57 protein-coding genes and 1 pseudogene are annotated in these 54,920 nt (G+C 71.0%); 23 read left to right on the plus strand and 35 right to left on the minus strand.

Translation table 11 applies throughout. From position 1 onward, the window contains the following. The 13 genes from ACIQV3_RS31180 to ACIQV3_RS31240 form a co-directional block, all read right to left on the minus strand. Positions 1–860 (minus strand): CTP synthase (locus tag ACIQV3_RS31180; protein ID WP_403717861.1); only part of this gene is annotated, 860 nt, incomplete at its 3' end. 101 nt (positions 861–961) lie between these two features. After that, positions 962–2,353: a cation:proton antiporter gene (locus ACIQV3_RS31185; protein ID WP_403717863.1), complete on the minus strand. Its 1,392-nt coding sequence runs from the start codon at positions 2,351–2,353 to the stop codon at positions 962–964. Beyond that, positions 2,340–2,867 carry a dCTP deaminase domain-containing protein gene (locus ACIQV3_RS31190; RefSeq protein ID WP_403717866.1) on the minus strand — a complete coding sequence of 176 codons (528 nt, stop codon included), beginning with the start codon at positions 2,865–2,867 and terminating at the stop codon, positions 2,340–2,342. The genes ACIQV3_RS31185 and ACIQV3_RS31190 overlap by 14 nt, the downstream gene beginning before the upstream one ends. Then, positions 2,864–3,424, minus strand: coding sequence for a hypothetical protein (locus ACIQV3_RS31195; RefSeq protein ID WP_403717871.1), 561 nt, complete (start codon positions 3,422–3,424; stop codon positions 2,864–2,866). Before ACIQV3_RS31195 ends, ACIQV3_RS31190 begins: the two co-directional genes overlap by 4 nt. Beyond that, a complete protein-coding gene (locus tag ACIQV3_RS31200; RefSeq protein ID WP_403717875.1) occupies positions 3,424–4,494 on the minus strand; it encodes a hypothetical protein in 1,071 nt (356 codons plus the stop codon). The genes ACIQV3_RS31195 and ACIQV3_RS31200 overlap by 1 nt, the downstream gene beginning before the upstream one ends. Positions 4,495–4,518: 24 nt before the next feature. Continuing rightward, complete coding sequence (locus ACIQV3_RS31205; protein ID WP_403717878.1) at positions 4,519–4,953, minus strand: type II toxin-antitoxin system RatA family toxin; 435 nt, start codon at positions 4,951–4,953, stop codon at positions 4,519–4,521. A gap of 20 nt (positions 4,954–4,973) precedes the next feature. After that, on the minus strand, positions 4,974–5,633 hold the full coding sequence (locus ACIQV3_RS31210; RefSeq protein WP_403717881.1) for a DUF6031 family protein: 660 nt from the start codon (positions 5,631–5,633) through the stop codon (positions 4,974–4,976). Continuing rightward, a complete protein-coding gene (locus tag ACIQV3_RS31215; protein WP_403717884.1) occupies positions 5,630–6,739 on the minus strand; it encodes a DUF6001 family protein in 1,110 nt (369 codons plus the stop codon). Before ACIQV3_RS31215 ends, ACIQV3_RS31210 begins: the two co-directional genes overlap by 4 nt. 4 nt (positions 6,740–6,743) lie before the next feature. After that, the gene (locus ACIQV3_RS31220; RefSeq protein WP_403717887.1) at positions 6,744–8,519 is read right to left on the minus strand and encodes an alkaline phosphatase family protein; all 1,776 of its coding nucleotides are present in this window, start codon (positions 8,517–8,519) and stop codon (positions 6,744–6,746) included. After that, positions 8,516–9,298 carry an HAD-IIA family hydrolase gene (locus tag ACIQV3_RS31225; RefSeq protein ID WP_403717890.1) on the minus strand — a complete coding sequence of 261 codons (783 nt, stop codon included), beginning with the start codon at positions 9,296–9,298 and terminating at the stop codon, positions 8,516–8,518. Before ACIQV3_RS31225 ends, ACIQV3_RS31220 begins: the two co-directional genes overlap by 4 nt. Beyond that, positions 9,298–10,542, minus strand: coding sequence for a hypothetical protein (locus ACIQV3_RS31230; protein WP_403717892.1), 1,245 nt, complete (start codon positions 10,540–10,542; stop codon positions 9,298–9,300). The genes ACIQV3_RS31225 and ACIQV3_RS31230 overlap by 1 nt, the downstream gene beginning before the upstream one ends. Before the next feature lie 2 nt (positions 10,543–10,544). Then, the gene (locus ACIQV3_RS31235) at positions 10,545–13,046 is read right to left on the minus strand and encodes a dCTP deaminase domain-containing protein (protein ID WP_403717895.1); all 2,502 of its coding nucleotides are present in this window, start codon (positions 13,044–13,046) and stop codon (positions 10,545–10,547) included. Positions 13,047–13,261: 215 nt separating this feature from the next. Beyond that, complete coding sequence (locus ACIQV3_RS31240) at positions 13,262–13,447, minus strand: hypothetical protein (RefSeq protein ID WP_403717899.1); 186 nt, start codon at positions 13,445–13,447, stop codon at positions 13,262–13,264. A gap of 281 nt (positions 13,448–13,728) precedes the next feature. Here ACIQV3_RS31240 and ACIQV3_RS31245 point away from each other — a divergent pair, with 281 nt between their 5' ends. Next, a complete protein-coding gene (locus tag ACIQV3_RS31245) occupies positions 13,729–14,652 on the plus strand; it encodes a helix-turn-helix domain-containing protein (RefSeq protein WP_403717902.1) in 924 nt (307 codons plus the stop codon). Positions 14,653–14,839: 187 nt separating this feature from the next. On the opposite strand, the gene ACIQV3_RS31250 is transcribed toward ACIQV3_RS31245, so the two are convergent. Beyond that, positions 14,840–15,361, minus strand: coding sequence for a Zn-ribbon domain-containing OB-fold protein (locus ACIQV3_RS31250; RefSeq protein ID WP_403718202.1), 522 nt, complete (start codon positions 15,359–15,361; stop codon positions 14,840–14,842). A 192-nt stretch (positions 15,362–15,553) separates the two neighbouring features. Between ACIQV3_RS31250 and ACIQV3_RS31255 the strand changes: the two genes are divergently transcribed. The 3 genes from ACIQV3_RS31255 to ACIQV3_RS31265 all read left to right on the plus strand — a co-directional run bounded on the left by ACIQV3_RS31255 (position 15,554) and on the right by ACIQV3_RS31265 (position 20,886). After that, positions 15,554–16,747: a flavin-containing monooxygenase gene (locus ACIQV3_RS31255; RefSeq protein WP_403717905.1), complete on the plus strand. Its 1,194-nt coding sequence runs from the start codon at positions 15,554–15,556 to the stop codon at positions 16,745–16,747. Positions 16,748–17,161: 414 nt separating this feature from the next. Beyond that, positions 17,162–19,396 (plus strand): acetate--CoA ligase family protein, encoded by a 2,235-nt coding sequence (locus ACIQV3_RS31260; RefSeq protein WP_403717908.1) that lies wholly within the window; start codon positions 17,162–17,164, stop codon positions 19,394–19,396. A 686-nt stretch (positions 19,397–20,082) separates the two neighbouring features. Beyond that, entirely contained in the window at positions 20,083–20,886 is an 804-nt protein-coding gene (locus ACIQV3_RS31265; protein WP_403717911.1) for an enoyl-CoA hydratase/isomerase family protein, read from the plus strand. Positions 20,887–20,935: 49 nt separating this feature from the next. Here the strand turns inward: ACIQV3_RS31265 and ACIQV3_RS31270 are convergent, their stop codons facing one another. Beyond that, positions 20,936–21,721 carry a VOC family protein gene (locus ACIQV3_RS31270; protein WP_403717913.1) on the minus strand — a complete coding sequence of 262 codons (786 nt, stop codon included), beginning with the start codon at positions 21,719–21,721 and terminating at the stop codon, positions 20,936–20,938. A gap of 304 nt (positions 21,722–22,025) precedes the next feature. Between ACIQV3_RS31270 and ACIQV3_RS31275 the strand changes: the two genes are divergently transcribed. The 3 genes from ACIQV3_RS31275 to ACIQV3_RS31285 all read left to right on the plus strand — a co-directional run bounded on the left by ACIQV3_RS31275 (position 22,026) and on the right by ACIQV3_RS31285 (position 24,466). Next, a complete protein-coding gene (locus tag ACIQV3_RS31275; protein ID WP_403717916.1) occupies positions 22,026–22,658 on the plus strand; it encodes an HD domain-containing protein in 633 nt (210 codons plus the stop codon). Further along, entirely contained in the window at positions 22,646–23,695 is a 1,050-nt protein-coding gene (locus ACIQV3_RS31280; RefSeq protein WP_403717920.1) for a GlxA family transcriptional regulator, read from the plus strand. The genes ACIQV3_RS31275 and ACIQV3_RS31280 overlap by 13 nt, the downstream gene beginning before the upstream one ends. Positions 23,696–23,848: 153 nt before the next feature. Next, positions 23,849–24,466 carry a flavin reductase family protein gene (locus ACIQV3_RS31285; RefSeq protein WP_403718204.1) on the plus strand — a complete coding sequence of 206 codons (618 nt, stop codon included), beginning with the start codon at positions 23,849–23,851 and terminating at the stop codon, positions 24,464–24,466. Positions 24,467–24,676: 210 nt separating this feature from the next. Here the strand turns inward: ACIQV3_RS31285 and ACIQV3_RS31290 are convergent, their stop codons facing one another. The 3 genes from ACIQV3_RS31290 to ACIQV3_RS31300 all read right to left on the minus strand — a co-directional run bounded on the left by ACIQV3_RS31290 (position 24,677) and on the right by ACIQV3_RS31300 (position 28,002). Further along, complete coding sequence (locus ACIQV3_RS31290; protein WP_403717923.1) at positions 24,677–25,744, minus strand: Zn-dependent alcohol dehydrogenase; 1,068 nt, start codon at positions 25,742–25,744, stop codon at positions 24,677–24,679. Then, positions 25,741–26,970 carry an acyl-CoA dehydrogenase family protein gene (locus ACIQV3_RS31295; protein WP_403717928.1) on the minus strand — a complete coding sequence of 410 codons (1,230 nt, stop codon included), beginning with the start codon at positions 26,968–26,970 and terminating at the stop codon, positions 25,741–25,743. Before ACIQV3_RS31295 ends, ACIQV3_RS31290 begins: the two co-directional genes overlap by 4 nt. Before the next feature lie 111 nt (positions 26,971–27,081). After that, complete coding sequence (locus tag ACIQV3_RS31300) at positions 27,082–28,002, minus strand: SDR family NAD(P)-dependent oxidoreductase (protein WP_403717931.1); 921 nt, start codon at positions 28,000–28,002, stop codon at positions 27,082–27,084. Positions 28,003–28,122: 120 nt separating this feature from the next. Between ACIQV3_RS31300 and ACIQV3_RS31305 the strand changes: the two genes are divergently transcribed. Next, positions 28,123–29,049 carry a cyclase family protein gene (locus ACIQV3_RS31305; protein ID WP_403718206.1) on the plus strand — a complete coding sequence of 309 codons (927 nt, stop codon included), beginning with the start codon at positions 28,123–28,125 and terminating at the stop codon, positions 29,047–29,049. A gap of 118 nt (positions 29,050–29,167) precedes the next feature. Here ACIQV3_RS31305 and ACIQV3_RS31310 read toward each other — a convergent pair whose 3' ends face one another. From ACIQV3_RS31310 to ACIQV3_RS31335, 6 genes are all read right to left on the minus strand, one after another. Then, the gene (locus tag ACIQV3_RS31310; protein WP_403717936.1) at positions 29,168–29,599 is read right to left on the minus strand and encodes an NUDIX hydrolase; all 432 of its coding nucleotides are present in this window, start codon (positions 29,597–29,599) and stop codon (positions 29,168–29,170) included. A gap of 20 nt (positions 29,600–29,619) precedes the next feature. Next, the gene (locus ACIQV3_RS31315) at positions 29,620–30,411 is read right to left on the minus strand and encodes an STM4013/SEN3800 family hydrolase (RefSeq protein ID WP_403717939.1); all 792 of its coding nucleotides are present in this window, start codon (positions 30,409–30,411) and stop codon (positions 29,620–29,622) included. Then, a complete protein-coding gene (locus ACIQV3_RS31320) occupies positions 30,408–30,887 on the minus strand; it encodes a hypothetical protein (protein ID WP_403717941.1) in 480 nt (159 codons plus the stop codon). Before ACIQV3_RS31320 ends, ACIQV3_RS31315 begins: the two co-directional genes overlap by 4 nt. After that, positions 30,880–31,527: a dTMP kinase gene (locus ACIQV3_RS31325; RefSeq protein ID WP_403717944.1), complete on the minus strand. Its 648-nt coding sequence runs from the start codon at positions 31,525–31,527 to the stop codon at positions 30,880–30,882. Before ACIQV3_RS31325 ends, ACIQV3_RS31320 begins: the two co-directional genes overlap by 8 nt. Next, entirely contained in the window at positions 31,524–32,543 is a 1,020-nt protein-coding gene (locus ACIQV3_RS31330) for a radical SAM protein (RefSeq protein ID WP_403717947.1), read from the minus strand. The genes ACIQV3_RS31325 and ACIQV3_RS31330 overlap by 4 nt, the downstream gene beginning before the upstream one ends. Positions 32,544–32,750: 207 nt before the next feature. Beyond that, a complete protein-coding gene (locus ACIQV3_RS31335) occupies positions 32,751–32,972 on the minus strand; it encodes a hypothetical protein (protein WP_403717949.1) in 222 nt (73 codons plus the stop codon). 32 nt (positions 32,973–33,004) lie between these two features. Here ACIQV3_RS31335 and ACIQV3_RS31340 point away from each other — a divergent pair, with 32 nt between their 5' ends. The 3 genes and pseudogenes from ACIQV3_RS31340 to ACIQV3_RS31350 form a co-directional block, all read left to right on the plus strand. Further along, positions 33,005–34,192, plus strand: a complete 1,188-nt coding sequence (locus tag ACIQV3_RS31340) for a helix-turn-helix domain-containing protein (RefSeq protein WP_403717952.1) — start codon at positions 33,005–33,007, stop codon at positions 34,190–34,192. 18 nt (positions 34,193–34,210) lie between these two features. After that, entirely contained in the window at positions 34,211–34,792 is a 582-nt protein-coding gene (locus ACIQV3_RS31345) for an HD family hydrolase (RefSeq protein ID WP_403717956.1), read from the plus strand. Positions 34,793–34,831: 39 nt separating this feature from the next. Continuing rightward, positions 34,832–35,008, plus strand: a pseudogene (locus tag ACIQV3_RS31350) (cyclase family protein); the annotation flags it as partial. 123 nt (positions 35,009–35,131) lie between these two features. Here ACIQV3_RS31350 and ACIQV3_RS31355 read toward each other — a convergent pair. Beyond that, on the minus strand, positions 35,132–35,524 hold the full coding sequence (locus ACIQV3_RS31355; RefSeq protein WP_403717958.1) for an ATP-binding protein: 393 nt from the start codon (positions 35,522–35,524) through the stop codon (positions 35,132–35,134). Between the two features lie 237 nt (positions 35,525–35,761). On the opposite strand from ACIQV3_RS31355, the gene ACIQV3_RS31360 reads away from it, so the two are divergent. From ACIQV3_RS31360 to ACIQV3_RS31370, 3 genes are all read left to right on the plus strand, one after another. Next, positions 35,762–36,610, plus strand: a complete 849-nt coding sequence (locus ACIQV3_RS31360) for a helix-turn-helix domain-containing protein (protein WP_403717961.1) — start codon at positions 35,762–35,764, stop codon at positions 36,608–36,610. Between the two features lie 10 nt (positions 36,611–36,620). Beyond that, positions 36,621–36,821 carry a DUF397 domain-containing protein gene (locus tag ACIQV3_RS31365; protein WP_403717966.1) on the plus strand — a complete coding sequence of 67 codons (201 nt, stop codon included), beginning with the start codon at positions 36,621–36,623 and terminating at the stop codon, positions 36,819–36,821. Between the two features lie 278 nt (positions 36,822–37,099). After that, the gene (locus ACIQV3_RS31370) at positions 37,100–37,309 is read left to right on the plus strand and encodes a hypothetical protein (protein WP_403717969.1); all 210 of its coding nucleotides are present in this window, start codon (positions 37,100–37,102) and stop codon (positions 37,307–37,309) included. Here the strand turns inward: ACIQV3_RS31370 and ACIQV3_RS31375 are convergent. Next, complete coding sequence (locus tag ACIQV3_RS31375; RefSeq protein ID WP_403717972.1) at positions 37,306–38,946, minus strand: IS200/IS605 family accessory protein TnpB-related protein; 1,641 nt, start codon at positions 38,944–38,946, stop codon at positions 37,306–37,308. The genes ACIQV3_RS31370 and ACIQV3_RS31375 overlap by 4 nt on opposite strands. A 188-nt stretch (positions 38,947–39,134) precedes the next feature. On the opposite strand from ACIQV3_RS31375, the gene ACIQV3_RS31380 reads away from it, so the two are divergent. Continuing rightward, on the plus strand, positions 39,135–39,383 hold the full coding sequence (locus ACIQV3_RS31380; protein ID WP_403717975.1) for a hypothetical protein: 249 nt from the start codon (positions 39,135–39,137) through the stop codon (positions 39,381–39,383). A gap of 43 nt (positions 39,384–39,426) precedes the next feature. On the opposite strand, the gene ACIQV3_RS31385 is transcribed toward ACIQV3_RS31380, so the two are convergent. The 7 genes from ACIQV3_RS31385 to ACIQV3_RS31415 form a co-directional block, all read right to left on the minus strand. After that, positions 39,427–40,128 (minus strand): hypothetical protein, encoded by a 702-nt coding sequence (locus ACIQV3_RS31385; protein ID WP_403717978.1) that lies wholly within the window; start codon positions 40,126–40,128, stop codon positions 39,427–39,429. 130 nt (positions 40,129–40,258) lie between these two features. Further along, on the minus strand, positions 40,259–40,792 hold the full coding sequence (locus tag ACIQV3_RS31390) for a hypothetical protein (RefSeq protein WP_403717980.1): 534 nt from the start codon (positions 40,790–40,792) through the stop codon (positions 40,259–40,261). After that, on the minus strand, positions 40,789–41,310 hold the full coding sequence (locus ACIQV3_RS31395; RefSeq protein ID WP_403717982.1) for a SigE family RNA polymerase sigma factor: 522 nt from the start codon (positions 41,308–41,310) through the stop codon (positions 40,789–40,791). The genes ACIQV3_RS31390 and ACIQV3_RS31395 overlap by 4 nt, the downstream gene beginning before the upstream one ends. A 306-nt stretch (positions 41,311–41,616) precedes the next feature. Next, on the minus strand, positions 41,617–42,111 hold the full coding sequence (locus tag ACIQV3_RS31400) for an ATP-binding protein (protein WP_403717985.1): 495 nt from the start codon (positions 42,109–42,111) through the stop codon (positions 41,617–41,619). Positions 42,112–42,542: 431 nt separating this feature from the next. Continuing rightward, a complete protein-coding gene (locus tag ACIQV3_RS31405; protein ID WP_403717987.1) occupies positions 42,543–43,484 on the minus strand; it encodes an acyl-CoA dehydrogenase family protein in 942 nt (313 codons plus the stop codon). Positions 43,485–43,491: 7 nt separating this feature from the next. Then, complete coding sequence (locus ACIQV3_RS31410; protein WP_403717989.1) at positions 43,492–44,655, minus strand: acyl-CoA dehydrogenase; 1,164 nt, start codon at positions 44,653–44,655, stop codon at positions 43,492–43,494. 5 nt (positions 44,656–44,660) lie between these two features. After that, positions 44,661–45,869, minus strand: coding sequence for an amidohydrolase family protein (locus tag ACIQV3_RS31415; protein WP_403717991.1), 1,209 nt, complete (start codon positions 45,867–45,869; stop codon positions 44,661–44,663). A gap of 200 nt (positions 45,870–46,069) precedes the next feature. On the opposite strand from ACIQV3_RS31415, the gene ACIQV3_RS31420 reads away from it, so the two are divergent. From ACIQV3_RS31420 to ACIQV3_RS31450, 7 genes are all read left to right on the plus strand, one after another. Then, positions 46,070–47,623 carry a class I adenylate-forming enzyme family protein gene (locus tag ACIQV3_RS31420; protein WP_403717994.1) on the plus strand — a complete coding sequence of 518 codons (1,554 nt, stop codon included), beginning with the start codon at positions 46,070–46,072 and terminating at the stop codon, positions 47,621–47,623. A gap of 209 nt (positions 47,624–47,832) precedes the next feature. After that, entirely contained in the window at positions 47,833–48,585 is a 753-nt protein-coding gene (locus ACIQV3_RS31425; RefSeq protein ID WP_403717997.1) for a DUF6879 family protein, read from the plus strand. Continuing rightward, positions 48,582–49,427 carry a helix-turn-helix domain-containing protein gene (locus tag ACIQV3_RS31430; RefSeq protein WP_403717999.1) on the plus strand — a complete coding sequence of 282 codons (846 nt, stop codon included), beginning with the start codon at positions 48,582–48,584 and terminating at the stop codon, positions 49,425–49,427. The genes ACIQV3_RS31425 and ACIQV3_RS31430 overlap by 4 nt, the downstream gene beginning before the upstream one ends. A 117-nt stretch (positions 49,428–49,544) precedes the next feature. After that, entirely contained in the window at positions 49,545–49,994 is a 450-nt protein-coding gene (locus ACIQV3_RS31435) for an ATP-binding protein (RefSeq protein ID WP_403718003.1), read from the plus strand. Between the two features lie 16 nt (positions 49,995–50,010). Beyond that, positions 50,011–51,132 carry an adenosylhomocysteinase gene (locus ACIQV3_RS31440; protein ID WP_403718007.1) on the plus strand — a complete coding sequence of 374 codons (1,122 nt, stop codon included), beginning with the start codon at positions 50,011–50,013 and terminating at the stop codon, positions 51,130–51,132. Positions 51,133–51,136: 4 nt separating this feature from the next. Continuing rightward, positions 51,137–51,679, plus strand: a complete 543-nt coding sequence (locus ACIQV3_RS31445) for an NUDIX hydrolase (RefSeq protein ID WP_403718010.1) — start codon at positions 51,137–51,139, stop codon at positions 51,677–51,679. 528 nt (positions 51,680–52,207) lie between these two features. Next, a complete protein-coding gene (locus tag ACIQV3_RS31450) occupies positions 52,208–53,125 on the plus strand; it encodes a helix-turn-helix domain-containing protein (protein ID WP_403718013.1) in 918 nt (305 codons plus the stop codon). Between the two features lie 7 nt (positions 53,126–53,132). Here ACIQV3_RS31450 and ACIQV3_RS31455 read toward each other — a convergent pair whose 3' ends face one another. Then, positions 53,133–53,720, minus strand: a complete 588-nt coding sequence (locus ACIQV3_RS31455) for a TetR/AcrR family transcriptional regulator (RefSeq protein WP_403718016.1) — start codon at positions 53,718–53,720, stop codon at positions 53,133–53,135. A 49-nt stretch (positions 53,721–53,769) separates the two neighbouring features. Between ACIQV3_RS31455 and ACIQV3_RS31460 the strand changes: the two genes are divergently transcribed. Then, entirely contained in the window at positions 53,770–54,186 is a 417-nt protein-coding gene (locus tag ACIQV3_RS31460) for a DUF6463 family protein (RefSeq protein ID WP_403718020.1), read from the plus strand. Between the two features lie 92 nt (positions 54,187–54,278). On the opposite strand, the gene ACIQV3_RS31465 is transcribed toward ACIQV3_RS31460, so the two are convergent. Beyond that, complete coding sequence (locus ACIQV3_RS31465; RefSeq protein WP_403718023.1) at positions 54,279–54,797, minus strand: EF-hand domain-containing protein; 519 nt, start codon at positions 54,795–54,797, stop codon at positions 54,279–54,281. Between the last annotated feature and the right edge of the window lie 123 nt (positions 54,798–54,920).

The following is a 54,920-nucleotide window of genomic DNA, read 5'->3' on the forward strand; positions in this document are numbered from 1 at the left end:
GGGTTGTGGACCCGGTCGAGCAGGTCCTCCCAGACGGTCCAGTTGACGTCACGGAACGGCAGGTCGAGCTTGCGCACGACGTACGCGTCCAGGCCTTCGGTGTGCAGCACCTTGGGGATGTCGTAGATCGACTTCGCGTCGATCGCCGCGACCACGGCCTCCTCGTCGACGTCACACATCAGCGAGATCTTGCGCTTGATCGAGGTCGGGACCTCACGGTCGGCGCGCAGCACGATCGCGTCGGGCTGGATGCCGATGTTGCGCAGCGCCGCCACCGAGTGCTGGGTCGGCTTGGTCTTCAGCTCCCCGGAGGGGCCGATGTAGGGCAGCAGCGAGATGTGCACGACGAAGACGTTGTCGCGGCCCACCTCGTGACGGACCTGGCGGACGGTCTCCAGGAACGGCAGCGACTCGATGTCACCGACCGTCCCACCGACCTCCGTGATCACGACATCCACGTCGTCGGTCGCCATCCGGCGGATGCGGTGCTTGATCTCGTTGGTGATGTGCGGAATGACCTGCACGGTGTCACCGAGGTACTCGCCGCGCCGCTCCTTCGCGATGACCTGCGAATACACCTGGCCGGTCGTCACGTTCGCCGAGCCGTCGAGGTCGACGTCGAGGAAACGCTCGTAGTGACCGATGTCCAGGTCGGTCTCGGCGCCGTCGTTGGTGACGAACACCTCACCGTGCTGGAACGGGTTCATCGTGCCCGGGTCGACGTTCAGATACGGGTCGAGCTTCTGCATCGTGACCCGAAGACCGCGCGCCTTCAGCAGCGCACCCAGGCTGGAGGCCGTCAGGCCCTTGCCGAGGGAGGAAGCGACACCCCCGGTGACGAAGATGTGCTTGGTCGTCATGGCTGTGCTGTTTCGAAAAACAGCGGACGGCTTCGCCAAGAGGGGCTCCGGTGGTCGCGAGGGTGGAAGGAGGAAGGGCGGGACGGGTCACGGGACGGCGCTCAGCCCGTGGCGGCGGGCACCGGTGGTGCGGGCTGGGTGTGCGGGTCGGCCCCGGCATCGCCGTCGCCGTCGCCATCGCCATCGCCGTCGGTGTCGCGGGAGAAGGCCCCGCGGGCCACGGCCCGCTCCAGCCACCAGCCGGCGATCTGCGAGGTGACGATGGCGGTGAGCACCAGGGTCGTGAAGAGCGAGGCGTTGACGATCCCGGCATCGAAGGACACCGTGGCGAGCACGATGCCCGGCCCGCCGCGCGCGTTCAGCGCGACGGCGAGGTCGAGGGACTCGGGCTTCGGCCGCTTGGCCAGCCGGGCCCCGGCGTAGACGCTGGCCGCCTTCGCCGCGCAGGCCACCAGGATGAACCCCACGGTGAACCCGGGGTCCAGGGAATGGACGAGGTCGAGTTTGAAGCCGACGAGTCCGAAGTACAGCGGGATGAAGAACCCCGCCGCGAACCCCCGGAGGTTGCCGAGGGACGTGCTGCGCGGGTCCTTCCCGGTCATGCCGGACAGCAGGCCCACGACGAACGCGCCGAACATGGGCGCGACACCGAGGAAGACGCAGCTCGCGGAGACCGCGAGGATGACGGCCATCCGCAGGGCGACCGGGGCCCCCGGCCGGTCCGCCGCACCCGCATCCGCACCGGCACCGGCACCCGCGCCCGGACGGCGCCGCAGCGCCACGGCCGCCAGCACCATCAGGGCGAAGAAGGCCACCGAGGCCACGGAGTGGTAGGCCGCCGCGCCGTTGGCCGAGGTGATGCCGAAGGTGTGGGCGAGGCCGAAGCCGCCCTCATCCCCGCCCGCGACCATGCCCAGCGCCACGGACAGGATCACGTTGAGGACGATGTCCTCCAGGACGGCGACCGACAGCACGATCCGCGCGAAGCGGGTCCGGATGATCCCCAGGTCGAGCATGATCCGTGAGATCACCGGGATGCTGGTGACGGCGATGGCGCAGGCGATGACCAGGGTCAGGGCCGGCACGCTCCCGGCCGGGCCCAGCACGTCACCGGTGTCGATCACCTTGACCGTGAGCAGGCCGAGCACGAAGGGCACGGCCATACCCGCCAGCGCGATCACGGCGACGGACCGGCCGTCCTTGCGGGAGAAGACGGTGCGCATCTCCATGCCCGCCGTGAACATCAGCAGCAGCATGCCGAGTTGGGAGACCAGTGCCAGCCCGGAGGCCGACGGGCCCTGGGCGGGGAACAGCCAGTGCTGTGCCTCCGGGAGGAGCTGGCCCAGCACGGTGGGCCCCAGCAGCAGGCCACCGAGGATCTCGCCGATCACCGGGGGCTGCCGGAACCTGGCGAAGAGCCGACCGGTGAGGTGTGCGGCGGCCAGGAGCAGAGCGAGCGCCGCCAGGATGCGGAAGAGATCAATCTGAGACACGGGCGTCCAGACTGAAGCGGGACGCCACGGCCGAGGAGGAGCCCGTGTACTTGCCGTCGTAACCGACGGGATCGCCCTGCATGGACCAGAAGGCGAGCTTGCCGATCAGCATGCCGGGGTACACCCGCACCGGGTGGGCGACCTTCATCTCCAGCGTCCAGGGGAAGACCGCTCCGCTGTGTCCGAGCGGGGCGGAGAACTGGATCCAGATGCCGAGGGTCGAGGCGGACCGGGAGGCGTAGAGGGTGGCGGCGTAGTGGGGGCTGCCCATCGCCTCCATGGTGCCGCCGAGGTAGAAGCGGCCCGGTTCGAGGACCATGCCCTCGGGGCCCATCTTCAGGTGCTCGGCCTTGGGCGGCTCGAAGCAGTCGATGATGTCCTGCTCGTACCAGAGGATGTCGTCGGCGAGCCGGAAGCCGTAGCTGTTGGGCTCGATGCGCTCCGCGTCGAAGTCGTCGATGTGGATGCGTCCGGCCCGTACTTCGGACAGGATCTCGGGTCCGCTCAGAATCACAGCCAGCTCCCCAGCAGCTCGTTGACGGCGGACCGGTACGCGTCCAGGCCCGCTCCGTTGTCGATCACGGCATCGGGTTCGATCAGGTCGATCTCCCGGGTCGAGCGGTCCGCGCGCGAGGGGTCGCCGCGGCCGGCGAGGCGGACCTGGCGCAGCTCCTCGTCGCAGGTGATGCGCAGCACCTTGAATCCGTGTCCGCGCAGCGCCGGGGCGTCGATGTGCGGGTCGCGCAGGTCGTCGTTGACGACGAGGTCCGCGTCGACCGAGGAGAGCCGGGCGACGAAGTCGGCGGCGAGGGAGTCGGGCCGGATCCGGCGCATCGCGTCGGCGAGGGCCTCCATCAGGATCTGGTCCTGGGCTCCGGCGTGCAGGGAGCCGCCCGCGGTGCGGTACACGTGCTCCTGGAGGTCGTAGAGCGGCTTGGCGAGCTTGACCCGGGCGTGCGTCAGGCCCTTGTCCCGGGCGAACTCCTCGATGAGGGTCGCGCAGGTGGACTTGCCCGCGCCGGCCAGGCCGACGACGGATATCCGCAGGGGGCGGCGGCTTTCGGTCGTCATCAGCTGTTCTCCTTCGCGGGGCCGCGGCCGAGGACGGCGTCCGGGTCGATGTCGAGGGTTCCGCGCAGCCGCACCATGTCCACGGAGTCCAGTACGGTGCGCAGTTCGGCGAGCGAGCGGTAGAACTCCGTGTAGTCGGGCACCAGGTAGGACTGCCAGGTGAAGAAGGTCGTGTCGACCTGGCGGTCCACGATCTTGTTCAGGTGGGCCCAGCGTTCGTTGCCGTCGGTCAGGTGCCGGACGGTCAGCGGCTCTCCGGGCTTGACCTCGGGCAGCAGCAGCGCGGCCAGCCGCTTGGGCTCGGCCGTGAACTCGGCGCCGAGCCAGGACTCGAAGACGTCGGGGTCCATGAGGATCTTGTGGCCCGGCTCGTAGGTGTCGACCTGGTCGTCCACGCCCTCGCGGACGAGCTGCTCCAGGCGTGCGTCGGCCCGGATGGTGCCGACGCCCACGTACGGGTAGTCGCGCCACGGGTGGACGAGGATCTCTCCGTCCTCGATGGTGCAGAACAGCTTGTCGCCGGTGAAGTACTGCCAGCCGGGCCGGCGCAGCGCCGAGAGCAGCGTGGTGGTCTTGCCCGCGCCCTTGGGGCCGGCGATGATCACGGCTTCGCCGTCCCGGTGCAGGCCCGAGGCGTGCAGGACGACGGTGCCCAGGTTCTCTTCGTGCCGGATCACGAGATCGCGTACGAAGTCGAGGATCTGGACCGTGGACCTCTCGGTGAGGCGGACCGCGAAGGTGTTGTCCTTGGCGGTGTCCGCGGGGGCGTCGAGCAGCGTCGCGCGGTTGATGTACTGGCGGCGGCCGCCGCCGTCCACGATGTGCGCGTCGAAGTTGAACTCGGCGGCGTTGCTGCGGCGGACGACGGACAGGGGCAGCGCCCAGACCTCGGGGGCGACGTCGGTGTCCGGGTCGTAGGCCCGCACGTCGATCCGGAAGGTCGTCGGGGCGGCGGGCTCCGCGGAGATCAGGTGCCGGAAGAAGCGGCGTACGGGCTCGAAGAGGGCCTCGGCGTCCCCGGCCACGTCGAAGCGCACCGTGGTGTGCAGGAAGTTCAGGTACAGGCTCATGTCAGGTCTTTCTCGGTTGTGCGGCTATGCGGCGCAGGCCGACAGGGAGCGCAGCAGCGCGTCCGCGTGGGCCTGGAAGGACTGGGCCCATATGGGTTCGAGGAGGGGGGCGAGTCCGTCGATGCCCAGCTCGAAGCCGATGGAGAGGCGGACCCGGGTGCCGGTGGGCGCGGCGGTGACCGTCCATTCGCCCGACAGCTCTTCGAGGTCGCCCTCGGTCTGCTCGAATCGCAGCCGCAGGCCCGGTCCGGCCGCCTCGCGCTGGACCCAGGTCACCTCGCTGCCGTTGAGCAGCACCTTCCACTCGTTGAGGCGGAAGGTCTTCTCCTGGGCCGACTGGGGGGTCACGGCGACCACGTGCCCGGCCCGCGACGCGATCCCCCCGCTGTCCTTGACGAGGTCCCACACGTCGTCGGGCGTCCGTCCGTCGATCAGCGTTTCCGCCTGTATCTCAGGCATGTTCACCTCACCTCTCTGTTTCAGGCGGCCTTCATGAAGGGGGCCAGGAATCCGATGTCGAGCCCGGCCGCGCGGGCCAGGCGGGCCCAGGTCCGCAGGGTGAGGAGCATGTCCCGCTGCCCCTCCGCAACCAGTCGGTCCGGAAGTTCCCCGGGGAAGGCCTCGAGCAGCCGCTCCCACAGGACGTGGATCTCCCCGACGGCGCAGCTGTCGCCGCCGAACTCCTCGTACAGGCCGAAGGCCGAGGCCAGTTCGGGGCCCGTCGCGTCGACGACCTCGCGCATCCCGTACTCCAGGGCGACCGCCAGGCAGTGCGCGTCGTCCACCGGGGCGCGGCCGGCCAGCCGCTGGTCGATGTCCAGCAGCTGCTCCAGGAAGCGGAGCTTCGCGGCCTGCTGCATCTGCGGCTGCTCCGTGCCTCCTTCGAGGTCCTCGATGTACGCCCGCCCCTCGGCCAGCATCAGCCAGGCGGCCTGCACCCAGGCCTCGACGGCCTGCGGGCCCGCCATGACGTGCCCGGCGCGCACCGAGGGGAACGCGGTGAGTTCCGTCGCGGTCCGCGAGGTGCGCGGCGTGCGGCCTTCGGTCATGTCCGGCTCCTTGTCCGTGGCTGTGTTCTCCGCGTCCGTGTTCTGCGCGTCGGTGTTCTGCGCGTCGGTGTTCTGCGCGTGCGTGGTCATCGGCCGGCCTCCTCGCCCGTGTAGCCGATCCGCAGCCGGGCAGCCCCGGACCGCAGCGCCCGAAGGAGCGTGCCCGCGGTCTTCGCGTCGAGCCCGGCCAGCTCGTCCAGGGCCACGGGCTTGCCGGTGAGCGGCAGCTCGGTCCCGGCGGCCACGCCGGGGAGCACCACGGCGTTCCCGGAGCCCAGCAGGAGGGAGGCCCCGGCGAGGTAGGGCTGTGCGGAGCCGGTGGTGTCGACGCCGACGGTGACCGACTCGGCGGTTCCGGTGGCGCGTACGGCGTCCAGGACGACGGCCGCGAACGCGCCGGCCAGCGGTTCGCCGGCCGCGGCCGGTTCGAGGGCGGCGTTGACGCCCTTGCGCAGCCGCTCCACGTCGGAGGCGACCGCCTGGAGCCGCTCGTCGTGCCAGTCGCCGCCGGCCACCTGGCGGGTCCAGCGCAGCACGTACCACTTGCGGGTGGTGTAGACGTCGCCGTGGTGCGAGAGGAGCGCGTCCATCAGGTGCAGCAGCACGTTGTACGCGTACCCGACCCGGCCCCGGGTCTCTCCGGCGGCCTCCGCGAGCAGGGCGTGCACGGCCTGCTCGACGGCGGTCTGGAGCGAAGCCCGGCTCCAGACGCGGCTGAGCGCCGGAAGCCACTCCAGGAACGGCGCGGTCCCGTCCAGGGAGATGCCGTTGACGATGCGCTCGGTCTGCTTGCGGCGCGGCTCGCGGCTCTTGTCCCAGGCGCGGAACCCGGCCACGGTCTGCGCCGCCGGGAGGGCCGCGAGCCGGTTCAGCTCGTCCAGGTTCGAGGCGAGTTCGGCCCGGCTGAAGGAGACGACCTCCAGGTGGTGCCCGTTCTCGAAGATCTTGGTGGAGATCCGGGGGCCGTCGATCGCGGCCTCCTGGATGCGGATGAAGTCGAGGTCGCTGGTGGGGTTGGCCAGCCCGTGCACGGGAGAGCTGGTCAGCATCAGCAGGCCTTCGCCGACCTGGTCGCGCATCACCGCGGTCAGCCACGAGGGGTCCAGGGCGCGGCCCGCGAGGAAGGCGGACACGTGCGCGTGGCGGCGTGCTGTCAGGTCGTCGGGGGACAGGACGTGCGGAAAGCCGGACGGCATGCCGTCACCTTTCATCGGTCGGTTCGGATGTGCCGCTGGAGTACGGGCCCGGTTCGGCCCGGCCCAGGCCGAGCTGGCCGAGGACGAGCGCGGCGGGGTGGGTGTTGTCGATGACCCCCGCGTCGACACCGGCCGCGATGCCCGGGCCCACGGCCGCGTGCACGGCGTGGAGCCTGCTGTCACCGGTGTAGACGACGTGGGCCCCCGTCTTGGGGACCCGGCGCACCACCGGTCCCTCGCCCAGCAGTTGGGCGGTCGGCTGGTAGTCGTCGGCGAGTGCCACGTAGACCACGGCCGGATCGGTCGCCGGGTCGGCGGCCCGTACACCGTCCCGGTGCAGGAACCCGGCCACCACGGGCCGGCCCGTGTCCGGGTCGGTGAGGGAGCCGAGGGCGGCGCAGGCCCGCTCCATGGCGGCCCGGGCCCGTTCCGGGTCGTCGGCGGGGCCCGGGCCGACCCACAGGGAGCCGTTGTTCGCCGGGTGGTAGAACACCTCCGAGCGATCCGTGTCGAGGACGCCGTCCGGACCGGTGCAGGCCAGGCCGGAGCGCACCAACTGGTCGTTGAGGTGCACCAGATGGGTACTGCCGACCATGCCGTGGTCCGCGCCGAGCACCACGGAGTCCTCCTCGCCGGCCCGGTCCAGTACCCGGCCCAGCACGGCGTCGGACCACTGGTAGCAGCGGCGGACGTACGACCACACGGACTCGGCGATGTCCGGCCGGTGGGCGGCGCTCCGCTCGTCGCACCAGCCCAGCAGCTCGTGTCCCACGTCGTCCGTCATCGGCAGGTAGACGACCACCAGATCCGCGTCGTGCGTCTCCAGCACGGCGTCGGCGGCGGCGCCGAACGACCGGGCCACGCACTCCACCGAGGACAGGAACACCTCCTCCGCGCTGCCGTCGCCGCCCTCCGCCAGCCGGGGGCCGAAGACCCCCTCGCGGTAGAGCGGGCCCACCCCCTCGCCGGCGAACGGCGGGCACAGGGCGAGCCGGTGCAGGGTCTTGGGGTTGCGGCCCCCGGTACGGGTGCGCCAGACGCCGGTGTGCACCAGCAGGAGCCGCCCGTCGACCGGGACGCAGGCCACCCAGGTGCCGTGGTCCTGGTCCAGCCACAGCGGCTGCCAGCCGGCGCCGGGTCCGGTGAGCAGGCCCTGGGTGTCCCCGGGACGGGCTCCGGCCCCGGCTCCCGTTCCCGCGGGCCGCACCCGTACCCGTACCGCCTCGGCCGACGACCCGGCCGGGGACTCGACCGCTGCCTCGACCGCTGCCTCGACCGCTGGCTCGACCACGGCCTCGACGCGGAACGCGCCGATCTGCCACTCCTGGATCCCGCTGCCCGGATCCAGCACCCGCACGGCGTGCCGGGTCGAGCGGCGGCTGTAGGCCTCCACCGCCCCCTGGATGTGCGGGCCGACCTCGCCGTCGTGACCGAAGACCCAGGGTGCGTGCACGAGCGCACTGGTCAGATCGTGTTCCGACAGGGCCTCCCAGACCAGCGCCACCGCGGGGAACCCCGGGGAGAAGCCGCTGACATGGCTGGCGATGCCCTCGCCCGCTCCGGGCACGGTGTACCCCGTGACCTTGTGCTCGCTGGGCCAGGTCCCCGTGAACAGGGTCGCCAGCGACGGCGGGGTCTGGCAGTTGGGGTGCGCGGGCCGGGCGGCCGCGAAGACCCCCCGCTCGCGCATCCGGCTGAGGGCGGGCAGGGCGCCCTCCCGCTCCAGCCGGTCCACGATCCAGTGCGCCCCGGCGTCCCAGACCACCCAGTACACCGTCATGCGGCGACCAGCTCCCGTATCAGCGCGGGCAGCCCGGCCACGGAGGCGATCTCGTGGGTGGCCCGGCCGGTGAGGCCCTCGGCCCGCTGGTCCGCGTACTTGCCCGTACGCACCTGCACGGTCCGCAGGCCCGCGGCGAGACCGCCGGCGATGTCGGTCGTGGCGTCGTCGCCGACGACCACGCAGGAGGCGACCGGCACGTCCAGGGAGCGGGCCGCGAGCTCGAAGAAGTCCGTGGCCGGCTTCCCCAGCACCCGTGCGGTGACGCCCGAGGCGTACGCGACGGCCGCCACCACCGCGCCCGTGTCCAGATGGTCGCCGTCGTCCCGCTTGAAGTAGCGGCCGCTCTGGAGCGCGAGCAGCTCGGCCCCGCCGCGCACCGCGCGGAAGGCGCCGTCGAGAGCCGAGTAGTCCAGCGTGTCCCGGCAGTCGCCGATCAGCACGTGGGTGTACGGGGGCTCGGCGGCCAGCGTCGGCAGCAGCGCGCGCAGTTCGCCCGAGACGAGCGGGTAGGTGCGCGCCCCGGCGGCGGTGAGGAGCTGCGCCGCCGCCACCACCGGGGTGAACAACTCGTCCGCAGCCACGATCAGCCCGTACTCCGCGAGTTCGGTCCTGATCCGGTCCGCCGGCTTGGAGTCGGTGTTGGTGAGGAACCGCAGTCCGACGCCGAGTCCGCGCAGGGCGGCCACCGCCTCCACCGCGCCCTCGATCACGGCGCCCCGCGCGTACAGGGTGCCCTCCAGGTCGAGCAGGACCGCGCGCACCGCGGCGCCCGTCATCAGCCCACCTTCCGCGCCAGCTCGGGACGGGCGGCGACGGCGTCCTTGAGGAAGGTCCTCTTGGAGTAGAAGCCCCGCTCGTCGCTGAGGCCGCGAGCGCGCAGGAACGCCTCCAGCCAGGCGACGATCTCACTCATCTCCTCCAGCACCGCGGCCTCGTCGGGCTCGACGGCGACGCGGCTGCGCAGGTACTCCAGCTCGCACTGGTTGAGGGTCACGTCGCGGTCCTCGACCAGGCTGCAGTGGTCGAAGAAGATCCCGTAGACGTGTCCGGTGCGCACCGACTCGAAGTTGATGTCGTAGCGGACCCGGCGGAAGGAGGGCAGGCGGACGGCCTGCACGCCGAGCTCCTCCCTGATGTGGTCCTCGAACCGGCCGTCGTCCTCCAGCTCGAGCCCGTAGGTGTGCGTCTCGCGGCGCTCGAAGGCGTCCTCGGCGTACCACTTGCGCTTGAGCAGGTGCTTGCCGTCGGTGGTGGGGATGAAGGAGGCGTAGCCGCGCTCCTCCTCGGGCCCGGTGATCTCGAAGAGGTGGTTCAGGTAGTCCCAGGCCTGGTACTCGTCCCGGTACTCCATGACGTAACCGGGCAGCCCGCCGGCCAGCAGCTCCTGGTACAGCTCGACCGTCAGCGTCCAGGTGTCCACGGGCGGGGCGAGCGTGTACTTGTACTCCAGCTCCTTGCCGCCGAAGCACTTGCGGTAGTAGCGCTGGTGGTTGTTGAGGAAGAGGAACCGCTCCGCGTGCAGGCGGACCGCGTCCGCGAGCCAGCCCAGCTCCTCGACCTCGGAGGTGGCCACCGGCTCCGGGGTGATCCGGATGAAGCAGGCGTCCTCGGCGAGGAACCGGATCTGGCTGTGCACGTGGGCCCGGTCGCCGTCGGCCGTGACGTAGAACAGCGGGACCAGCGGGCCGGTTTCGCGGCCCGTGACGGCGGTCGTCGCGGCGCGCAGCTCGGCGCCCGGCAGCATGCCGGGGAAGAGCTCGTCGCCCCGGGCCTTGGTGGTGTGCCGGCGGGTGCCGTCGACGGTGCGGGCGGACAGTTCGAGCGGTCCGAGGCGGTCCCAGTGCAGGACGACCGTGTTGCTGGGGAAGGACTGCTCCAGCGGGGCGTCGAGCTCTACGAGGACGATCGCGTCGGAGTCGGACAGCGGCGCCGTGCCGTTGAGCAGGTGGAGCCCGCCCAGGGCCAGCCAGGCGCGGCGGCCGACGGCCGGGGTGTTCGTCGGTGTGGGGGTGGCGCTCACGTTCACTCTCCCTTGCGGCCGGTCGTGGCGACCGTGCCGTCGCTGATGACTGCCTCGGCTCCGCTGATCCCGGCGGCGGTCACCGCGGGGATCCGGGCCTCGCGCAGCAGGATCGCCAGGTGGCCCAGCGCGGATCCCTGGTCGAAGACGAATCCGGCGACGTGCTCGATGAGCACCGACAGGACGGCGTACGGCCGGGAGGCGCTGATGACGGGCTTCTCGTCGTACGAGGTGACCAGGTCGAGGATCCGGGCCAGGCCCTCGTGCTCGCTGACGTCCTGCGACTTGTCGATGCTCACGGCCGGGCCGATGGAGAGCCGGCGCAGCAGCGCGTCCTCGTCCAGGCGCAGCAGCGGCCCGCGGGCCGTGCCGGGTGAGATGCAGACCTCGCCGTGGGCGACGGTGACGGTGTCGTCGCCGCCGAGCACCGAGTAGTCGACGAAGTAGAGGGTGCCCTTGTCGAAGACCCACTCCAGGGTGACCGGCCCGTGCTTGGCGTGCATGGCGGCGGTGAAGCGGGCGATCTCGTCGAGGTGCGGGCGCAGGACGGCTCCGGCCTCGGGGAAGCTCGCGTTGTCCGGGTCGTCGTAGCCGGCCGCCACGTCCTTGACGACGATCGTCTCGCCGCCGGCGGTGCCGCGGTTGAGGGCCATCAGGCCCTCGTCGGTGTACTCGACGACCAGGCCCGTCTCCCCCGCCCGGCGGGAGATCACGCCGAGCTCACCGCGGATGAAATCGCGTACGACCACGGTGTGCAGGGCCGTGCCGTCCTCGGTGACGCCCGTCGCGACGGCGAGCTGGCCGAGCACCTCTTCCTTGGGCACCACGATCTGGCGCAGGGTCTCGCCGAAGTCCAGGACGCACTCGTCGGTGCCGCCGGACAGGGTGCGGCGCAGGGACTCGGCCGTGGCCTCGCCGTGCAGGCCTCGGCCGTTGAAGCGGATGACCCAGCCGGCGCCGGTGGAGACCTGCTGCGCGTGGGCCATCCGGTGGGCGGGGCCGCGCTTGGCGGTGTAGCCGCCGTAGACGGCGGCGACCGCGCCGAGGTTGAAGTCGGCGGGCAGTTCGTCGACGTACAGCCGGTGCGCCTCGGTCACCGGGTCCGCGGAGATCGCGGACACCTCGCGGGCCGCGGTCAGCGGACGCACCTGGACGAGGTGCACGCCGGCGGCGTCGGCCGCCCATTCGACGTCGATGTCGTGTCCGCGGCTCTCGCGCAGGCGGCGGACGAGGTCCACGACCTCGACGAGCACGGGGTGGTCCGCGGCGGCCTGCGCGGCCGGACCGGAGGCCACCTCGGCCGAGTCGGTGCGGCGCGGTACGGCGACGCCGGCGACCAGTTCGTCGGCGAGCCCCTCGACGTACTCGATGGAGACCCGGTCGTCTTCGGCGCCGTCGAGCCCGGTGAAGGCGACACCGGCGAGCGTGGGCCGGATCAGGCGCTGGACGATCACCGCGAGGCGGGGCGCGGCGGTGAAGTTCCCGGCCCGGACCCGGGCGGCGACCGCCGGAGCCTCGTAGTACGAACTCCAGCACTGCTCGATGGCGTCGATCACCGCGTCGGCGCCGCGGACACCCAGGATCGACTGGTGCACACCGGCGAGGCTGGAGCCCTCGGTGTCCTCGTCGAGGCCCGAGGAGCGTACGGCGAGCTCCACGTCGGAGCCACCGAACAGTTCGTGGAGGCGGGCGGAGAGCAGGGTGCGGGCCTGCTCCGGGAGGTGGATCTCGGCGCCGATCTTCTGGATGCGCGAGACGGAGTCCGTGAAGAAGGCGCCGACGGTGGCCTTGAGGTCGGCGAAGGCGTCGACGAGCGAGGCGTTCTGCTCGTCGGTGAGCGCGTCCGTGAACTCCCCCGCCGGCACGCAGAAGGCGGTCGGGACCGTGAAGTCGTGGCTGGAACGGCTGAGCTGGTCGAACTTGGGGCCCACCTCGTTCGGCTCGAAGGTCGCGCCGAGGCCGGGGAAGCGCTGGCGGGCGAACTGCTTGTCGAAGTCGACGTGGATGTCGCTGGACCGGGGGCCGACGGAGCCCTGGTACTTGCCGTCGTAGAGGACGATCTCGCCCTGCGGCCGCCACCACATCATCTGACCGATGTTGATGCCCGGGTACACGCGGACCCGGTTCATGGAGTACAGCTGCAGCGTCCACTGGCCGGTGTAGCCGATGTCGCCCAGGCTCGCGGAGAGGTTGATGAAGAGGCCGAGACGGGCCACGGACGAGCGCGCCGCGAAGGTGGGCGCGTAGTGCTCGCTGCCGAGCTTCTCGATGGTGTGGGCCAGGTACAGCCGGCCGGGCTCCAGGACGTAGCCGTCGTCCGGGATCTCGATCTCTTCGAAGTCGTTGGTGCGGCGGGCGTCGAGCGGCATGTCCTGGTAGACCCGCAGGGTCTTGCCGAGACGGAAGTTGTAGCTGTTGGGATTGACCTGCTCGGGGGTGAACGGCTCGATCGTTATACGACCGTTCGTGCGTTCACGCTCGATCTCGGTCCCAGTGAGAATCATGGGGTTGCCTGTTCCTGGTACCCGGAGAGGGCGCACGCCGGCACGGCAGTTGAACGGTCGGCCGCTCGGAGCAGTGCGCCAGTACATCCGGTGAAGGGTGCGGGAGCCTCGGAATCCGTGCCCTCCGCGGCGCAGTGTCCACATGCGGCCGCGGGGTGGGTGAGAGGCGGGAGGAGGCGGGAGAAGGAGGTGGAGCGGGGTGGAGCGGGGGCCGCTCAGCCCCAGCCGGTGTCGTACGTGCCCACGCCGCCCGTGGCGACGGACGCGGTACCGGTGGCGGCGGACGTGGTGCCGGTGGCGGCGGACGTGGTGCCGGTGGCGGCGGACGTGGTGCCGGTCACAGCCCCCACGGCGCCGACCGTCAGGGCCAGTGCCCATGCGGCGAAAACTACATTGCGCAAAAATTTCATGATCGAACTTCACCTGTTCATTTGGCTACTGTTCACCTCTCCACCATGGAGGCCCCGTTGCATCGATGGAGGCGAGATGGATCACCATGCCAGCCCACGTATGGATATTGCGCGCAGAAAGAGGATCATCAAGTTGCATGGCAGGATGATGACACCCCATAAACCGGGAAAATAGGAACAGAGTGGCGCAAGTGGAGTCGATTGGCGTGGACCAGGAAGCCCTCCAGCGCGTGTATGAATATGCGCTGGATCACAGCAATGGCCAACATGGCATGAATGGGCAGAACTTCTCGGCCGACGGCATCGGAGCCGCCACCGGACTGCCCGACCCACTCGCGGGCGCCGCCCTGGAGCGGCTGCTCGCCATGGGCTTGCTGCGCGGCGCGCCCGGAGACACCTTCCGCGCGGTCGCCCCCGACGAAGCCGTCGCCGGAGTCGTCTTACCCCTCGAACGCGAGATCCGCGCCCGCCGGGCCCTCGCCGAGGAGGCCCGCGCGTCCATCATGTCCCTGCTCCCCGTCTTCGAGGCGGGCCGCGCGCTGCGCGAGAGCCAGAACCGGTTCGAGATGCTGGAGGACCTCACGCAGGCCCGGTCCGCCATCGCGGACCTGACCGCGCACGCCCGCGACGAGATCCTCACCGCCCAGCCGGGCGGGGCGCGCCAGGGGGAGATCCTCACCGAGGCCGCCCCCCGGGACCAGGCCGCCCTCGACCGGGGCGTGAAGATGCGCGTCCTCTACCAGCACACCGCCCGCTTCAGCACGAGCACCGGGGAGCACGTCGAGCACCTCATGCGGCTCGGCGCGCACGTCCGCACCCTCGACGACCACTTCAGCCGCCTCCTGGTCTTCGACGAGGAGACGGCCGTCATCTCGGTACCGGGCAACCCCCACGCCGCGGCCGTCGTGCGCGAGCGGGCCGTGGTGGCGTTCATCAAGGAGACGTACGAGCGGCTGTGGCTGGCCGCCGAACCCTTCTCGGTGGCGTTCGGCACCCGCAGCGAGATCGCGGACGACGTCCGCCAAGCCATCGTCCGCCTGCTCATGGAAGGCATGACCGACGCCTCCATCGCCACACGCCTGGGCATGTCCGTCCGCACCTGCCGCCGCCACGTCGCCGACATCATGGTCGAACTGGGCGCCCAGAGCCGCTTCCAGGCCGGCTACCTCCTGGCCGTGCGCGCCCACCGACCCTGACCGGTCGAGCGCCGACGCGGCCGGGCCGCGCGGGGGGCCGGGCACCGACCATCGGGCCGGCGGCCCGCGGGCACTGCCGCCAGGCACGGACCATCGGACGCCACGGCCAGACACCGGCCGCCCGGCCCTGCCGTCAGGCCGCCGGGCCGCCGGGCCGTCAGACCACCGGCCGTCAGGCCGCCGGCCGTCAGACCACCGGGTCCGCCGGGTCCGCCGGGTCCGCCGGGGTGAAGACCGCCACCCAGATGCCCTCCGCCGCCTCCCGGAAGGTGACCTCCAGGGCCATGCCCACGCGCAGCTCCGGACCTTCCCCGCTCGCGGCGCCTCCGGCGTCCCCGCCCCCGCCCCCGACCACGACCTCGGTCATCATGCGCGGGCCCTCCGCCAGATCCACCACCGCCGCCACGTACGGCACCCGCTCCCCGAAGGGCGGCAGGTCGTTCCGGTGGATCACCGACCAGGTGTACAGCGTGGCCCGCCCGCTCGCCGCCTCCCACGTCACGCGGTCCTCCCCCGCCCAGCAGGCCGGGCAGAACTCCCGCGGGTAGTGGTGCGCCTTGCCGCACTCCCCGCAGCGGCGCAGCAGCAGCCGCCCCTCCGCCGCCGCGTCCCAGTAGGGCCGCGTGAACTCGTCGATCTCCGGCAGGTCGAACCGCGCAGCCGTACCGGCTCCAGCACTCACGACACCACTCCTCCGGGGCACACCCATCATCCGACCTGACGTACCGTCAGTTCACCGGATCCCGCCGCATCCCACAAGTCCCCACCACCGAGGGCCGCTCCGGGCCTCCCGCCCCCGGGGCCCGCCCACACCGACCCGCCACTCCCCGTGATCGATCCGCAACCGATTCCCTCCTCGTCCGAGACCCACCGCTCCCGTACGGCGATACGCTCACACCTCATGCCCGGAGTCCCCGCAGCACCCGACCTGTCCACCCAGCCCCGCCCGGTCTACGTGATCGGCGCCGGCCCCGGCGGCCTCGCCGTCGCCGCCGCGCTGCGCGCCCGCGGGGTCCGCGCGGTGGTCGTGGAGAAGTCCGAGTCGGTCGGCGCCTCCTGGCGGAGGCATTACGACCGCCTCCACCTGCACACCACGCGCCGCCTCTCCGCCCTGCCGGGCCTGGCCATACCGCGCCGCTTCGGACGCTGGGTGGCCCGCGAGAACGTGGTGCGGTACCTGGAGAAGTACGCCGAGTTCCACGAGCTGGAGATCGCCACCGGCATCGAGGTGACCCGCGTCGAGCCCACCGCGGACTCCCGCCCCGACGGCACGGGCGCCCCCGGCTGGACCCTGCACGCCACCGGCGGCCGCGTCATGGCGGGGCGGGCGGTCGTGATCGCGACGGGCTTCAACCACACCCCCTTCGTGCCCGACTGGCCCGGCCGGGACTCCTACCCGGGCTCCTTCGCGCACGCGGCCGGGTACCGCGATCCGGCCCCCTACGCCGGCCGGGACGTCCTCGTGGTCGGCGTCGGCAACACGGGCGCCGAGATAGCCGTCGACCTCGCCGAAGGCGGCGCCTCCCGGGTCCGGCTCGCGGTGCGCACGGCCCCGCACATCCTGCGCCGCTCCACCGCGGGCTGGCCCTCCCAGCGCACCGGGATCCTGGTCCGGCGCCTCCCCGTCCGGCTGATCGACCGGCTCGGCGCGATCGTCGGCAGGGCCTCGGTCCCGGACCTGTCCGCGTACGGACTCCCGCGCCCCACCACCGGCCTGTACAGCAGGGTCAAGCAGGGGGCGATCCCGATCCAGGACGTCGGCCTGATCGACGCGGTCCGCACGGGCCGGGTGGAGCCGGTGGCCGCCGTCGACTCCTTCGACGGAGCCGAGGTGGTCCTCGCGGACGGCTCCCGGATCACCCCGGACGCCGTCATCGCAGCCACCGGCTACCGCCGCGCCCTGGAAGGCCTGCTCGACGGCCTCGACGTCCTGGACGACCGCGGCCGCCCCCGCACCCACGGCGCCAAGACCCCGCCCAACGCCCCGGGCCTGTACTTCACCGGCTTCACCAACCCCATCAGCGGCAACCTCCGCGAACTGGCCCTGGACGCCGAGAAGATCGCCAAACGCATCGCCCGCACGGCCGGCGCGTGATCCCCCGCACTGGGCCCGTTGTCAGTGGCCCGGTGCAGCATCGACACACCGAACCAGCACCGGCCCCTGAGGGATCACCGTGTCGATCACGAACCAGCAAGCGGTTCCCGGACGCGGACATCGAGGAGCTCATCGCCCCCCGCGAGTGGTGAGCACCCGGGAAGCGACCCGCAGGGCCTCCGCGCCCCTCTGACCTCGGCCGAATACTGGTCTGGACCGGCCCCCGGCAATCTGAGACCGTTCCTGAACGACCCGGTCACCGCACCCCGGAAGCCGGGTCGCGGGCGTTCCACACATCACCTCCACCAGCTTTCCTGTGCATCCCTGTTCCTGACGGCACGTCAGTTCAGTAATCTGACTACGCGTCAGTTATTGAGATTCGTCGAGGTTCATCGAGCAGGAGCGGGCGGAACGATGCTTGGATCTACTCACGGCACCCTCACCACCGACTTCCGCGCACGTGTCGAGGCCTGCGGGGAGACCCCCAGGACGGCCGTCCACTCCACAGCGGCGCCGTCCGCCGAGGACACGGTCGCGCTGGACGTCAGCGGTCGGCCCCTGCACGCCGACGCCCCCGACCTGGACCGGTTCTTCCGGCCCGAGTCCGTGGCGGTCATCGGCGCCTCGGACGCCGACGGCAGACCGAACACCGGCATCACCCGCCAGCTCATCGCCTGGGCGGAACGCGTCGGTGCCCGGCTGCACCCCGTGCACCCCACCCGGGCCACGGTCTTCGGGCTGCCGTGCCACGCCTCCGTGGCAGACCTGCCCGAGCAGGTGGACCTCGCCGTCCTCCTGGTCGCCGACCCGCTCCCCATCGTGGAGCAACTGGCCGAAGCCAAGGTCAAGTTCGCCGTGGCCTTCGCCTCCGGCTTCGCCGAGACCGGCGACGAGGGCGCCGCCGCACAGGCCCGCCTGGGCGCCGCCGTACGGCGCTCCGGCCTGCGCCTGCTCGGCCCCAACACGAACCTCAACGCCTTCGAGAAGTTCCGCGACGACCTCGACGGCCCGGCCATCGCGCTCATCACCCAGTCCGGCCACCAGGGCCGGCCGGTCTACACCCTCCAGGAGCTGGGCATCCGCCTCTCCCACTGGGCACCCACCGGCAACGAGGCCGACCTCGAAACCTCCGACTTCATCTCCTACTTCGCCGAGCAGCCCGAGGTCGGAGCCATCGCCTGCTACGTCGAAGGCCTCAAGGACGGCCGGCAGTTCCTCCTGGCCGCCGACCGGGCCGCCCGCAACGGCGTCCCCGTCGTCGCCGTCAAGGTCGGCCGCACCGAGACCGGCGCCCGCATGGCCGCCTCGCACACCGGGAAGCTGACCGGCGCGGACACCGTCGTGGACGCCGCCATGCGCCAGTTCGGCGTCATCCGGGTCGACGGCCTCGACGAACTCCAGGACACCGCGGCCCTCCTGGCCCGCGCCCGAAAGCCCCTCGCCGACGGAGTGGTCGTCTACTCCATCTCCGGCGGCACCGGCGCCCACTTCTCCGACCTGGCCACCGAGGCGGGCATCAGCATCCCCACCCTCTCGCAGGCCAAGCAGGACGAACTGCACCAGTGGATTCCCTCCTACCTCGGCGTCTCCAACCCCGTGGACAACGGCGGCCACCCGGTCGGCGACTGGCGCGGCCGCAAGATCATCGACGCGATCCTCGCGGACCCCTCGGTAGGAGTCCTGATCTGCCCGATCACGGGCCCCTTCCCTCCCATGAGCGACAAACTGGCACAAGACCTGGTGGACGCGGCCGAACAGACAGACAAACTGATCTGCGTGATCTGGGGCTCCCCGGTCGGCACGGAAGCGGCCTACCGCACCACCCTCCTCGGCTCCTCCCGGGTCGCGACCTTCCGCACCTTCGGCAACTGCATCACCGCCGTCCGCGCCTACCTGGGCCACCACCGCTTCACCGCCGCCTACCGCTCCCCCTTCGAAGACGCCCCGCGCACCACCTCCCCCTCCTTCCGCAAGGCCCAGGCCCTCATGCGCCCGGGCCAGCAGCTCAGCGAGCACGCGGCGAAGCAGCTCCTGCGCGCCTACGGGATCCGGGTCCCCCGCGAGCAACTGGTGACCAGCGCCGCAGCGGCCGTACGGGCGGCCGGACTGGTCGGATACCCGGTCGTCATGAAGGCCTCGGGGCCCCAGCTCGCGCACAAAACGGAACTGGGACTGGTCAAGATCGGCCTGACCTCGGCGAGCCAGATCCGGGACGCCTACCGCGAGTTGACGGACATCGCCCGCTACGAGAACGTCCCGCTGGACGGGATCCTCGTCTGCCAGATGGTGGAACGCGGCATCGAAATGGTCGTCGGCGTCACCCAGGACGACCTCTTCGGCCCCACCGTCACGGTGGGACTGGGCGGAGTCCTGGTGGAGGTGCTGCACGACGTGGCTGTCCGAGTACCCCCCTTCGGGGAGGACCAGGCCCGAGCCATGCTCGCAGAACTCCGCGGGCACGCACTGCTGGAGGGCGTACGGGGGGCGCCCCCCGCCGACGTCGACGCGCTGGTGGAGGTCATCCTCCGGGTCCAGCGGATGGCGATGGAACTGGGCGATGACCTGTCGGAGCTGGACATCAACCCGCTGATGGTGCTGCCGCGGGGGCAGGGGGCGGTGGCGCTGGACGCGCTGGCCATCTGCCACTGAGCCCGCCCTCCCCGACGCGCCGCGGCGCCGGACTCCGTCCGTCGGTGGCCGGTCGGGGTGCTCGCCACCGCCGCCCCGGCGCGGGGCCCGGTGGGCGGGTGGGCCCTGCGGGGCGGAGTTCCCCTACCCGCCCTTCCACCGTTCCCCGGGCGCTGCCCGGACCCCGGTCCTCAAACGCCGGACGGGCTGAAAAGCAGGGGTCCCGGGCTACGCCCGGACCCCCTGGGGCTCCGCCCCAGACCCAGCGCCTCAAACGCCGGCGAGGCTGAATTGGCGCGGACGAACCGAAAGGGGGGTACCGGGCTGCGCCCGGACCCCCTGGGGCTCCGCCCCAGACCCCGGTCCTCAAACGCCGGACGGCTGAAAGCGCCCGGGCGGATGTTCCCCCGACTCGGGGTCGGTGGTGGCTGCGTGCCGGGGTCGGGGGCGGGGTGGGGTGTTGGCCGGGACGTAAAGCGTGATTTGTGGCGCGAGAACAACCCGCGCCCTATCGAAGTAGAGGACAGGGCGCCTAAATCATGCAGTCCAGGCCGACACCCCACCCCGCCCCCGGCACCGACCCCCACCCGCAGCCCCCCGAGCCCCGGCACACCCCAGCCCCGCCGGCGTTTGAGGCGCAGGGGCCCGGGGACTGGTCCCCGGCAACGGCGCCGCACCCGCACCCGCACCCACCAATAGGAGCCACCATGACCGACACCCCGGAGGACGAAGTCCTCCACCGCTTCGAGAGCGGCGTCAGCTGGATCACCCTCAACCGCCCGGAGGCCATGAACGCCGTCACCTGGGACCAGCGCGAACGCGTCATCGGCCTGCTCGCCGAAGCCTCCGCCGACCCCGACGTGCGGGCCGTCGTCATCACCGCCACCGGCAAGGGCTTCTGCACGGGCGCCGACCTCCGCGGAGCCCCCAGCGCCCCCGCCGAGCGGATCGTAGGCGACGTGGCCCGCATGATCCGGCTCGGCGCGCAGCGCCTGATCACGGCCGTGCTCGACTGCGAGAAGCCGGTCATCGCCGCCGTGAACGGCACCGCGGCCGGCCTCGGCGCCCACCTCGCGCTCGCCTGCGACCTCGTCATCGCCGCCGAACCGGCCCGTTTCATCGAGGTGTTCGTCCGCCGCGGCCTGGTCCCGGACGCCGGCGGCGCGTACCTCCTCCCCCGCCTCATCGGCCCGCAGAAGGCGAAGGAGCTGATGTTCTTCGGGGACGCCCTCCCGGCGGCCGAGGCCGAGCGGCTCGGCCTGGTGAACAAGGTGGTTCCCGCCGAGGCCCTGGCGGAGACCGCCCGGGAATGGGCGGAGCGCCTCGCCCAGGGCCCCACCCGCGCCCTGGCCCTGACGAAGCAGCTGGTCAACGCCTCCCTGGACAGTGACCGGGCGACCGCACTCGCCGCCGAGGCCACCGCCCAGGAGCTCAACATGTCCACGGCGGACGCCAACGAGGGGGTCGCCGCCTTCGTGGAGCGCCGCACCCCGAAATACCTCGGCCGGTAGGCAAGCCCAGAACGACCAGGCCCACCAGGCCCACCAGGCCGACCAGCCGCTACATCCGCGGATCCGGCGCGAGCAGAGCGAACACCGCTCCCGTCGGGTCCGCCGTCCAAGCCATCCGCCCGACCTCCGGGACATCGGCGGCGGGCATCAGCACCGAGCCCCCGCCGCCCCGGACCGCGGCCACGGTGGCGTCCACGTCGGCGACGTTGAAGTACGGCACCCAGCGGGAAACCTCATTGCCCGTGCCCTCACCCAGCGGAGCGACCCCGCCGAAGGAGCCGTCCTCCTGGTCCCCGTCGGCGATGCTCAGCACCCGGTAGGTCATCCCGGGTGCTTCCATCTCGGCCGAGCGCCACCCGAAGAGACCGGCGTAGAACTCTACGGCCGCGACCGGGTCGGGAACGTGCAGCTCCGCCCAGACCAGGGCGTTCACCTCGGAGGTCAGTCCCAGCCCGGCGGTCTTCCCCGGCTGCCAGCACGCGAACTCCGCGCCCTGCGGGTCGGTGAACTGCGCCAGCCGGCCCTCCCCCATGACGTCCCCGGGCTCCATGCGGACCACTCCGCCGCCCGCCGTCACGGCCGCCGCCGTCTCCTGGATGTCGGGGGTGTTGAAGTGCAGCATCCACGCCGGGGTGGCGCCCTCCTCGGTGAGCGGCCCGAGGGCGGCGACGGTCTTGCCGCCGACCTGGAAGAAGCCGTAGCCGCCCGCCTCGGGGCCGAGGGAGAGGAACTCCCAGCCGAAGACGCCGGTGTAGAACGAGACGGCCCCGTCGGTGTCGGGGCTCCCGAGGTCGAGCCAGTTGGGCGATCCCTTGCGGAAATCGGTGCCGAGCATGAGGTTCCTCCAGTGCGTGCGTGCGTGCCGCTGCTGCCGGGTCGGGGCCTGCCTCCGGCCCCCCGGCCACGATGCCGAGCCCGTACGGGCCCCGCGCCCCGGGAAGCTCCGCACGACGGTGGAATCACCCGTACGGCCGCGCCGTATGGCGCCGCATCGCGGCGCATCGCGCCCGCCTCCTCACCCGCACCCGCACCCGTGTCCGTATCTGTGGGATGTATGTCGCAACGGCCATGGCGGGAGGACGCACGCCCCCCGAAGACTGGTGGTGACCCGCAGGAAGCCCACGAAGGGACGACGAGACATGACGGCACACCCGCTCCGGGCACCGGACTCACGCATCGCGAAGGAGGCGACCGAGCTGGTCCGCGACAGCCTGAGCGAGCTGCTCTACGACCACTCCCGCCGCGTGTACTTCTTCGGCAGCCTCCAGGGCCGCCGCCTCGGCATCGAGGCGGACCCCGAACTGCTCTACGTGGCCGCGATGTTCCACGACCTCGGTCTCACCGAGCCCTTCCACGCCGGCGGCCGCCGCTTCGAGGTCGACGGAGCCGACGAGGCCCGCCGCTTCCTGCGGGCCCACGGGGTGCCCGAGGACGCGGTGCGCCGGGTGTGGACCGCGATCGCCCTGCACACCACCCCGGGCATCCCCGAGCACATGGAGCCCGAGGTGGCCCTGGTGACGGCCGGCGTGGAGTACGACGTGCTCGGCATCGGCTACCACGAGCTCGCCGAGGAGGACCGCGCGGCGGTCGTCGCCCTGCATCCGCGCCCGCGCTTCAAGGAGCGCATCCTGCGCGCCTTCGCCGACGGCGTGGCCCCCAAGCCCGGCACCGCCTTCGGCAACATCAAGGCGGACGTGCTCGCGCACCACGTTCCCGGTTTCCAGCGCGAGGACTTCGTACGCCTGGTCCTGGACTCCCCGTGGGCCGAGTAGCGGTGCACCCCGTCGTCATCGTCGCCTTCGACGGCGTGCAGCTGCTCGACGTCACGGGCCCCGCCGAGGTGTTCGCCGCCGCCAACCTCCACGGCGCCCGCGCCGACGCCCGCTACGAGGTCCGGATCGTCTCCCCGGACGGGGCCGACGTCCGCACCTCCTCGGGCGTACGCATCGGCGTGGACGGCGGCCCGGACAGCCTGCCGGCCCGGCCCGGGACGCTCGTCGTCCCCGGCCGGAGCGACTGGCGGCGGGCCGTCGCCGATCCGGCCCTGACGGGCCTGGTGGCCGGGCTCGTGCGCCGCTCGCGCCGGGTCACCTCGGTGTGCGCCGGGGCCTTCGTCCTGGCGGAGACCGGGGTGCTCGACGGGCGGCGGGCGGTCACGCACTGGCGGCTCGCGGCGCAGCTCGCGGCCGCGTACCCGCGGGTGCGCGTGGAGGCGGATCCGGTGTTCGTCCAGGACGGGCACGTCGTCACCTCCGCCGGGGTGACCTCCGGGATCGACCTCGCGCTGTCCCTGGTCGAGGCGGACCACGGGCCCGCCGTCGCCCGGGAGGTCGCGCGGGAGCTGGTCGTCTTCATGGCCAGGCCCGGCGGCCAGTCCCAGTACAGCGCCCGCCTGACCCCGCGCGAGGCCGGGCATCCGGTACTGCGCACGGTCATGGACGCCATCGGGGCCGACCCGCGTCTCGCGCTCGACGAGGTCGCCCGGGACTCCGGGGTCAGCGGCAGGCACCTGGCCCGGCTCTTCCGCTCCGAGACCGGGATGACACCGGGGCGGTACCTGGAATCCGTACGCCTCGAAGCGGCCCAGGCCCTCCTGGAGGCCGGCGAGGACCCGGTGGACGCGGTGGCCGAGCAGTCGGGGTTCGGCTCGGCCGAGACGATGCGGCGCGTCTTCCAGCACTCACTGGGCCTCGCCCCGACCGCCTACCGCGCCCGTTTCCGCAGCACGCACACGTCCCCGCCGTCCCCGGCCTCCCCGCCGGCCCCGCCGGCCCCGCCGTCCGGGTCGCCGATCAGCACCAACGGCTGAGGCTCCGCAGCCGCGCGCCGAGTTACAGGCGGATGCCGTCACCGCTCCTCTCGCCCCTCCTCTCGCCCCTCCTCTCGCCGACGCGGTCGGCGCCACCCCTTCCTATCTGACGTACCGTCAGCTTCAATCGGAGGCGTGATGGGACACGCAGGGATGGCGGCCACCGTCGTCCGATACCTCAGGTCAGTCGGCTCCCTCCCCTCCGCCGCCGCGGAGCCCGGGACCGAGCCCGTCGAAGCACTGCCCCGCCCCGATCTGCGGGCCGTCGGCGAACACGAGCGCGCGCCCGTCAGCCCCGCCGAATTCCGTTCCGTACTGGGGAACTTCGCCAGTGGGGTCACGATCATCACCTCGCCGCCCGGCGAGGGCGAGGACGGTCCGGCCGGCTTCGCCTGCCAGTCCTTCGCCTCGCTCTCCCTCGACCCCCCACTGGTCACTTTCATGGTGGCCCGTACGTCGACCACCTGGCCGCGCATCGCCCGCACCGGGGTGTTCTGCGTGAACATCCTCGGCGCCGAACAGGGCGACCTGTGCCGGGCCTTCGCCGTCAGCGGCGCCGACAAGTTCACCGGGGTCGCCCACACCCCGGCCCCCGCCACGGGCTCACCGCAGCTCGACGCGGTGCCCGCCTGGATCGACTGCCGGATCCACGCCGTGCACACCGGCGGGGACCACCTCATCGTGGTGGGCAAGGTCGAGGCCATGGGCGCGGCCGGCGAGGGCGAGCCCCTGCTCTTCCACAAGGGCCGCTTCGGCCGCTTCACCGACTGACGACCCACGGGCCGAGCCCGCCCGCCCCGCCGCCAGCCCGCGGATCTCGAACGGGCGGGGGCCATGGGAAGCGCTGCCGCCGCCGGCCTGGGTCGTCAACCTGAGGTGAAACGCGCCGTGACCGGCCCCGCTCCGGGGAGCGGGGCCGGCCACCGATCGGGCGGGCTGGCGGGCCGGCCGGCGGGCGGGCGGGCCACCGGGCCGGCGGGGTCAGAACGTGAGGACCCCGCGCGCCACCCGCCCGTGGTGGGCGTCGTCCACGGCCTTGGCGAAGTCCTCCACCGGGTAGACCTCCGTGACCAGCTCGTCCAGCAGCAGTTTGCCCTGTCGGTAGAGCTCCGCGTAGAGCGCGATGTCCCGCTGCGGGCGCGAGGAACCGTACCGGCAGCCCATGATCGTCTTGTCCAGGTACATGGACGAGACCTGGAAGGCAGCCTCCTCCTTGAAGCCGGGCACGCCCAGCAGGACCGCCTGTCCGTGCCGGTCCAGCAGGTCGATCGCCTGCCGGATCAGCTTCACGCTGCCCACGCACTCGAAGGCGTGGTCCGCGCCCGTGGGCAGGATCTCCTTCACGGCCGCCGAGGAGTCCGCCACCGCCGAGGCGTCGATGAAGTGCGTGGCGCCGAACTGCCGGGCCACCGCCTCCTTCGCCGGGTTCGCGTCGATCGCCACGATCGTCGTGGCGCCCGCGATCCGCGCGCCCTGGAGCACGTTGAGCCCGATGCCGCCGGTGCCGATGACGACCACCGTCTCGCCGCGGTCCACCTTCGCCCGGTTCAGCACGGCGCCCACGCCCGTCAGGACCCCGCAGCCGATCAGCGCGGCCGAGGTCAGCGGGATGTCCTTGGGGATCTTCACCGCCTGGACGGCCTTGACGATCGTCCGCTCCGCGAAGGCCGAGTTGGACGCGAACTGGAAGAGCGGCGTGCCGCCCCGCGAGAACGGCTGCCCCGGCATCCCGATCGCCTTGCGGCACATCGTCGGCCGGCCGCGGTCGCAGTCCGCGCACGCCCCGCAGTTGGCGAGCGTGGACAGCGAGACGTGGTCGCCGGGCACCACGTGCGTGACCCCGGACCCGACCGCCTGCACCACGCCCGCACCCTCGTGCCCGAGCACCACCGGCGGCGGGAACGGGATCGTCCCGTCGATCACCGACAGATCGCTGTGGCACAGCCCGGCCGCCGCTATCGCGACCAGCACCTCCCCCGGCCCCGGGTCCCGGATCTCCAGATCGTCGACCACCTGGGCCTGCTTGCCGTCGAATACGACGCCTCTCACCTGGACTCCTTAGGCAGGCCGAGCACGCGCTCGGCGATGATGTTGCGCTGGATCTCGTCCGAGCCGCCGTAGATGGTGTCGGCGCGGGTGAACAGGAAGAGCCGCTGCTCCTCATCGAGTCCGAGTTCGTACGGGGTCTCCCGCGACCAGTGCCCCGGCCCGGCCGTGGCCACCGCGCCCCGGACCTCCACCGCCAGCTCCCCGAGCCGCCGGTGCCAGCCGCCCCACAGCAGTTTGGCCACGCTGGGCGCACCGGGATCGGCTCCCGCGGCGCCGTTCGCGCCCGCGTTCGCCGAGCCCAGCGTCCGCAGCGCGTTCCACCGCATCGTGCGCAGCTCGGCCCACTGCCGTACGAGGCGTTCGCGCAGGACCGGGTCGCCCGCGCCCGCGTCCACGTACGCCCGGACCACCCGCTCCAGTTCGGCCGCGAAGCCGATCTGCTGGACGAGCGTGGAGACCCCGCGCTCCAGCGCGAGCAGTCCCATGGCCACGGACCAGCCGTTGCCCTCCCCGCCCACGACCTCGGCGGCGACGGCCCCGTCGAAGAAGACCTCGTTGAACTCGGAGGTCCCCGACATCTGCCGGATCGGCCGGACCTCGACCTTGCCCGGCTGGTCCATGCGGACCAGGAGGAAGGACAGCCCGCGGTGCCGCACCGACCCGGCCTCGGTGCGCGCCAGGACGAAGCACCAGTCGGCGTCCTGGGCGAGCGAGGTCCAGATCTTCTGCCCGGTGACCCTGAGCAGTCCGTCGGCCGCGTCCCGTACCGCCGTCGTACGGATTCCCGCGAGGTCGGAGCCGGCGCCCGGCTCGGAGTACCCCTGGCACCACAGCTCCTCGCCGCGGGCGATGCCGGGCAGGTGGCGGGCCCGCTGCTCCGGGGAGCCGTAGGCGATCAGTGTCGGCGCGAGGAGGTTCTCGCCGATGTGGCCGACGCGGGCCGGGGCGCGCGCGGCCGCGTACTCCTCGGCCCACACCACCTGCCCGGTGAGGGACAGCCGCCGGTTGCCGTACCCGTCCTCGTGCCCCGTCTCCCAGCCCTGGCCGATCCATCCCCCGCGCCCCAGCTCGCGCTCCCAGGCACGCCGGATCTCGACCCCCTCGTGCTCACTGCCCGGCCCGCCGAGGCCGATGGCCTCCTCGTACGGGCCCACGAGGTGCTCCGCCAGCCACGCCCGGGCGCGGCCGCGCAGTTCCTCGGCCTCCTCGTCGAAGCGGAAGTCCATGGTCGTACCCCCCTCGGTTCCTGTCCGGCCGCTGGGCCGTCTCCGTCGCGCCTTGGTACGCGTACGCGTACGCACCGGGCCACCGGGCCACGCCTAACGCCCGCGCAGGTCCTACGCGTTGGGGCGGTCCTTGGCGGCCGCCGCCTTGGCCATGGCCTCGAGCTGGGCGAGCATCGGCATCGGGTCGGTGCCGACGGTCCCGGGCAGGAAGTCGGCGATCTTCTCGGGGGTCCAGGAGCCCTCGGCGTAGCCGGCGCGCAGTTCGCGGGGCTGGGCCCAGACGGCGATCTTCGGGCCGGCGATCGTGTAGACCTGCCCGGTGATCCTCTCGCCGCCGACGGCCACGGCCTTGTCGGAGAGCAGGTAGGTCACGAGCGCCGCCACGTCCTCGGGCTCGCCGATCTCCTTGAGCTCCATCGGCACGTTGGCCGACATCCGGGTGCGCGCGACGGGCGCCACGGCGTTGGAGGTGACCCCGTACTTGGCCAGCCCCAAGGCCGCCGACCGGACGAGCGAGATGATCCCGCCCTTGGCCGCGCTGTAGTTGGCCTGGGCCACCGATCCCTGGTGGTTGCCGCTGGTGAAGCCGATCAGCGTGCCGGTGCCCTGGCGGCGCATGACGGCGGAGGCCGCGCGGAAGACGGTGAAGGTGCCCTTGAGGTGGGTGGCGACCACCGGGTCCCACTCCTCCTCGGACATGTTGAACAGCATCCGCTCGCGCAGGATGCCGGCGACGCACACGACCCCGTCGATGCGCCCGTACTGGGCGAGCGCGGTGTCCACGATGCGCTGCCCGCCCGCCATGGTCGAGATGTCGTCGGCGACGGCGACAGCCTCCCCACCAGCGGCGACGATCTCCTTCACCACCGCTTCGGCGATCTCGCTGGTGGGCTCGTTGCCCTCCATCCCCACGCCGTAGTCGTTGACGACGACCCTGGCACCCTCGGCGGCCGCGGCGAGTGCCACGGCCCGTCCGATGCCCCGGCCGGCGCCTGTGACGGCGACGACTTTGCCTGCCAAGAAGTTCCCCACGTCCGGCCCCTTCCCGCGTTTTCTGACGGTCCGTTAGATTCTATGGGCACCTCGATGCGCCAGCACAAGCCCCAGTTCGCCACCACCGTCCATTTCCGCCTCAAGGAGCTGATGAGATCCATGGCCATGCCCGCCGAGTTCCACGACATCGCCAAGCGCGTCAACAACTGGGGGCGGTGGGGCGCCGAGGACGAGATCGGCACCCTCAACCTGATCACCGACGAGGTCGTCCGCGCAGCCGCGGCCGAGATCCGCACCGGGCGCCGCATCCCGCTCGCCCTCCCCCTCAAGGAGGACGGGGTGCAGTCCGGCATGATCCCCGGCCGGATCAACCCGCTGCACACGATGGTGCAGATCAACCAGGAGCTCTTCGGCCCGGGCACGGTGGCCTGCAGCGACGACGCGGTGACCTTCGGCCTCCAGGCCGGCACCCACTGGGACGCGCTCACGCACGTCTCGCACTCGGGGAAGATCTACAACGGCCGCCCGGCCGGCACCATCACGGCGCACGGCCGCGCCGAGTTCAGCGGCATCGACAAGGCCGGGCACATCGTCTCGCGCGGGGTCCTGCTGGACGTGGCCCGCGCCAAGGGCCTGGACCGCCTCCCCGGCGGCCACGCGGTCACCCCGGAGGACCTCGAACAGGCGGAGGAGTTCGCCGGGGTCACCGTCCGCGCGGGCGACATCGTCCTGGTCCGCACCGGCCAGGTGCAGGTCTACCTGGCGGGCGACAAACACGGCTACGGCTACCCCTCGCCCGGCCTGTCCATCCGTACGCCGGAGTGGTTCCACGCCCGGGACGTGGCGGCCGTCGCGAACGACACCCTGACCTTCGAGATCTTCCCGCCGGAGATAGACGACCTGTGGCTGCCGGTGCACGCGCTGGACCTGGTCGAGATGGGCATGCACCAGGGCCAGAACTGGAACCTCGAAAAGTTGTCCACAGCCTGTGCGGAAGAATCCCGCTCCTCCTTCCTCCTCTCGGCCATGCCGGAACCCTTCGTCGGCGCGGTCGGCACCCCGGTGGCCCCGATCGCCATCCTCTGAGCCGGGGGCCGGCCGCCGGACCGGCACGCACGCCCGACGGACAGAGGGGCGCCCCGCTCCCGCCGGCTCAGGTGCGGATCATCGGCATAGAGGTTGCTATACGGCCATGACGTCGGTCCTATGCTGTCCGTTCGGCGAGGAGGAGCGCGAGCGGGCCGCCCTGGAGGAGGAAGCGGCCTTCGGTGGCCGCGTTGATGGCCTCGGCCATCGGCCACCAGGTGAGCTTGAAGTCGGCTTCGGAGGGCTCCAGCTCCTGTGGGCCAAGGGTCAGCCCTTCGGCGAGGTACAGGTGGACGCGGGCGGTGGCGCCGAGGGTGATGGCATACGCGCCGAGCGGGCGCCAGAGGGTGGCGGAGACCCCAGCCTCCTCACGCAGCTCACGGCGGGCGCACGTCTCGGGGTCTTCGCCGGGCTCCATCCGTCCCCCGGGCAGGAACAGGAAGTCGCCGCCGTGGTGGGGGAAGCGAGAGGTGAGCAGTGCGACCAGGCCGGTCTCGTCGCGTGCGACCACAACAGCGGCGGAGCGCATTTCTTCGGGGTGTGCGTCCATGGTTTGAGCGTAATGAGCCGCTAGATGTACATGGTGGCGAACGGCACATTCATCACCGTCGGGTGGGCGATGCCGCGTCCGTGATAGCCGTCCTCACCGAAGTCGTCGCCGTGGTCTGCGCAGATGATGACGAGCCAGCGTTTCGTGCGGGTGAGGCGGGCGATCAGGCGGCCGAGATGTTCGTCCGCGTAGGCGAGGGCTGCGCTCTGCGAGGCCCAGGTGTCGACACTGTCACCTAGGTAGTGGCCGTGGGGGACGTGGGTGGCGGAGACGTTGACGAACAGGAACAGCGGCCGGTCCTCGTACCTCTGGGCGAGGCCGAGGGCTTCATCGACCTGGTGGCGGGTGGAGCCGGGTTCGGGGGAGCAGAATTCCGGGCGCCAGTGGTCCTCGTCGAACAGGTCCGGGAGGACGGAGCCCAGCGGGGTCTCGCGGGAGAAATAGGTGACACCGCCGACGCACACGGTGCGGTATCCGTGCTGGACGAGCCCGGTGAGAAGGTTCGGCGCGTCGAACACGAACGTGCGGGGGTCAACTTGCTTGAACGCAGGCGGACGGCACTCCCACAGGCGCGGGGGCTGCTCGGGCTGCGGGAGCTTGGGCAGGAACCCCGAGAAGAACGCCATGTGCGCGGGGAGGGTGAAGGTGCCGGGGGTACGGCGTTCCTCCCACTGGCCGCCGGGTAGCAGCTTGGCGAGGTGCGGGGTCCTTCCGGCGTGAGTGGTGGCGCGGGCGACGTCGTACCGGAGGGAGTCGAGGGTGACGAAGAGGATGCTGGTGCCCGAGTCGATGACGTCGGCGGCGTTGATCACCGGGCCGCCCCCTCGTAGCGCTGGATGCGGCCCTTGGATCCGGCGTTGACGGGGATGGGGACGCGGTCCTCGGCGATCATGCGGCGGATGAGGTGGAGGCCGGTGCGCTCGGTCAGGGGCACTCCGTCGTGGTCGAAGAGGGTGAGGGTGGCGGTTCCGTTCCTGGTGGCGGCGTACATGCCGGGTACGCGGCCCCGCTCCTTCATCGCGGCCAGGAGGTCTTCCTGGCCGGCCACGCCCCGGTCCAGGACCAGACAGGCGCAGTGCTGAGCGTTGATGGCGCCCAGGCACATGCGGTCGAAGAATTCGGCGGTGGCCGGCTTCCCGTCGTAGGCGACCACGAGCCCGTCCAGGTGGGCGGTGACGACGTAGCAGGCGGCCATCCACCAGGCGACGCCGGTGTGGATCTCATGGGGGAAGCTGCCGGTGGCGCCGCCGTCGCGGATGACCGCGTCTGTGTCGATGGGATTAAGCACGCGGGTTCTCCAGGTGGGCGATGATGGCGTGGGCGAGGTCATCGGGAGTGAGGCCGTCGGTGTCCAGGACGATCGCGGTGGGATCGTTCGCGGCGACCGTCTCGAAGTTCGTCATGAGCTGCTTGAGGCGGCCCGGGACGCCGAACAGGTCGGTGTCGTCCTGCTTCGTGTCGTCCTTGACGGCCATCCGTTCGCGCAAGGTGGCCTGGGAGCACCGCAGGTAGAAGGTGTGGGCGGGCACCACCAGGTAGGGGAAGAACGGGGCCATGAGGCGGTCCACGTCCGTCGTGTCGACGCCGTGGATAGCGGCCTGGCAGGCGGTCACCGAGGGTGCGTAGCGGTCGGCGATGACGGGGCCGAGAGCCAGAGCGCGGCGGACGTGGTCGGAGACGTGCAGGAGTCCGGAGAGGTAGAACGCCAGATTGGGCAGCGGGCTCATGCGGTGGGCTTCGTCCGACCAGCCGGAGTGAGGCGGGGCGAGAGTGTGCAGGCTGGTCCCGTTGATGCGGTGGGCGAGGAGTGCGGCCAGGGAGGACTTCCCGATTCCTGATACGCCTTCGAGGACGAGGAACGGGTGGTCGTGGTGCTCGTCGTACGGGATGGGCTGAAAGGCGGAAGTCAGGACCTCGGTGCGGTTCACAAGATCCCCTCGGTGAAGGCCGTGACGTGTCCGGCGACGGCCTCGGCGAGGCGGGCCGGGTCGTCCAAGAGGTGCTTGATGTCCAGGCGGAGGTCGTCGCGCAGGAGGCATGGCTGTAGGCCGCCGGCGTGGTCGGCACGCAGGGCCCAGAATCCTTCGACGCACTTCGGGCGGACGGGGCACGTGCCGCACTGGCCGACGTGGTGGCGGCCGAGGTTGCGGTGGATGACGTCGATCTCCACCCCGTCCACGCGGAAGATGCGGCGCCCCTGTCCAACTCCGGCGATCTCGGTCCGCTCGTCGCTGGTCAAGGTCCGCAGGTGGCGGACGATGTCGTCGGCGGGGACGGCGGATGCGGCACGGTCCTCGTTGAAGTCGGTGCCCACCAGTTCGATGAACTGGACGGGCATACGCCGGTCGAGGGCGAAGGAGAGGATGTCGCGGATTTCGTGCGCGTTCTCCTTCTGGAGGAGACAGTTCAGCTCGACGTTTGCGAAGATCTCGCGGGCCGCCTCGACGCCGTCCAGGACGCAGTCGATGCCGATGCGGGTGCCGGCGATGGCCTTGAACGATTCGTCGGAGAAGTAGTGCAGCGACACCTTCACGGTGTCGAGTGGTGTCTTCGACAGCCACTCCTGGTGGGTGCGGACCCGGGTGCCGTTGGTGATCAGCGTGTACGAGCCGTCGGGGCCGCTCGGCCGCAATCCGGTCAGGACATCACGGGCGAGAGGTGAGGTCAGCGGTTCACCGCCAGTGAAGAACACGCGCTTCAGCCCGGCACCGATCGCCGCGTTGATGACGGTCAGGAACTCGTCGGCCCCGTAGTGGCGAGTACGCGGCTGCCGGGTCCGGTCGCGGCGGGTGAGAGGCGGGGGGACGTCGGCCTCGTTGTGGCAGAACCAGCAGGCCACGTTGCACCGGGGCGTGAGGGAAACGCGGAACTGTCCTCGCAGGGCGGCGAAGTTGTGCAGTGCGGTCCAGTCGATACGGGCGACAGGCGGGATGGTTGAGAGCATGTCGTGTGTGCCTCTCGTTCGGTTCGAGTGCGGCAAGAGCGCAGCAGATGGAGGCCCTGCCGCTGAATTGGTGCCTCATGCCCGTCCGGGGGGAGCCTGTGGTGGATCAGCGGGGTGCACCGGCCAGGGCGAGCGTGACGAGCAGGGCGCCGACAAGTCCGACGTAGACCAGGACGGCCAACCGCTGGCGCCATCCGCGTGACTGGCTCACTGGTCGGGTTGCCGGTCGCCGTCAGCCAGTCCCTCCAGGAACCTCTCCCACCCGTCTTCGGCGACCTCCCGCAGGCGCGGGCTCAAGCTGCCGTATGCGGGCTGGTCCTGGAGCTGACGGGCCAGCAGGTAGCGGCGGGGCAGGTCGGTTATGGCGTACTCCTCGGACTGGAGAGCGCAGTTGGCCGCAGGGGGACCGGGAGGGATGGCTGCGGCCATCTGTCAGGGGAAGCGGCGTCAACCTCCCTCCCGTGTACGAGGCCTGGCTGATTCCGCGTGATGAACCTACGGTCGCGCTGAGTGCGGTAGGACTGACTGTGGGTACGGGTTACGTCAGGGGCCGCACCGGGGAGCGCTCGATGGCTGCAAGACCAACCACCGGCACAATCGCGGGCTTTGTGCTGCGTACGGCGCGCGAGTCGGTCCCGCTCACACAGGCGTCGATGGCTGAGGCCCTCGGGGTGGACCTGGCCACGGTGCAGGGCTGGGAGTCGGGCCGGCGTCCGGTCGCGCATATGAAGGCGGTGGATCTGCTCGGTCTGCGGCGGCGGTTGGCCGGTCTCGGCGCAGACGCAGCGATCATCGCCCTGTTCGAGGCCGCGATGGACGCGGACCGGATCATCGGCGCCACCCTCACCGGTACCGAAGGGCCGCACCCGCTGGCCGAGTGGGTGCACACCCGGAACACGGCCCACATGCTCGCCTGGGCGCTCACGGGGACCCGGCCATCATCCCTTGCCGGGTTTCCCTCTCCGCGCCGGAGGGGCCCAGCAGCAGCGTCTCCTCTCCTGCCTGCACAGGACCGCGCGATGTTCTTCGAGCAGTTGCGAACCACGGCGGAAGCAGCGCCCCGGAACGACGCTCAGGGTGTGCTCCTGCACCGGCAGGCGCTGTATCTGACCTCGTACGACAAGAGCCCAGAAGCCGTGGCGTGGACGGCGCAGGCCCTGCACGCCCGGCGCGGTCTGCTCGCCCGGCGGGGGTGGACACCGCAATGGGCGGAGGCGCGCTCGACGGCTACTGCCCTCGCACGGCTCGGCGACCCCGTGCCACTCCTGGATTTCATCGAACGAGCGATTGTCGACGACGACGCAGGCGAGGCCGCGAACCTGAATTACTGGGCGTATTGGTTGGGTGGGACCCCGCTGCCGCAGTCCGACGACCGGTTCATGCGGGACCGGCAGCTGACCGGATGGGACCCCGTCACACTGCTGCGCGGGCTGACCAACGGCCTGCACCACGCCCCCGGGTACGTCGACCTGTACGCCCACACCATGTGGGCCCTGCTGACGGCCCACCCATGGCTGCCGCAGGCGTCTGGCCTACTCGTCCAGGACCTGGCGAAGCGTACCGAGCGCCTGCTGGACGGCGGCGGCATCTCCGAAAGATCCCGCCGCGAACTCACCGGAGTGCATTACGTTCTTCGTGATCGAACCTGACAGACCGGAGGTCACCACATGGCAGACGAGACGGCGAACGCGCAGGGAACGGCTGGGTTCCTCTTCGAGATGGGCGTGCTCAAGAACGCGAAGCGAACCGGCTGGTGGTTCACCGGGAACAACAACCCTGAGAGCATCGCCGAGCATTCGTTCCGCGTCGGAATCGTCGGCGCCGTCCTGGCCATGATGGAGGGAGTGGACCCCGCCAAGGTCGCCTTGATGTGTCTGTTCCACGACACACAGGAGACCCGGATCGGGGACATCCCGCATATCGGCCGCCGCTACATCGACGCGGCCACGAACGAGACCGTCACGGCCGACCAGGTCTCCGCCGCACACCCGGCGGTCAAGGCCGGGGTGCAGCGGGTGGTAGGCGAGTACGAGAGCGGCGGCACCCCCGAGGCGATCGTGGCGAAGGACGCGGACAAGCTGGAGTGCCTGGTGCAGGCGGTGGAGTACCGGGCCCAGGGCTACACCCTCGTACAGGACTGGATCGACACCTCCTTGAACAGCCTCAAGACGGCGTCGGCACAGGCGCTCGCGGAGGCCGCGCTGACCATGTCGCCGCTGGAATGGCGAAAGACCTTCCTGGGGCAGTAGTCAGGCACTGGGGCTGCGCCCCGCAGGCCTGCGCCTACGCCTCTGCACGCGCTGGACCTGGTCGAGATGGGCATGCACCAGGGCCAGAACTGGAACCTCGAAAAGTTGTCCACAGCCTGTGCGGAAGAATCCCGCTCCTCCTTCCTCCTCTCGGCCATGCCGGAACCCTTCGTCGGCGCGGTCGGCACCCCGGTGGCCCCGATCGCCATCCTCTGAGCCGGGCCACACCGTCCCGACCGGCCGACCGAGGGCCACGCCCGCAGCCGTCGCGCCCGCCCCGCACCCGACGCCCCGGGGTGGGGCGCACGGCTCCGCGCCCTCCGCGTCCGGATGGCGCCCTCACCCTCCGCCGAGCCGGAACCACACCACGGTCCCGCCGTGGCCCGCGATCACCGCCCAGTCCTCGCAGTACGCCCCCACGAGGGCGAGCCCCCGCCCCCGCACATCGAGCGGCCCGCCGCCGACCGGCCGCCAGGGCGGGCCGCTGTCGCGCACCTCTACGGTGATCCGCCCGCCCGTGACATCGACACCGACGCCGATCACCTCGGTCGGGGTGTGCCGGTACGCGTTGGTCACCAGCTCGGACGTACACAGCCGGGCCGCCTCCACGAGGTGCCCGAACCCGGCGCCCCGCAGGATCGACGCCACCCATTCCCTGGCCACCCGGGGCGTATCGGGCCGACTCGGCGCGACCATCCGGTAGCTGAGCCCTAACGCTTTCGCGTGCGTCACGTTCATCTCCCCTGGCAGACGATGCGGTCGCCGAGCACGCGCCCCGTGGCCCTGGCCACCTTCCGGCCAAATGGCCAGCAGGTGGCTGCACTTCGGGTACCAGCCCGGTTATCCGATGCCGGGAACGTAGGGCACAACATTGGGACGGCGCAACAGTGGGACAGCCGTAGCATCCGAACGAGTGGACCGCGGCGGGGCGGCCACGGCACACTCGTACCCGGAACAGAGGGAGGGGTCATGCCGCCAAGGAGCTACCCGACGGCCCGCCAGCAGCGACTGGGAGCCGAGCTTCGCAAGCTGCGCGAGAAGGCCGGCATGAACGGCGCTACGGCAGCGGCCTACTTGGGCGGTGAGCGTGCCCAGATCAGCCACATCGAGTCCGGCCGCTACGGAGTTAGCGACGAGCGGGTCCGCCGACTGGCCGCCCACTATTCGGCAACGGACAAGCACCTGGTCGACGCCCTTGCGGGCATGGCGGAGGAACGCACCAAGGGGTGGTGGAGCGAGTATCGACGCACCCTCTCACCAGGATTCCTGGACGTGGCCGAACTCGAATTCCATGCCGCCTATCTCCGCGTGATCGAGATGCTCTACGTACCGGGGCAGCTCCAGACCGAGGCGTACGCGCGCAGCCTGATCCGCAGCGGCATGTCCGACCTTCCGGCGGCGGAAGTGAGCACGCGCGTCGAACACCGCACGCGGCGCCGGATCATCTTCGACCGCCCGCGCCCCACCCCTTTCGAGGCGTTCATCCACGAGGCGGCCCTGCGCATGCGCTACTGCGACGCGGAGACCATGCGCGAGCAGCTGGCATTCCTCCAAGAGGTCTCGCGCTGGCCGTCGGTCACCGTCCGCATCATCCCGTTCGACCGGCAGATCACGGGCTCGGTGCACTCGATGCTCTACGCAGGGGCTGCCATTCCGGCGCTCGACACCGTCCAGATCGACACCGCATTCGACAGCGGCTTCCTGGACGCAGAGGCTCAACTCGTCAAGTACCGGGGGTTGCTCGAATCCATCGAGTCGATCGCACTCGGCACGGAAGAGTCGAGGGAACACATTCACCGCATCGCTCAGGAAGTGTGAGTCAAGGCGCATGACCGACGGAATCAAATGGCAGAAGTCCTCGTTCTCGGGGCCGGACGACAATCAGAGTTGCGTCGAGCTGGCGCCCGTCGCCGGCGCAATCAAGATGCGGGAGAGTGACGACCCGGACGTGGTCGTGACCACCTCGGTGGAAAAGCTGCGGGCCTTCATCCTCGGCATCAAGGCCGGGGAGTTCGATCACCTGATCTGACACGCCCCGCACCCCGGCGCCCCTCGCCTCCCCAGGCCAGGGGCGCCCGGCACGTTCCGGCACACCTTTGGGACGGCACACCATTGCGACGGGGCCGTCCGTGACGCTACCGTCGCAGTACGTCACCGCGCAGCGGGCGGCCCACCAGGCCGCGGGCACGAGTGGCGCAACTCCCCCCTGCCCTGCGCCGGTTGCGGGGGAGTCTCAGCGCCGCACCCGCACCGCCGCTCGCCGCGGCCCGGAGGGGGCGGCCCCGCCGCTTGGCAGGAGGCATCCGCATGCTCGCGCGACGACATCACACACCGCCGACCGCTCCCGCCCGGGACGCGACCGTGGCGATCCTGACCGGATTCTGGTTCGAGGCGCTCTGCTACGCGGACGCGTATGCAGCCCAGAGGCCCGAACTGCTGGACCGGGCCATGCTCGACACTCCCGAGGAAGCCGTCCGGCTGATCCGGGTGCAGATCCGGACCACGCACCGTTCCTAGCCAGTGTGCATGAGTGAGTCTTGGACCCATTCATGCTTTCTGGGTGCATCCCGAACGGTTTTGGATGCACTGGGTCCCCGCGTTCTCTTCCCACTCGGCGGCACGTCTCCAGGGGCGTGGTCCGTTGTGGGTGGGCGGTTGCCGTCACGCCTGCGGGTGCCTGGTCCGGCCTGGGCGGTCCGATGCCCCACACGATCACTCCGGTCGTGTGGGGGCGGTGCCGTCCGACGCCGGATCGGGTGCCCGAGGGCGCGTCGCCCGATCGCGATACCGGCGGCATCGTGACGGGACATCTTGCGGCGCGGGGTGACCAGCGGTTTCTGCCAGTGCTGGCCTCCCCACTGGGAGGTGTACGCGGGATCGACCGCGACGATAGCGAGGCCGTGCTCGCCGGCCATCGAGGCGAGTCGGGCTTTGAGCTTGCCGGTCGGGATGCCGGAGATGAGCTGCCGGAACCGTTTCCTGCTGCCGTGCTTCTCCCGTGTCTTCTCGGCGGTGAAGTCGAGGTCTTCGATCGCGATGGCCTTGACGCCGACACTTTTCGCCCAGTGCAGCAGCCTGGTGATGGCATGGCGGATCTGCGCATCGCGGTGATCGGCGTTGCCGGACAGGTCGTAGGGGAAGCGGTGCGGGTCACCGACGGGGTTGCCGTGCCGGTCGAGCCGGTAGGCGGCGAAGTGGTCGGCGTTGGTATCGACACCGACCACGCCCTTCGCACGGGCGGTGGCCAGCGGGACCGTCTGGACGACAGGGCGTTGCCAGGAGGCGGTCAGATACCAGCACCCTCGTGTGACGTCCAGATGGATCCGGTAGGCCACGGCCCGATTCGCTTCGATACGGTCGGCCCATTCCGCGCCCCGGTGCGCGAACGCGATCCGGCAGGCCAGAACGTACCGGCCATGCTTGGCGTTGGCCAGGTGCGCGAGCGGGCCCGGGAGCTTGATACTGACCTCGCCGTCGGGGGTCACGCGGATCGTCTCGTTCCCGAACCCTTTCCCGGACTCGCCATCAGCGGCGAGAAACCAGCGTTCAGCTTCCCAGCGGGCACGCCACTGCAACTCCGTGAGCTCGGCCGCCGCCAGATGGTGCCGGGTGTTCGCCAGCCGCTTCCCACCCCGGACCACCCTGACCCGGCCCGCCCGCCAATCGGCCACCACAGCCGCATGCAGCTCTTCCAGAGCCGCGAGACGCCGGGACTTGCGAAACCACTCGCTCCTGGAGCGGTAGCCGCCCGCAGCCCGCTTGGTGCCCTTCGCCCCGATCGGGAGGGCAAGGCGGTGGCGCAGTGTCCGGATGCCTGCGTCCAGGTTCTGGATGTGCGCAGCCTGGCAACGCCGGGCCAGGGCCCACTGATCGTGGCTGGCCCTGGTGATCGCCCCGGCGATCCGCGACGACGACTCCCCCGTCAGCCCCCTCTTGCGGGCCGCCCACGTGTCGGTGGAATGGTCGGGGCCGTCCGCGCACCGCTGCTTGAGGTCGCGGGAGGCCAGAGCGCCCTGATGCGTGCCGACCAGCCGCAGGACTTCCTCGTCCCCGGCACTCAGGCGCTTGAGGCGGTCACGTACCGCCACACCGGACGGACCAAGCGCCACAAAGGAGGGAGCGACAGTGCGCAACCTCTTGACCGGATCAGCCATCGCCGACCGCCGCGGACAGAGCCCTGCGCGCCCGCACCTTCGCGGAGCGCCAACCGTGCAAGCCGGCACAGAAGACTGTCAGCCAACTGCCCTCACGGAACCAGCGATACGCACCTTGGGGACGTACACCCCGCGCACTCGCCGACACCTTGAGATCCATACAGACGACCGTAACGACACTCACCCAAATGGACCATCACTCACAAGAGTGGACCATAGAACCAGCAGTTCCCAACCCCTTCGCCCTGTCTCCGGACGAAGCGGCCCGCGCCCTCGCCTGGTCCGACGGCGGCGGCCGGATCCCCGCGCTCGCCGCCCTGCACCGGGGCGAGGTCGCCGGTTTCAGCATCGTCCTGCGCGACGGGATCCGCGCCGAGTGGCGGGTCCGGCCCGTCGACTACCTCCGGCTGACCGTCGCACACCGGCCCGGCCCGTGAGGAGGCGGCGGCCTCGGAGGAGCGCCACCTCCGCGCCCTGCGGTCAGCCCTTGGCGCAGATCACGTCGTACGGGCGGCCCACCGCCATGGTGAGCTGCATCGGCTCGGTGGTGCCGGAGGGGCACTCGGCCTTCGTCTTGACCAGGCCGAGCACCTTGTACGCGCCCGAGCCGCCCGAGGCGCAGGGGACTTCCCGCGCCTGGTCGGTGACGCAGTCGCCCTGCACCAGCTGGCCGCCGCCGGCGCCGGCGTCGCCGGGGTGGTCGCCGCTCAGGTTGCGGCCGCAGACGGTGTTGGTGGGGATGCCGCCCGACTTCGCGGAGCCGTAGGTCATGCTCACCTGGATCATCAGGTCGGTGCCGGGCGGGCACTGGATCGCGCCCGGCAGGATGCTGGCGTCCTTGATGTCGATCGCCTTGAAGGTGGCTCCGGACGCCGAGCACTTCCGCGGCCGGTAGCCGTCCGGCGGGTTGTCCGGGTCGGGGCCTCCGCAGTCGCCCACCGCCCACGTGCTCGACGTGTCGGAGGAGGACTCCGGATTCCCCGGGTCCTTGGACGCCGCGGCGGAGGATGAGGCGGAAGCCGTGGCCGAGGGCTTGGCGTCGGTCTGGTCGCCGTCCTTGCCGAGCCACTGGGAGGCTCCGTAGATGGCTGCGGCGACCAGAACGAGGACGAGGAAACCGGGGAGCTTGCTCCCGCGGCGCCTCGGGGCGGGCGGAGGCGTCACCTCGTACGGGTTTGCCATGCGCTCCTCCTGCGGTGAGGGGTGGCCTTCGGGCTTCGGAGTGGCCTTCGGGGTGGGGCGACGCGCCCCGCACTGAGACACGTCATGGACACCTCATGGTTCCATGCGAGCCGAACGCCGACCTCACCGCTCAGGCGCAGAGCGGCGGATCGTCCGCCATGGGGCGGAAGGTCACCGAAAGGTCCGAGTCGTGGCGGACGAAGCGCGCCTCGACCGCCGAGACGAGCATCATCGTGCCCGCCGTGTACGGGTCGTCCCAGACGGCCGCGTCCACGGCATCGTCCGGCACTTCCGGATCGGCGCGCCACCAGCGGCCGCCGAACTTCGTGAACCGGATCCCGCAGTGCACGTACAGCTCGTGCGGGTACGGGACCCCGAGCGCCGGGCCCGTCGGGTCGACCGGCACGCTCGGCAGCACCGGAGACACGGCGGGTGGAGCCGGAGGCGGTGTCCGGGACCCGTCGGCCGGCCACCACGGCGCCGCCAGGGCGACCACCACCGCGGCGGCCACCGCCAGCGCGGCACCGGCCGCCCGCCGGCGCCCGCGGATGCGGCCGGCCTCACGGACGACGGCGTGCGGCGTCGGCACCGCGACCGGCACCGCCGGCCCGTCCGCCAGCGCGCGCAGGGCGCGGCGCAACTCTTCTTCGGGGTACCCGTTCACCGCGCCTCCGCCTCGCTCACGCTCGTACTCAGGTCGGGGTGGGACCGCAAGCGGGTCAGAGCCCGTGCGGCCAGGCTGGTCACCGTGCCGGTCGGGCAGCCCAGGATCTCGGCCGTCTGCTCGACAGTCAGGTCCTGGTAGTAGCGCAGCACCAGGACGGCCCGCTGGCGCCGTGGCAGGCCGAGCAGGGCGCGTTCGAGCAGGTCCGATGCGGCGACCGCCTCGGCGGTGGACTCCACGGAGCCGGAGCCGGAGCCAGAGACGGAGCCAGAGCCGAGGCCGAAGCCGGAGCCGGAGCCGCCCGCGGCGTCGGGCACGGCCGCGTGGGGCAGCTCGTGGTGCCAGCGCCTGCGGCGCCAGGTGCAGTACGTGGTGACCATGACCTTGTGCGCGTAGCCGACCGGTGCGTCGTACCGGCCCGCGCGGGCCCAGCGGTCGTACACCTTGGCCAGGGTCACCTGGACCAGGTCCTGTCCCAGATGCAAGTCGCCCGTCAGCAGCCGCGCGGTGCGGAGCAACGGGAGTCCCTGCGCCGCGACGAACTCCGCAAAAGTTTCTTCGGATGGCTCCACCCGGCAACACCCCCTCACCCTCAAGACGACCCGGGGGTGCCATCGCATTGCACGGCGGCGGTACGAACACACCGGGGGGGCAAGGAAATGGTGCTGCGGGTGGCGGCTGCGCGCATGCACGCCCCGAGCGCGGCACGGCGGCCGCCACCCCACGACCCGCACTCGTCAAGGCAGGACCGGCCCTTGGCGTCCCCTCGCGACGAATCGTTCAACACAAGAGTGATCACCAGTTGACGAACCGTCAACACCTCGTTAGAGGTACACGCGCGGTTCCCGGATCGCGTCGCGGATTTCCGGACCGTCCAGGGCCTGCCCCCCGGGCTCCCCGGCGACCTCGTCCGGGATCCCCTCCGCGGTCTTCTCCTCGCGGTCGATCTCGCACCAGATCCGCTTCCCGGCGCCCTCGCGCTGCCAGCCCCAGCGGTCCGCCAGCCCGTCCACGAGCTCCAGCCCGCGCCCGCCCGTGTCGTCCCCCGCGGCCTGCCGCGGGGACGGGGCCCGGTCGCTCGCGTCCGCGACCTCCACCCGCACCCCCGGCTCCCCGAAGAGCATGCGCAGCACGGCCGGACAGCCGGTGTGCACGACGGCGTTGGTGACCAGCTCGGAGATCAGCAGGATCAGCGTCTCCGCGAGCGGCTCGTCATCCCCTATGCCGCAGCCCGCGAGCCGGGAGCGGGCCCATCGGCGGGCCCGGCCGACCTCGGCGGGGTCCGGTCCTACCTCCAGCTGAACCTGAAGCACCTGCACCGCTCACACCATCCGAACCGGCGGACACTTCGCCTCGCGACAGGACGGAGTCACCGAGTGTGACCCCGTTGCGGAGCAGCATGGTTGACATACAGTCACCACAACAAGCGCTTCGGGCATATTCCAGCGTGAAGGAGTAAGCGTGGTGCATACTGTGCGGCGCTCGCGCCGCTCAACCGCTCGCATTCCCGGGAGCGTACCGGAGCGGCCCCCCGCCTCCGGGCCGTAATGAGGCGGGCGAAGGACACAAACCGATATCAACTCTCCGTAATCGGACATGCGTCCCGCGCCGTCCCTCCCGCACCCCTCCGTCACAGCGAGCGAGCACACCGCTCGGCGGGTTCCGCCTACGACGCCGCCCCCTACTCGGACGCCGCCGCCTGCTCTGACACTGCCACCTACTCCGCCGCCGCCTGCTCGGCCGCCGCCACCTACTCCGCCGCCGCCAGCAGCTCCGCCGCCAGCGTCTCCTGCGCCTGCGCCGCCGTCCGCCACTGCTCCGCCCGCACCCAGGCCCGCTTCAGGTGCAGGTGCACGTCCGCCTCCCAGGTGAAGCCCATCCCGCCGTGCACCTGGAGGCAGTCCCGGGCATTGCGCACGGCCGCCTCGTCGGCCAGCAGCTTGGCTGCGGCCACCTCCGCCGGATCCGCCGTCACGGCGGCCGCGTAGACCGCCGTACGGGCCACCTCCGCGCGCACCAGCATCTGTGCGCACAGGTGCTTGACCGCCTGGAAGGCCCCGATCGGCTGCCCGAACTGCTCGCGCTCCTTCGCGTACCGCACCGCCAGCTCCACCGTGCGCAGCGCGCTGCCGAGCTGCAGGGCCGCCGTCAGCAGCGCCCCCTCGTCCCGGTACGTCCCCGCCGCCACCGGCCGCGCCGGTACGGACACCCGTGCCAGCGGGGTCAGCGGATCCGCGGAGCGCACCGGCTCCCCGGCGCCGTACCCATCGGCTGGCTCGACGGGCTCCCCGTCCGCGCCGAGCACCGCGTCGGCCTCCCCGAGGTGGGCCACCAGTGCGCCCTCCAGGTCGAAGGCCGTCACCACGGCCTCCCCCTCCGCGGCCCCCGCGACCAGCCCGGCGGCCAGGTGGGTGGCGACCAGCGGGCCGGGCAGCAGGGCCCGCCCGGCCTCCTCGAAGACGAGGACGGCTTCCGGCAGCCCGAGCCCGACCCCGCCCCGGTCCTCCGGGAGCCGCAGCGCGAAGAACCCGGCTTCGCCGAGCTCCCGCCACAGCGCCCGGTCCACCGACCGGCCGGTGTCGGCCGCCCGGTCCACCGACGCGCGCAGCGCCTCGCGGTCGTAGCGGCCCGCCAGGAGGTCCCGTACGCCCGTCCGCAGGTCCCGCTGGTCCTGCGTCGGCTGGAAGTCCACGGAACGCTCACCTGCCCTTCGGAAGGCCGAGGATGCGCTCGGCCACGATGTTCTGCTGGATCTGCGAGGTGCCCGCCGCGATCGTGTACGAGAGCGAGGAGAGCCGGTCCAGGGTCCACTCCTCGTCCAGCGACAGGGACCGCGCCCCCAGCACCTCGGCGGCCGTGTCGTACAGCTCCTGGCGCGCGTGCGAGTACGCCAGCTTGAAGACGCTGCCGCCGATGCCGGGGACCCCGCCGGAGCGTTCCGACTCGCTGACGTTCCACTGGGTGAGCCGCCACAGGGCGCCGAACTCCCCGTACAGCCGCCCGAGCCGGCGCCGCAGCACCGGGTCGTCCCAGCGGCCGTTGGCCTTCGCGGCTCGGGCCAGCTCGCCCAGGGTGCGCCGGCAGGCGACGACCTCGCCGACGAAGGCGGTGCCGCGCTCGAAGGACAGGGTCACCATCGTGACCCGCCAGCCGTCGTTCTCCGCGCCGACCCGGTTGGCGACCGGGACCCGTACCTCGTCGAGGAACATCTCCGCGAACTCCGTGGACCCCGCCAGGGTGCGCAGCGGCCGGACCGTCACCCCCGGCGCGTCCATCGGCATGGCCAGCCAGGAGATCCCCCGGTGCTTGGGGGTCTCCGCGCTGACGGGCTCCGTCCGGACCAGCAGCTCGCACCAGTCGGAGACCTCCGCGTGCGAGGTCCATATCTTGGAGCCGGTGATCACGTACTCGTCGCCGTCGCGGACCGCGCGGGTGCGCAGCGAGGCCAGGTCCGAGCCCGCGTCCGGCTCGCTGAAGCCCTGGCACCACATCTCGTCGCCGCGCAGGACGGGCGGCAGCCAGCGCGCGCGCTGCTCCGCGGTGCCCTCGGCGGCGATGGTCGGGCCGGCGTGCAGCAGCCCGACGAAGTTCGCGCCGACGTACGGGGCTCCCGCGCACTCGGTCTCCTCCAGGTAGATCAGGTGCTGGGTGGGGGTGGCCCCGCGGCCGCCCGCGTCCACCGGCCAGTGGAGTCCGGCGTACCCGGCGTCGTACAGCCGGCGCTGCCAGCCCGCGTCGTAGGCGCGGCGGCCCGGCCAGTCGTCGGGCGAGGGCCTGGGGGGCAGCCCGGGAAGCACCTGCGCGAGCCAGGCCCGCAGCCGGGCCCGGAACTCGCGCTCCTCCTCGGTATAGGTGAGGTCCACTACGCCTACCGCCCCGTCCGCCGGTCCTTGTCGAAGTCAAGTCCGAGCATACGGATGGCATTTCCACGCATGAGCTTGTATACGGTTTCTTCGTCGAGACCCTTGACGTGGTCGAGGGCGACCTCCTTGGTGTGCGGGAAGGTCGAGTCCACGTGCGGGTAGTCGGTCTCGAAGGTGGCGTTGTCGCGGCCGACGACGTCCAGCGAGGCGATCCCGTGTTTGTCGCGGAAGAAGCAGCAGAACATCTGCCGGTAGTAGTACGTGGACGGCGGCTCGGGGATCAGGTCCCTGACCCCGCCCCAGGCCCGGTGCTCCTGCCACACGTCGTCGGCGCGCTCCAGGGCGTACGGGATCCAGCCCATCTGGCCCTCGCTGTAGGCCAGTTTCAGCGTGGGGAACTTGACGAGCACCCCGCTGAACAGGAAGTCCATCATCGAGGCCATGGCGTTGTTGAAGCTGAGCGCGGCCTGTACTGCGGGCGGGGCGTCGGGGGAGGCGGCGGGCATCTGGGAGCTGGACCCGATGTGCATGTTGACGACGGTGCCGGTCTCCTGGCAGACGGCGAAGAAGGGGTCCCAGTAGCCGGAGTGGATGGACGGCAGGCCGAGGTACGTGGGGATCTCGGAGAAGGTCACCGCCCGCACCCCGCGCGCGGCGTTGCGGCGGATCTCGGCGACGGCCAGGTCGATGTCCCAGAGCGGGATGATGCAGAGCGGGATGAGCCGGCCCCCGCTGTCCCCGCACCACTCCTCGACCATCCAGTCGTTGTACGCGCGCACGCAGGCCAGGGCCACTTCCTTGTCCTTGGCCTCGGCGAAGGTCTGCCCGCAGAAGCGCGGGAAGGTCGGGAAGCACAGGGAGGCCTCGACGTGGTTGAGGTCCATGTCGAGCAGCCGCGCCTTGGGGTCCCAGCAGCCGCGCCGCATCTCTTCGCGGGTGATGCCCTCCAGGGTCATCTCGTCCCGGTCGAAGCCGACGGCGGCGATGTTGCGCTTGTACGGGAACTTCAGGTCCTCATAGATCCACCAGTCGGTGGGCGGGCCGTCGGGGTCCATGGTGATCACGTACTTGCCGCCGGTGTAGGCGAGCTCGCCGATGCCGGCGGTGAGCGCCTTGGGGCCGCGGTCGCGGTACTTGGCCGGCAGCCACACGTCGAAGAGGTGGGCCGGTTCGATGACGTGGTCGTCGACGCTGATGATCCGAGGCAGTTCCATGGTGTCCCCTCGCTGAAGCCGAAACTGAACCTGATGCCGAACCTGACGGCGAATCCGATGCCAAATCTGATGGAGCGTCAGAAATCTGGAACCAAGCTAGCCCCCCGCCCCTGGACCGACAAGCGTCCGCGCCCTACGCTCTGCGCTGGATCTGACTATCCGTCAGGTACACGTGGCGGCCAAGGGGAGGCGGGTCCGGGATGACGGACAACAGCACCGCAGTCGAACTCAGCCGGTCCCGCACGCTCTGGGACCTCATCACCCGCCGGGCATCCATGACCCCCGACGCCCCCGTCCTCATCGAGGCCGCCGAAGACCCCGCGAACGACCGGCGGCTCACCTTCGGCGAGCTGCGCGACCGCTCCGAGCAGGTCGCCGCCGGCCTCCACGCCATGGGGGTGCGCCCCGGCACGGTGGTCGCCTGGCAGCTCCCCACCCGCATCGAGACCGTGCTGCTCTCGGTCGCCCTCGCCCGCATCGGCGCCGTCCAGACCCCCGTCATCCCCTTCTACCGGGACCGCGAGGTCGGCTTCGCCCTGCGCGAGTCCAAGGCGGAGTTCTTCGCCGTCCCCGGCGTCTGGCGCGGCTTCGACCACACGGCGATGGCGCACCGCCTCGGCGCCCGCGGCGTCTTCGAGGCGTACGACTCGCTCCCGACGGGCGACCCGGCGGTACTCCCCCCGCCCCCCGGAGAAGGCGTCTCGGTCCGGTGGATCTACTGGACCTCGGGCACCACCTCGGACCCCAAGGGCGTCCTGCACACGGACCGCTCCCTCATCGCGGGCGGCTCCTGCCTGGCCCACGCCCTGCACCTGTCACCGGACGACGTCGGCTCGATGGCCTTCCCGTTCGCCCACATCGCCGGACCCGACTACACGGTGATGCTCCTGCTCTACGGGTTCCCGGCGGTCCTCTTCGAGAAGTTCGCGATGCCCGGCGCACTGGACGGCTACCGCCGCCACGGGGTCACCGTCGCCGGCGGCTCCACGGCCTTCTACTCGATGTTCCTCACCGAGCAGCGCAAGGACCCCTCCGCCAAGCTCATCCCCACCCTCCGCCTCCTCGCGGGTGGCGGCGCGCCGAAGCCCCCGGAGATCTACCACGCGGTCGTCCGCGAACTGGGCTGCCAGCTCACCCACGGGTACGGCATGACGGAGGTCCCCATGATCACGATGGGCGCCCCGGACGACACCGCGGAGCACCTCGCCACCACCGAGGGCCGGCCGCCGGAGGGCATGTCGATCCGCATCACGACCCCGGAGGGGACGCTCCTGCCCCCGGACACCGACGGAGAGGTCCGGCTGCGCGGCGAGGCCGTCTGTCAGGGATACCTGAACCGCGACCAGAACACCGGTGTCTTCGACGCCGACGGCTACCTGATCACCGGCGACCTCGGGCACCTCACGAAGGACGGCTACCTGGTCCTGACGGGCCGCAGCAAGGACGTCATCATCCGCAAGGGCGAGAACATCTCGGCGAAGGAGATCGAGGACCTGATCCACCAGCTCCCCGCCGTGGCCGACGTCGCCGTCATAGGCCTGCCGGACCCGGAACGCGGCGAACGCGTCTGCGCGGTCGTCGAACAGCCCCCGGGCGCAGCCCCGCTGACCCTGGCCGACGTGACCACGCACCTCCATGCGGAGGGCCTCTCCACCCACAAGCTCCCGGAACAACTGGAACTGGTCGAGGCCCTGCCCCGCAACGACGCCCTGCGCAAGGTCCTCAAGTACAAACTCCGCGAACGCTTCGCGTAGTTCACATCGCCGCCCACCCGGCCGGAAGAGGATCCGGCCGGGGGTCCTGGAGATAGCCGACCCCCAGTACCTGCGCCGGATCGATCGGGACGGGTGCGGGGGCTTTCTGCGTGCTTCCTGAGGTGCGAATAATCGAGAATCACCCCGGACAGCGGCCCCTCGGGTTCATCATGCTTGCGCTGTTGTGTCCGACGACGAGGGGAACAGCCATGGCCAGGCGACTGCGGGTCCTCGGGAGCACGTCCGGAGTGGGCGACTGCCCGACGCTCTATGAGGACCTGGACACTGGGGAAGTGCTCGTACAGGGGGACGCGGTGACCGACCCCATGGACGTGGCGCAGCTCAAGTACGTCAAAGAGGAGGAAGCGTTCGTGGTTGTCCCTCGGGCGCTGCTGGCGAACTTCTCCCCGAGGGAGGTCACGCACGTGCCGGAGTTCGTTCCGCAGCAGAAGATCAGCGAGTTCATCAACGACGGGTTCGAGCACACTGCCTGGCGGCTGGAGACCCGGAGTGGTTACGCCTCCGATCAAGCCATGCCGTCCTACCAAGAGTTCCTGCGGACCGGTGACACCGCCGGGGAGGTCGGGCACCCGTGGTTCGCCAACGTGCGGCGCATGGTCGACAGTGGCAAGCGGTTCGAGCGGGTTCGGATCGTGGACAACCCGCCGACCATTGGACAGCAGTACCTACTCGCGTGCGCCCGGACGAACGTCTCAGCCGGCGAGGACATCCGGCACCTGTGGCGGGACGACGCCGAGCGTTACGGCGTGAATCTCTCGGACTTCTGGCTGTTCGACTCCCGCACCGTGGCACGCTTCCACTTCGAGGGGGAGCGCACCATCGGCATGGAGCTGATCACTGACCCGGCCGAAGTACTGCGAGCCTGCCAGACGCGGGATGCCGCATGGCACCACGCGCTCCCGTACCGGGAGTTCACGGCTCAGGTACCGTCCGCTGAGTGAGTACGGACTTCTCGCAAGCCCGGGTTTCCCTCGGTGCGCGCCTACGGGAGCTGCGCACCGAGGGTGGGATCACGGGTCGCGAACTGGCTGACCGGCTTGAGTGGGGACAGTCCAAGGTCAGCAAGCTGGAAAACGGAAAGCAGACGCCGACCGTCGCCGATCTCACGGCATGGGCCGAGGGGACCGGGAACCCGGGAGCAACAGGCGAACTGGTCGGGCGCCTGCGTGGACTGGAGACGCAGTACCGATCCTGGCGTCGACAACTGGCCGGCGGATACCGCGCTGTACAGGAAGCGCACTGGGCACAAGCACAGAAGACGCACTCCCGCCGCAGCTTCGACCCCTCACTGATACCGGGACTCTTGCAGACCGCCGAATACGCACGTTCCGTCCTGACTCGGTACTCCACGATCCATACCGCCCCCAGGGACATCGAAGCTGCCGTGCAAGCACGCATGGGGCGCCAAGACATCCTCACGGATCAGGGCCGGTCGTTTCACTTCCTCATCTGGGAGGGAGCGCTACGCGCCCGGCCCTGTCCACCCACCGTGCTCTCCGCACAGCTCGACCGGATCGTGGGGCGGCTCGGATCGGGGAATGTCAGGGTGGGGATCGTGCCCTTCGAAGCGGACATGAACGTACCCGCCGGGGTCGGGTTCTCCGTGCATGACGACAGCCTCGTGATCACCGAGACATGGCACGCCGAGATGTGGTTGGACGATCCGGAGGACGTTGCGCTGCACGTTCGTGCGTGGGAGGCATTGGAGAGGAACGCTCTCTACGGAGCCGAGGCACATCGTGCGCTCGTACGGGCAAAACAGTTCTTGAGCCCGCGAGAATAACCGCGAATACGGCCCCTCAGGCTTCCCCCGCCTTGCCTAGCGTTCTGGCACACAGAGCCAGATGCGAAGGGCGGGACGGTGAGCCGAGACAGTACGAACATCACCGGGCGTAACGCGATGACGCTGCGCGTTTCTCGGGACAGCGGAAGGACACACAGCCCCGAGACCATCGCGACGAACGATCCGCCATCCCGTAGTCGGTTCTACCTCCGAACGCTCCGGGCGGTACCCAGGGCCCGGGACTTTACCCGGGTCGCCCTGGTGGACTGGCGGGTGGACAGCCGTACGGACGAGATCGTGCAGTGCGTGAGAGAGCTGGCGGCCAACGCCGTCCGTCACGGAGCACCACCCGGGCGCGGTTTCCTGCTGAAGCTGGTGCACGACGGACCAGTCATTCGGGCAGAGGTGCACGACAGCGGCGAACCGATGCCCCACCTCCCTCGAACCGGTGCGAGCACCGACGCGACGACCGGGCGGGGGCTGCTGCTTGTGGCTGCGCTCTCGGACGCATGGGGCGTGCGGGAGCGGAACCCCGGCAAAGCCGTCTGGACCGAGTTCCACCGCTGACAGAGAAGGGGCACCCATGGAATCTGCCGATCGTGCGCGGCTCGACACGTATTTCGGCAAGGTCGCCGAAGCGTTCACGCCTCACGAACGCCCGTCCTCGCTGCTGATCACTCATCTGCTGCCCGAGCGACCCGCGTTCGTCGGGGCCGTGGGCAAGGTGTCGCACCTGCGGGCCGTTCTGCCCAAGCCGAAGTCCATCCACGCTAGCGCTCGCCGAGAGATCGAACGGACCGTAGCGTGCGACGAGCTGTCCCGCGATATGTTCAGCGACCCCGACACCGCCGTGACGTACCTGGAGACCAGGACGGCCGGAGAGAGCGTCGTTCTGCTCGACGTGGGCGGCTACTTCGCTCCCTCGCTGGACGCGCTGTGCGAACGCTTCTCGGGAACCATCCTCGGCGTGGTCGAGGACACCGAGAACGGACACAAGCGCTACGCCGAGCGGGACAAGCTGCCGTGCCCGGTCGTCTCGGTGGCCCGTAGCCCTCTCAAAGACCCGGAAGACTTCTTGGTCGGACAGTCCGTCGTGTTCTCCGCCGAAGCGCTGTTGCGGCAGCGCGGGGACATCCTGCACGGGCGCCCGGCCCTGGTCCTCGGGTTCGGCAAGCTCGGGTCCAGCATCGCCCGTCTGCTGCACGTCAAGGGCGTTCGGGTCATCGTCTACGACATCGACCCCGTACGGCGCGCACAGGCCATGTCACAGGGCTTTGAAGTGGCCCGGGACCGGGACCAGGCCATAGCCACGGCTGGACTCGTTCTCTGCGCGACGGGGGCTCTCTCGCTGCGTGGCGAGGACTTCCCGCAGCTCAAGAACGGGGCCTACGTGGCGACCGTGACCAGCTCGGAAGACGAGTTGGAGCTGAGCGGACTGCCCTCGGGCTACATCCGTGACAGCGCCGGCGAGCACGTGAGTCGCTACAGCACGACCGGGCACTACTTCTATCTGCTGAATGGGGGCGAGGCGGTCAACTTCATCCACGGCGCGAGCGTTGGACCGTTCATCTTCCTCGTTCAGGCCGAGATCCTCGCGGGCGCGGCCATGCTGGCGCGCGGCGGGCTGGAGGCCGGCATGTACGAGGTACCCACCACCGACCGGGAAGCCATCGCGGCTACCTGGCTCCACTACTACAACAGGTGATTCGATGCCCATCACGGCAGACCACATCCGTACGACCCTCGCCGAGTACACCGACGTGCACCCCGAGGACAAGCATGCGCTCGCCCCTCTGGCCGAGCTCCTGGACCGGGACGCAGACGTGACCAGCCGGAAGGAGTTCCGTGGGCACGTCACAGCGGGCGCTGTGCTCGTCAACGACCGGGGTGAGGCGCTGTTCATTCATCACAACGCGCTCGGCAAGTGGCTGACCCCGGGCGGACACCTTGAGCCCGAGGACGCGAACCTGTTGGGCGCAGCACTCCGCGAACTGGTCGAAGAGACGGGAGTGACCCTCAGCATGGCTCCTGTCCAGCCCGCGCCCGTGCACATCGACGTACATCCGATCCCCGCGAACGACAGCAAGGGCGAGGGCGCCCACTGGCACGCGGATTTCCGGTACGTCTTCCGCGCGACCGGCGACCAGCCCGTGACGCTCCAAGAGGAGGAAGTCAGCGGCTACGCCTGGCGCAGCGTGGACACCATCACTGACGAGATGCTGCGGGCTCGGGTCGCCGCATCGCTTCGGTAGTCCAGCCTCCGCTCTCAGCCGGAACAGCAAAAGGCCCCGTTCGCCTGCCACTTCGTTCGGCAGGTTGGCGGGGTCTTACGTCGTGTATCGCGATGCAGCCAGGGTGTACGTGAACTCGCCCGCGCTCGGCCCCCGAGCAACGGTGCCGTCGTTCAGCTGCGTGACCACCGAGCGATGCGGACTCCACACCGCGTGGGCCATAGGTCCGGCTCCTCCTCGCGGTCGACGAAGATCCAGCCGCCTTCCTCGGCCGCCGAAGCCGCCTTCGCGGCCGGACCGGGACCGGTGGCGTTCCTACGCGGCCAACAGGCCCACGGGGCCGCCATGGCCGGAGGCGTGTAACAGGGGTAACCCCCATGGGAGGGCGAACTCCCGGGAATATGAAGCATAGTTCACATCGCTGGCCATGGCTGGTATATGCCGGAAGGGGTGCGCTACCGTCCCGGATCAACACGAACTCAACAGAGTCAGGTGACCCCGGCGGTGCGCCAACACCCCGGGGCCCGACACCGAAGGAAGAGGCCTTCCGTGCGTATCCAGATTAGCCCCCGCAAGCGTGCCTTCACCGTCCTCGGCAACGAAGTTCTCCGGGACCGGCGCCTCAGCTTCACGGCCCGAGGCATCCTCGGATACCTCCTCTCCCTTCCCGACGGCTCCCGCGAGGACGTCCGTACGCTCGCCGACAAGCACCCCGGGGTGGGGCGGCGCGGAGTCGCCAAGGCAGTCGACGAACTGGTCCGGTACGGGTACTACCTGCGGCGGACCGTGCGGGACCCGGAGACCGGACACGTCCGCACCGAGACCTTCGTCTACGACACCCCGCACACGGACGACCGCCCGGAACCTCCGCAGCCCGACCCGGACCCCGCTCAGGCCACAGACCCGGGAACCGGTGAGAGGGAGGGCGGAGAGACGGGAGCGTCCCCCTTGGGGACAAAAACTACGGGAGAAGAACCCTCCCTCCCCGAACCCGTCAAACTGACGGCGGCCTCCAGCCGGGGAGCCGCGCTCCTCGCTCGCATCGCGAGGTACGAACCCCGCCTCGCACTCAGCGCGACCGAGGCGCTCGTGCTCGCCCCACTCGCCGAACAGTGGCTCGCACACGGAGTGTCCGAGCTGGAAACCCGCTCGCTGCTCACCGACGGCCTGCCGCGGTTCGTCTACTCGGCCCGCGCCCTGCTCGCGGACCGCCTCGGCCGCAAGCTCCCCGCGCCACGGGTCCACAAGGACCCCGCCGCGCCCGCCGCGCCACCCGCCGAATGCGGCATCTGCCACGACCCGCACCCCAGCCCGGACGCCCCCTGCCGCAGCTGTGCGGAACCCCGCACGACGGCCCCTACGGCCCCGCTCTCCCCCACCGAGGTCGCCTCCCTGGCCGACATCGCCCGCCGCGCCCTGCGCGGCATGCCCGCCCTCACGACCCAGGGCTGCTCTCAGCCGACGTGAGTGCGGGCTAGACGGTGCTCGCGGCTGCCGCCGCCAGCGCGGCGACGCGGGGGGCGAGGGAGGGCGCAGGGGGCTCGTCCAGGAGGAACACCCAGGCGAAACAGGAGCCGAGCACGGCGGCGTGGACGAGTGCGGGGTCGGCGGGCGAGGTCAGTTCGCCGCGCGCGAGGGCGCGGTCGAGCAGCCTTGTCACCTCGGCTCGCTCGCTGGCGATGAAAGTGTCCTGGAAGCGTGCGGCGATGTCGGGCTGCTGCTTGATTTCCGCGAGCAGGCCGGGGAGAGCGGGGGTGACCGCCGGGTCGCAGAAGAGTCGCAGGATCAGGTCCGCGAGCGCGGTGAGGTCCCCGAGCAACGATCCGGTGTCCGGCAGTGGTTCGGTTTCGCGCCCGTGGACGAGCGCGGAGAAGACCAGTTCGCTGCGCGAGGCGTGGCGGCGGTAGATGGCCGCTTTGCCCACGCGCGCCTTGGCGGCCACCGCGTCCATGGTCAGCGCCGCGTATCCCGACTCCTGCACCAACTCGCGTACCGCGTCACGGATCGCGTCGTCCACGCGGGTCTCCCGTGGCCGGCCGGTGGGTTGCTTCGAGGGCTTCATGGCCCCATGATACGAAACTATGAGTATCGGAACTAGCGGTAACGTAATCATGTCGGCAGGCGGGACCCGCGCACGCACCCTGAACACCTGGGCCGGGCGCAGCATGACCGCCATCGGCACCGCGCACATCGTCCTGTTCAGCGTCAGCACGTGGTCGAGATGGGGGGACTGGCTCGGCGGTGAGCTGCGCGGAGCCGACATCACGGACCCCGCCATCGTCGCCTCACGGGCCGACTTCTGGGCCCTCCCGGGCAGTCTCGCCGTGCCGCTGATCCTGCTCGGACTCCTCGTCACGCGGATGGCGCGCGCCGGCCAGGGGATCCCCCGTTACGCGGGCTGGATCCTGGGCGCATGGGTCCTCGTGAGCGCCTGGATCCTGGGACCCTCCGGCTTTGTGCTCGGCCTCGTACCGGCCGTGCTGCTCATCCTCGCGCAGCGCACGCCCTCCCGGGCCGCCCGCTCCTGAACTCGGACCTGGCCGAGCGGGGCCTTGGGGCGATAGCGAGCTCGTCCGTTCGCACGACCGGACCTCGCCGCCGCCCCTGCGCGCCGCAGACGTTACGCGTCCGGCGCCGCCACCCCGCAGTAGCCCGCGAAGGCCGCCAGGATCTCGTCCTCCGTGATGCGGCCGTCGCCGTCCGCGTCCAGGGCCGCCGCGACCGGGTCCGCCAGCTCCACCGGCGTGCCCAGCACGCGCAGCACGCGGGCCGTCGCCGCCGGGGTCGCGCCGGGCCCGTCCGGGTCCGCCGCCGCGATCACCGCGCGCAGGAACGGCCGCGCGATCTCCGCGAACCGGTGCGGGTTGTCCCGCAGCCGCTTCGCCGCGCCCGTGACGAACTCCTCGCGGGACACCCGCTGGTCCCCGTCCACGTCCGCGATGCCGGCCATGCCCTGCCAGAAGGCCTCCGCACCTGCGAAGACGGCCTGGCCCTTGTCGGACCGGGCGGCGACGGCGAATTCGGCCAGGACCGCCCTGGCCGCCGTACTGAAGTCCTCCCGGTCGATGTACCCCGACCCGTCCTGGTCGAAGGTGGCGAAGCGGGCGGCGATCTTGCGCTCGTATTCTGCGCTGTCCATATTCGGCGTTCCGCCTTCACATATGCGGTGGGGTGCAGTTCAAGACAGGACAGGAGCGTAAGCCCTACGTGGCCTGCGCGTTAAGCGAAGCGGGCAAGGAGGTGGCCGCATCGAACCAGCGCA

Origin of the sequence: Streptomyces sp. NPDC099050 (genome assembly GCF_044759865.1) — a bacterium.
GTDB lineage: Bacteria > Actinomycetota > Actinomycetes > Streptomycetales > Streptomycetaceae > Streptomyces.

Excerpts from the sequence above, each read along its gene's own strand:
- ACIQV3_RS31415 (WP_403717991.1), bottom strand. The coding sequence starts at position 45,869 with ATGGAACTGCCTCGGATCATCAGCGTCGACGACCACGTCATCGAACCG.
- ACIQV3_RS31365 (WP_403717966.1), top strand. The coding sequence starts at position 36,621 with ATGACCGACGGAATCAAATGGCAGAAGTCCTCGTTCTCGGGGCCGGAC.
- ACIQV3_RS31295 (WP_403717928.1), bottom strand. The coding sequence starts at position 26,970 with ATGGACTTCCGCTTCGACGAGGAGGCCGAGGAACTGCGCGGCCGCGCC.
- ACIQV3_RS31215 (WP_403717884.1), bottom strand. The coding sequence starts at position 6,739 with ATGCCGTCCGGCTTTCCGCACGTCCTGTCCCCCGACGACCTGACAGCA.
- ACIQV3_RS31345 (WP_403717956.1), top strand. The coding sequence starts at position 34,211 with ATGGCAGACGAGACGGCGAACGCGCAGGGAACGGCTGGGTTCCTCTTC.
- ACIQV3_RS31305 (WP_403718206.1), top strand. The coding sequence starts at position 28,123 with ATGGCCATGCCCGCCGAGTTCCACGACATCGCCAAGCGCGTCAACAAC.
- ACIQV3_RS31360 (WP_403717961.1), top strand. The coding sequence starts at position 35,762 with ATGCCGCCAAGGAGCTACCCGACGGCCCGCCAGCAGCGACTGGGAGCC.
- ACIQV3_RS31465 (WP_403718023.1), bottom strand. The coding sequence starts at position 54,797 with ATGGACAGCGCAGAATACGAGCGCAAGATCGCCGCCCGCTTCGCCACC.
- ACIQV3_RS31200 (WP_403717875.1), bottom strand. The coding sequence starts at position 4,494 with ATGAGCCTGTACCTGAACTTCCTGCACACCACGGTGCGCTTCGACGTG.
- ACIQV3_RS31270 (WP_403717913.1), bottom strand. The coding sequence starts at position 21,721 with ATGCTCGGCACCGATTTCCGCAAGGGATCGCCCAACTGGCTCGACCTC.
- ACIQV3_RS31460 (WP_403718020.1), top strand. The coding sequence starts at position 53,770 with ATGTCGGCAGGCGGGACCCGCGCACGCACCCTGAACACCTGGGCCGGG.
- ACIQV3_RS31195 (WP_403717871.1), bottom strand. The coding sequence starts at position 3,424 with ATGACGACCGAAAGCCGCCGCCCCCTGCGGATATCCGTCGTCGGCCTG.
- ACIQV3_RS31255 (WP_403717905.1), top strand. The coding sequence starts at position 15,554 with ATGCCCGGAGTCCCCGCAGCACCCGACCTGTCCACCCAGCCCCGCCCG.
- ACIQV3_RS31425 (WP_403717997.1), top strand. The coding sequence starts at position 47,833 with ATGGCCAGGCGACTGCGGGTCCTCGGGAGCACGTCCGGAGTGGGCGAC.
- ACIQV3_RS31420 (WP_403717994.1), top strand. The coding sequence starts at position 46,070 with ATGACGGACAACAGCACCGCAGTCGAACTCAGCCGGTCCCGCACGCTC.
- ACIQV3_RS31205 (WP_403717878.1), bottom strand. The coding sequence starts at position 4,953 with ATGCCTGAGATACAGGCGGAAACGCTGATCGACGGACGGACGCCCGAC.
- ACIQV3_RS31275 (WP_403717916.1), top strand. The coding sequence starts at position 22,026 with ATGACGGCACACCCGCTCCGGGCACCGGACTCACGCATCGCGAAGGAG.
- ACIQV3_RS31380 (WP_403717975.1), top strand. The coding sequence starts at position 39,135 with ATGGACCATCACTCACAAGAGTGGACCATAGAACCAGCAGTTCCCAAC.
- ACIQV3_RS31245 (WP_403717902.1), top strand. The coding sequence starts at position 13,729 with ATGAATGGGCAGAACTTCTCGGCCGACGGCATCGGAGCCGCCACCGGA.
- ACIQV3_RS31455 (WP_403718016.1), bottom strand. The coding sequence starts at position 53,720 with ATGAAGCCCTCGAAGCAACCCACCGGCCGGCCACGGGAGACCCGCGTG.
- ACIQV3_RS31385 (WP_403717978.1), bottom strand. The coding sequence starts at position 40,128 with ATGGCAAACCCGTACGAGGTGACGCCTCCGCCCGCCCCGAGGCGCCGC.
- ACIQV3_RS31445 (WP_403718010.1), top strand. The coding sequence starts at position 51,137 with ATGCCCATCACGGCAGACCACATCCGTACGACCCTCGCCGAGTACACC.
- ACIQV3_RS31265 (WP_403717911.1), top strand. The coding sequence starts at position 20,083 with ATGACCGACACCCCGGAGGACGAAGTCCTCCACCGCTTCGAGAGCGGC.
- ACIQV3_RS31335 (WP_403717949.1), bottom strand. The coding sequence starts at position 32,972 with ATGGCCGCAGCCATCCCTCCCGGTCCCCCTGCGGCCAACTGCGCTCTC.
- ACIQV3_RS31250 (WP_403718202.1), bottom strand. The coding sequence starts at position 15,361 with ATGGGTGTGCCCCGGAGGAGTGGTGTCGTGAGTGCTGGAGCCGGTACG.
- ACIQV3_RS31370 (WP_403717969.1), top strand. The coding sequence starts at position 37,100 with ATGCTCGCGCGACGACATCACACACCGCCGACCGCTCCCGCCCGGGAC.
- ACIQV3_RS31220 (WP_403717887.1), bottom strand. The coding sequence starts at position 8,519 with ATGACGGTGTACTGGGTGGTCTGGGACGCCGGGGCGCACTGGATCGTG.
- ACIQV3_RS31330 (WP_403717947.1), bottom strand. The coding sequence starts at position 32,543 with ATGCTCTCAACCATCCCGCCTGTCGCCCGTATCGACTGGACCGCACTG.
- ACIQV3_RS31440 (WP_403718007.1), top strand. The coding sequence starts at position 50,011 with ATGGAATCTGCCGATCGTGCGCGGCTCGACACGTATTTCGGCAAGGTC.
- ACIQV3_RS31375 (WP_403717972.1), bottom strand. The coding sequence starts at position 38,946 with ATGGCTGATCCGGTCAAGAGGTTGCGCACTGTCGCTCCCTCCTTTGTG.
- ACIQV3_RS31435 (WP_403718003.1), top strand. The coding sequence starts at position 49,545 with ATGACGCTGCGCGTTTCTCGGGACAGCGGAAGGACACACAGCCCCGAG.
- ACIQV3_RS31310 (WP_403717936.1), bottom strand. The coding sequence starts at position 29,599 with ATGGACGCACACCCCGAAGAAATGCGCTCCGCCGCTGTTGTGGTCGCA.
- ACIQV3_RS31210 (WP_403717881.1), bottom strand. The coding sequence starts at position 5,633 with ATGACCACGCACGCGCAGAACACCGACGCGCAGAACACCGACGCGCAG.
- ACIQV3_RS31225 (WP_403717890.1), bottom strand. The coding sequence starts at position 9,298 with ATGACGGGCGCCGCGGTGCGCGCGGTCCTGCTCGACCTGGAGGGCACC.
- ACIQV3_RS31235 (WP_403717895.1), bottom strand. The coding sequence starts at position 13,046 with ATGATTCTCACTGGGACCGAGATCGAGCGTGAACGCACGAACGGTCGT.
- ACIQV3_RS31260 (WP_403717908.1), top strand. The coding sequence starts at position 17,162 with ATGCTTGGATCTACTCACGGCACCCTCACCACCGACTTCCGCGCACGT.
- ACIQV3_RS31285 (WP_403718204.1), top strand. The coding sequence starts at position 23,849 with ATGGCGGCCACCGTCGTCCGATACCTCAGGTCAGTCGGCTCCCTCCCC.